Source organism: Streptomyces xanthophaeus (genome assembly GCF_000725805.1).
In the GTDB taxonomy this organism is placed as follows: Bacteria; Actinomycetota; Actinomycetes; order Streptomycetales; family Streptomycetaceae; genus Streptomyces; species Streptomyces xanthophaeus.
Window position 1 is genome coordinate 1 of the sequence record NZ_JOFT01000038.1, and the last position, 57,671, is coordinate 57,671.

The 57,671-nt window shown below is 72.4% G+C and carries 46 protein-coding genes (1 of these 46 running past the window's edge); 24 read left to right on the forward strand and 22 right to left on the reverse strand.

Annotation, left to right across the window (positions count from 1 at the left end):
- Window positions 1–128: 128 nt before the first annotated feature.
- The 4 genes from IO30_RS0123395 to IO30_RS0123410 all read right to left on the reverse strand — a co-directional run bounded on the left by IO30_RS0123395 (window position 129) and on the right by IO30_RS0123410 (window position 4,905).
- Window positions 129–1,532, reverse strand: coding sequence for an FtsW/RodA/SpoVE family cell cycle protein (locus IO30_RS0123395; protein ID WP_373316541.1), 1,404 nt, complete (start codon window positions 1,530–1,532; stop codon window positions 129–131).
- Complete coding sequence (locus IO30_RS0123400; RefSeq protein WP_031145810.1) at window positions 1,529–2,785, reverse strand: LCP family protein; 1,257 nt, start codon at window positions 2,783–2,785, stop codon at window positions 1,529–1,531. The genes IO30_RS0123395 and IO30_RS0123400 overlap by 4 nt, the downstream gene beginning before the upstream one ends.
- Window positions 2,786–2,867: 82 nt before the next feature.
- Window positions 2,868–4,229, reverse strand: coding sequence for a sensor histidine kinase (locus IO30_RS0123405; protein WP_031145812.1), 1,362 nt, complete (start codon window positions 4,227–4,229; stop codon window positions 2,868–2,870).
- Window positions 4,222–4,905 (reverse strand): response regulator transcription factor, encoded by a 684-nt coding sequence (locus IO30_RS0123410; protein ID WP_031145814.1) that lies wholly within the window; start codon window positions 4,903–4,905, stop codon window positions 4,222–4,224. Before IO30_RS0123410 ends, IO30_RS0123405 begins: the two co-directional genes overlap by 8 nt.
- A gap of 444 nt (window positions 4,906–5,349) precedes the next feature.
- Between IO30_RS0123410 and groES the strand changes: the two genes are divergently transcribed.
- Both groES and groL read left to right on the forward strand, forming a co-directional pair.
- Entirely contained in the window at window positions 5,350–5,658 is a 309-nt protein-coding gene (gene groES, locus IO30_RS0123415) for a co-chaperone GroES (RefSeq protein ID WP_030230757.1), read from the forward strand.
- Window positions 5,659–5,791: 133 nt separating this feature from the next.
- The gene (groL, locus tag IO30_RS0123420) at window positions 5,792–7,420 is read left to right on the forward strand and encodes a chaperonin GroEL (protein ID WP_031145816.1); all 1,629 of its coding nucleotides are present in this window, start codon (window positions 5,792–5,794) and stop codon (window positions 7,418–7,420) included.
- A gap of 72 nt (window positions 7,421–7,492) precedes the next feature.
- Here groL and IO30_RS0123425 read toward each other — a convergent pair whose 3' ends face one another.
- The 3 genes from IO30_RS0123425 to IO30_RS0123435 form a co-directional block, all read right to left on the reverse strand.
- Entirely contained in the window at window positions 7,493–8,170 is a 678-nt protein-coding gene (locus IO30_RS0123425) for an ester cyclase (protein WP_373316469.1), read from the reverse strand.
- Window positions 8,171–8,297: 127 nt separating this feature from the next.
- Window positions 8,298–9,071 (reverse strand): SDR family NAD(P)-dependent oxidoreductase, encoded by a 774-nt coding sequence (locus IO30_RS0123430; RefSeq protein ID WP_031145820.1) that lies wholly within the window; start codon window positions 9,069–9,071, stop codon window positions 8,298–8,300.
- Window positions 9,072–9,102: 31 nt separating this feature from the next.
- A complete protein-coding gene (locus IO30_RS0123435; RefSeq protein ID WP_031145822.1) occupies window positions 9,103–9,804 on the reverse strand; it encodes an MOSC domain-containing protein in 702 nt (233 codons plus the stop codon).
- An 80-nt stretch (window positions 9,805–9,884) separates the two neighbouring features.
- Here IO30_RS0123435 and IO30_RS0123440 point away from each other — a divergent pair, with 80 nt between their 5' ends.
- Window positions 9,885–10,781 (forward strand): LysR family transcriptional regulator, encoded by an 897-nt coding sequence (locus IO30_RS0123440; protein ID WP_031145824.1) that lies wholly within the window; start codon window positions 9,885–9,887, stop codon window positions 10,779–10,781.
- An 84-nt stretch (window positions 10,782–10,865) separates the two neighbouring features.
- Here the strand turns inward: IO30_RS0123440 and IO30_RS0123445 are convergent, their stop codons facing one another.
- Complete coding sequence (locus IO30_RS0123445; protein ID WP_031145825.1) at window positions 10,866–11,192, reverse strand: WhiB family transcriptional regulator; 327 nt, start codon at window positions 11,190–11,192, stop codon at window positions 10,866–10,868.
- Between the two features lie 379 nt (window positions 11,193–11,571).
- Here IO30_RS0123445 and IO30_RS0123450 point away from each other — a divergent pair, with 379 nt between their 5' ends.
- The 4 genes from IO30_RS0123450 (at window position 11,572) to IO30_RS0123465 (ending at window position 16,203) form a co-directional block, all read left to right on the forward strand.
- On the forward strand, window positions 11,572–12,183 hold the full coding sequence (locus tag IO30_RS0123450) for a response regulator transcription factor (RefSeq protein ID WP_003948568.1): 612 nt from the start codon (window positions 11,572–11,574) through the stop codon (window positions 12,181–12,183).
- Window positions 12,184–12,587: 404 nt separating this feature from the next.
- Window positions 12,588–13,217 carry a sigma-70 family RNA polymerase sigma factor gene (locus IO30_RS0123455; RefSeq protein ID WP_031145827.1) on the forward strand — a complete coding sequence of 210 codons (630 nt, stop codon included), beginning with the start codon at window positions 12,588–12,590 and terminating at the stop codon, window positions 13,215–13,217.
- Window positions 13,218–13,430: 213 nt separating this feature from the next.
- Window positions 13,431–14,939 carry an IMP dehydrogenase gene (gene guaB, locus IO30_RS0123460; RefSeq protein WP_031145829.1) on the forward strand — a complete coding sequence of 503 codons (1,509 nt, stop codon included), beginning with the start codon at window positions 13,431–13,433 and terminating at the stop codon, window positions 14,937–14,939.
- Between the two features lie 139 nt (window positions 14,940–15,078).
- Complete coding sequence (locus tag IO30_RS0123465; RefSeq protein ID WP_031145831.1) at window positions 15,079–16,203, forward strand: GuaB3 family IMP dehydrogenase-related protein; 1,125 nt, start codon at window positions 15,079–15,081, stop codon at window positions 16,201–16,203.
- 90 nt (window positions 16,204–16,293) lie between these two features.
- Here the strand turns inward: IO30_RS0123465 and IO30_RS0123470 are convergent, their stop codons facing one another.
- The 4 genes from IO30_RS0123470 to IO30_RS0123485 all read right to left on the reverse strand — a co-directional run bounded on the left by IO30_RS0123470 (window position 16,294) and on the right by IO30_RS0123485 (window position 20,985).
- The gene (locus IO30_RS0123470; RefSeq protein WP_272933192.1) at window positions 16,294–18,093 is read right to left on the reverse strand and encodes a M16 family metallopeptidase; all 1,800 of its coding nucleotides are present in this window, start codon (window positions 18,091–18,093) and stop codon (window positions 16,294–16,296) included.
- A gap of 7 nt (window positions 18,094–18,100) precedes the next feature.
- A complete protein-coding gene (locus tag IO30_RS0123475; RefSeq protein ID WP_031145835.1) occupies window positions 18,101–19,066 on the reverse strand; it encodes a hypothetical protein in 966 nt (321 codons plus the stop codon).
- 97 nt (window positions 19,067–19,163) lie between these two features.
- Entirely contained in the window at window positions 19,164–19,637 is a 474-nt protein-coding gene (locus tag IO30_RS0123480) for a hypothetical protein (RefSeq protein ID WP_031145837.1), read from the reverse strand.
- A 118-nt stretch (window positions 19,638–19,755) separates the two neighbouring features.
- Window positions 19,756–20,985 (reverse strand): nucleotide sugar dehydrogenase, encoded by a 1,230-nt coding sequence (locus tag IO30_RS0123485; RefSeq protein ID WP_031145839.1) that lies wholly within the window; start codon window positions 20,983–20,985, stop codon window positions 19,756–19,758.
- A 256-nt stretch (window positions 20,986–21,241) separates the two neighbouring features.
- Here IO30_RS0123485 and IO30_RS0123490 point away from each other — a divergent pair, with 256 nt between their 5' ends.
- The 6 genes from IO30_RS0123490 to IO30_RS0123515 all read left to right on the forward strand — a co-directional run bounded on the left by IO30_RS0123490 (window position 21,242) and on the right by IO30_RS0123515 (window position 33,863).
- On the forward strand, window positions 21,242–22,960 hold the full coding sequence (locus IO30_RS0123490; protein WP_031145841.1) for a glycerol-3-phosphate dehydrogenase/oxidase: 1,719 nt from the start codon (window positions 21,242–21,244) through the stop codon (window positions 22,958–22,960).
- A gap of 195 nt (window positions 22,961–23,155) precedes the next feature.
- Window positions 23,156–25,774 (forward strand): serine/threonine protein kinase, encoded by a 2,619-nt coding sequence (locus tag IO30_RS0123495; RefSeq protein WP_107066923.1) that lies wholly within the window; start codon window positions 23,156–23,158, stop codon window positions 25,772–25,774.
- Window positions 25,775–25,865: 91 nt separating this feature from the next.
- A complete protein-coding gene (locus tag IO30_RS0123500; protein ID WP_031145844.1) occupies window positions 25,866–28,571 on the forward strand; it encodes a protein kinase in 2,706 nt (901 codons plus the stop codon).
- 125 nt (window positions 28,572–28,696) lie between these two features.
- Window positions 28,697–30,337 (forward strand): serine/threonine-protein kinase, encoded by a 1,641-nt coding sequence (locus IO30_RS0123505; RefSeq protein WP_031145846.1) that lies wholly within the window; start codon window positions 28,697–28,699, stop codon window positions 30,335–30,337.
- 93 nt (window positions 30,338–30,430) lie between these two features.
- A complete protein-coding gene (locus IO30_RS0123510; RefSeq protein WP_031145848.1) occupies window positions 30,431–32,062 on the forward strand; it encodes a succinic semialdehyde dehydrogenase in 1,632 nt (543 codons plus the stop codon).
- Between the two features lie 10 nt (window positions 32,063–32,072).
- On the forward strand, window positions 32,073–33,863 hold the full coding sequence (locus tag IO30_RS0123515) for a GMC oxidoreductase (protein ID WP_037894943.1): 1,791 nt from the start codon (window positions 32,073–32,075) through the stop codon (window positions 33,861–33,863).
- A 440-nt stretch (window positions 33,864–34,303) separates the two neighbouring features.
- On the opposite strand, the gene IO30_RS0123520 is transcribed toward IO30_RS0123515, so the two are convergent.
- Window positions 34,304–34,609: a chorismate mutase gene (locus tag IO30_RS0123520; RefSeq protein ID WP_267886479.1), complete on the reverse strand. Its 306-nt coding sequence runs from the start codon at window positions 34,607–34,609 to the stop codon at window positions 34,304–34,306.
- Between the two features lie 267 nt (window positions 34,610–34,876).
- On the opposite strand from IO30_RS0123520, the gene guaA reads away from it, so the two are divergent.
- The 4 genes from guaA (at window position 34,877) to IO30_RS0123540 (ending at window position 39,253) form a co-directional block, all read left to right on the forward strand.
- On the forward strand, window positions 34,877–36,463 hold the full coding sequence (gene guaA / locus IO30_RS0123525) for a glutamine-hydrolyzing GMP synthase (protein WP_031145853.1): 1,587 nt from the start codon (window positions 34,877–34,879) through the stop codon (window positions 36,461–36,463).
- 117 nt (window positions 36,464–36,580) lie between these two features.
- A complete protein-coding gene (locus IO30_RS0123530; protein ID WP_031145855.1) occupies window positions 36,581–37,354 on the forward strand; it encodes a class II aldolase/adducin family protein in 774 nt (257 codons plus the stop codon).
- Between the two features lie 117 nt (window positions 37,355–37,471).
- Complete coding sequence (locus IO30_RS0123535) at window positions 37,472–38,713, forward strand: hypothetical protein (protein ID WP_373316540.1); 1,242 nt, start codon at window positions 37,472–37,474, stop codon at window positions 38,711–38,713.
- 18 nt (window positions 38,714–38,731) lie between these two features.
- Window positions 38,732–39,253 (forward strand): DoxX family protein, encoded by a 522-nt coding sequence (locus tag IO30_RS0123540; RefSeq protein ID WP_234321822.1) that lies wholly within the window; start codon window positions 38,732–38,734, stop codon window positions 39,251–39,253.
- Here IO30_RS0123540 and IO30_RS0123545 read toward each other — a convergent pair.
- Both IO30_RS0123545 and IO30_RS0123550 read right to left on the reverse strand, forming a co-directional pair.
- On the reverse strand, window positions 39,199–39,423 hold the full coding sequence (locus IO30_RS0123545) for a hypothetical protein (RefSeq protein WP_031155700.1): 225 nt from the start codon (window positions 39,421–39,423) through the stop codon (window positions 39,199–39,201). The genes IO30_RS0123540 and IO30_RS0123545 overlap by 55 nt on opposite strands.
- The gene (locus IO30_RS0123550; protein WP_031145862.1) at window positions 39,410–40,702 is read right to left on the reverse strand and encodes a PspC domain-containing protein; all 1,293 of its coding nucleotides are present in this window, start codon (window positions 40,700–40,702) and stop codon (window positions 39,410–39,412) included. Before IO30_RS0123550 ends, IO30_RS0123545 begins: the two co-directional genes overlap by 14 nt.
- Before the next feature lie 131 nt (window positions 40,703–40,833).
- On the opposite strand from IO30_RS0123550, the gene IO30_RS0123555 reads away from it, so the two are divergent.
- From IO30_RS0123555 to IO30_RS0123565, 3 genes are all read left to right on the forward strand, one after another.
- Window positions 40,834–42,138, forward strand: coding sequence for an ATP-binding protein (locus tag IO30_RS0123555; protein ID WP_031145864.1), 1,305 nt, complete (start codon window positions 40,834–40,836; stop codon window positions 42,136–42,138).
- Window positions 42,135–42,824, forward strand: coding sequence for a LuxR C-terminal-related transcriptional regulator (locus IO30_RS0123560; RefSeq protein ID WP_031145866.1), 690 nt, complete (start codon window positions 42,135–42,137; stop codon window positions 42,822–42,824). The genes IO30_RS0123555 and IO30_RS0123560 overlap by 4 nt, the downstream gene beginning before the upstream one ends.
- An 88-nt stretch (window positions 42,825–42,912) precedes the next feature.
- Complete coding sequence (locus IO30_RS0123565; RefSeq protein WP_031145867.1) at window positions 42,913–44,016, forward strand: alpha/beta hydrolase; 1,104 nt, start codon at window positions 42,913–42,915, stop codon at window positions 44,014–44,016.
- A 6-nt stretch (window positions 44,017–44,022) separates the two neighbouring features.
- Here the strand turns inward: IO30_RS0123565 and IO30_RS0123570 are convergent, their stop codons facing one another.
- The 3 genes from IO30_RS0123570 to IO30_RS0123580 form a co-directional block, all read right to left on the reverse strand.
- Entirely contained in the window at window positions 44,023–45,078 is a 1,056-nt protein-coding gene (locus IO30_RS0123570; protein WP_031145869.1) for a C40 family peptidase, read from the reverse strand.
- Between the two features lie 129 nt (window positions 45,079–45,207).
- Window positions 45,208–45,561 (reverse strand): hypothetical protein, encoded by a 354-nt coding sequence (locus IO30_RS0123575; RefSeq protein ID WP_031145871.1) that lies wholly within the window; start codon window positions 45,559–45,561, stop codon window positions 45,208–45,210.
- A 74-nt stretch (window positions 45,562–45,635) separates the two neighbouring features.
- On the reverse strand, window positions 45,636–46,592 hold the full coding sequence (locus IO30_RS0123580; protein ID WP_234321821.1) for an alpha/beta fold hydrolase: 957 nt from the start codon (window positions 46,590–46,592) through the stop codon (window positions 45,636–45,638).
- Window positions 46,593–46,688: 96 nt separating this feature from the next.
- Between IO30_RS0123580 and IO30_RS0123585 the strand changes: the two genes are divergently transcribed.
- Window positions 46,689–47,030 (forward strand): ArsR/SmtB family transcription factor, encoded by a 342-nt coding sequence (locus tag IO30_RS0123585; protein ID WP_037894947.1) that lies wholly within the window; start codon window positions 46,689–46,691, stop codon window positions 47,028–47,030.
- A gap of 12 nt (window positions 47,031–47,042) precedes the next feature.
- On the forward strand, window positions 47,043–49,592 hold the full coding sequence (gene pcrA, locus IO30_RS0123590; RefSeq protein WP_031145877.1) for a DNA helicase PcrA: 2,550 nt from the start codon (window positions 47,043–47,045) through the stop codon (window positions 49,590–49,592).
- 51 nt (window positions 49,593–49,643) lie between these two features.
- Here the strand turns inward: pcrA and IO30_RS0123595 are convergent, their stop codons facing one another.
- Window positions 49,644–51,179 carry a M23 family metallopeptidase gene (locus tag IO30_RS0123595; RefSeq protein WP_037894950.1) on the reverse strand — a complete coding sequence of 512 codons (1,536 nt, stop codon included), beginning with the start codon at window positions 51,177–51,179 and terminating at the stop codon, window positions 49,644–49,646.
- A gap of 223 nt (window positions 51,180–51,402) precedes the next feature.
- The gene (locus IO30_RS0123600; RefSeq protein WP_037894952.1) at window positions 51,403–52,185 is read right to left on the reverse strand and encodes an esterase/lipase family protein; all 783 of its coding nucleotides are present in this window, start codon (window positions 52,183–52,185) and stop codon (window positions 51,403–51,405) included.
- Window positions 52,186–52,359: 174 nt separating this feature from the next.
- On the opposite strand from IO30_RS0123600, the gene icmB reads away from it, so the two are divergent.
- A complete protein-coding gene (gene icmB / locus IO30_RS0123605; RefSeq protein WP_031145883.1) occupies window positions 52,360–52,761 on the forward strand; it encodes a coenzyme B12-dependent isobutyryl CoA mutase small subunit in 402 nt (133 codons plus the stop codon).
- Window positions 52,762–53,340: 579 nt separating this feature from the next.
- Here icmB and IO30_RS0123610 read toward each other — a convergent pair.
- Window positions 53,341–54,933, reverse strand: coding sequence for a DUF5691 domain-containing protein (locus tag IO30_RS0123610; RefSeq protein WP_031145884.1), 1,593 nt, complete (start codon window positions 54,931–54,933; stop codon window positions 53,341–53,343).
- Window positions 54,934–55,229: 296 nt separating this feature from the next.
- Window positions 55,230–56,567: an SWIM zinc finger family protein gene (locus tag IO30_RS0123615; protein ID WP_031145886.1), complete on the reverse strand. Its 1,338-nt coding sequence runs from the start codon at window positions 56,565–56,567 to the stop codon at window positions 55,230–55,232.
- Window positions 56,568–56,701: 134 nt separating this feature from the next.
- Between IO30_RS0123615 and IO30_RS0123620 the strand changes: the two genes are divergently transcribed.
- Window positions 56,702–57,671: the 5' portion of an ATP-binding protein gene (locus tag IO30_RS0123620; protein ID WP_031145887.1), read on the forward strand. Its footprint extends 137 nt past the window's final position; the window shows 970 of its 1,107 coding nt (coding positions 1–970); its start codon is at window positions 56,702–56,704; its stop codon lies off the right edge, out of view.

Below are 57,671 nucleotides of genomic sequence, written 5' to 3' on the forward strand. Positions count from 1 at the left end.
CGACGAAGGAGCGCCCTTGAGGGCCCGGCCCGGCACGGAAGGACCCTGGGACTGACGGGAATCCCCCAAGACATCTCTGATACCGCCCCACCGCCACAAGCCCCCCGAAGCCCCCGCCCCCCGCCCCCTCACTCCCGGCCCGCCCCCACCAGTGGGGTGATCGTGGTTTCGGCCGGGCCGCGGGCGTCGGCCTCGCGTTGGCGTTCCGCGCTGTCGCTGATGCGGAGGAGGAGGGCGATCATGATCCAGTTGGCCAGGAGGGACGAGCCTCCCTTCGCCAGGAACGGCAGGGCCTTGCCCGTCAGGGGGATCAGGCCCGTCACGCCGCCCGCCACCACGAAGACCTGGAGGGCCAGCGCCGCGGCCAGGCCCACGGCCAGGAGCTTGCCGAAGGGGTCGCGGGCGCCGAGCGCCATGCGCAGCCCGCGCTGCACGAGGAGCGCGTAGAGGATCAGTACGGCCATCACCCCCGCCAGGCCGAGTTCCTCGCCCACCGTCGTCAGGATGAAGTCGCTGCGCCCGGCGAAGGCGATCAGCTCGGGGTGCCCCATGCCCAGCCCGGTGCCGGAGACGCCGCCCGTGCCGAAGCTGAACAGCGCCTGTGCGGACTGGTCCGAGGTGACCCCCGGGGGCCGGTTCTCCCAGTAGTACGAGAGCGGGTTGAGCCAGGCCGCCACTCGCGCCTGGACGTGCGGTTCCGTCGAGCCGACCACGAAAGCGCCCACCGAGGCCATGATCAGGCCGCACGCGATCCAGCTGGTGCGCTCGGTGGCGACGTAGAGCATCACCACGAAGACGCCGAAGAAGATCAGTGAGGTGCCGAGGTCGCGCTCGAAGACCAGCACGAGCATGGAGACGATCCACACGGTGATGATCGGTCCGAGCTGGCGCATGGGAGGCAGCCGCATGCCGAGGAACTTGCGGCCGGTCAGCGCCAGCGAGTCCCGGTGGATGACCAGGTAGCCGGCGAAGAAGATCGCGATCATGATCTTCACGAACTCGCCGGGCTGGAGCGAGAAGCCGAAGAGCTTGATCCAGCGCTTCGCGCCGTACGTGTCGGCGCCGAAGAACGCCGGTGCGATCAGCAGCACCAGCGCGACGGCCATGGTGATGTAGATGAACCGCTGCAAGAGCCGGTGGTCGCGCAGCAGGGCCAGCACCAGGATGCAGGCGGCGACCCCGACCACCGTCCACAGCAACTGGCCCGGAGCGTTCGCGTCGGAGTTGTACCGCTCGATGTAGCCCTGGTCGAGGCGGTGCAGCAGTACCAGCCCGAGCCCGGTCAGCAGCATGGCGAGGGGCAGGATCAGCGGATCCGCGTAGGCCGCGAACCGGCGTACGCCCAGGTGCCCCACCAGCGACAGCAGCGTGAGGCTGATGGTGAAGCCGGTGAGGTTCGCGGGGAGCTCGCCGTTCATCGCCAGGCCCGCGCACACGTGCCCGAACACGGCGATCGCGACGACGAAGAGCAGCAGCAGCGCTTCGGTCCGGCGGCGGGACCCCGCCGACGTCAGGGGCCGCGGGCGCCTCAGTCCACGCACGGGATGCCGCCGCCGTCGGGGGACGAGGAGGGGTCCGTGGGCGCCGGCCGGGAAGCCGGCGGGGGAGATGTGGGGGGTGACGAGGGAGGTGATGAAGGGGGTGACGCCTCATGGGGGGTCGGCGCCGGTGCCGGTGCGCCCGGGGTGCCGGGTGCGCTCGGGCTCGCAGTCGGCTTGGGTCCGATCTGCTCGGCAATGAGGCGCTTTATCTTCATATCATCTACGACGTTGATGTCCTCCCCATGGTTCCTGCCGAAGCGCTCCACGGGGAGTGTCGAAAATTGCACTTTTCCGCCGGAAAGGTTCTTCGCCTGCTTCACGAACGACAGCAGGTCCCACCCCTCGTCCGTCACCACGTCCTGTTTCGCGGCGTCGATCAGCTTGATCAGCTTGCCCGGGTCGGTGAAGGTCCCGGCCGAGTTCAGCTTCTGCGTCGCGCCGGCCAGGAAGGCCTGCTGCCGCTTCGTCCGGTCCAGGTCGCCCCCGTCCAGCCCGTGGCGCTGGCGGACGAAGGCGAGGGACTGCTGGCCGTCGAGGGTCTGCGGACCGGCCGGGAAGTCGGCACCCGAGTACCTGTCCTTCACCGCCTTGTTCAGGCACACCGGTACGCCGCCCAGGGCGTCCGCGAGGTGGTAGAAACCGGCCAGGTTCAGCTCGGCGAAATGATCGACCGGCACGCCCAGGAAGGCGCGCACCGTCTCGATCTGCGCCTTGCGGCCCGCCTCCCGGCCGTCCCGTTCCAGCTGACGGGAGTCCTTGACCCCCTGCGCGGCGAGCTGCTCCTGCTTCTTCTCCTTCGCGAACCCGTAGGCCTTCTTGATCTTGTCCTTCCCGTGGCCGGGTATGTCGACGAAGTCGTCGCGCGGGATCGAGAAGGCCTTCGCCCGGCTGCCGTCCCCGGGCACGTGGAGCAGGATCAGGGTGTTCGCGTTGTAGCCGCCGATGTCCGAGCTGCCGGCGTGCAGCTTGTCGAGGACGTCCTCCGGCAGGTCCTGGCCGTTCTGGTCCTTACGGCTGTCCAGGCCCATGAGCAGGATGTTCGTGTCGCCGAACTTCGACTTCTCGGCGCCTTCCAGGGCCTTGGAACTGCCGATGCTGGAGGCCAGGTCCCGGTACAGGTACCAGGCGCCGCCGCCCGCCATCACCGCCAGTGCGCAGCCCGTGATCAGCAGGGTGCGGCCCAGCCGTCTGCGACGGGAGGCCCGGCGGCCTCGGGCGGTGCTCTTCCTCCGGTGCGCGCTCATGCCAGTCGATGCTGGGGTGTCCGCGCTGAGGGAAACCTGAAGATCCGGCCCGAGGAGCAGGTCCGAGGCCCAGGTCCGGGGCTCAGCCCGGCGGCCGCGGCGGCAGGTGCAGGACCAGTCGGGCCCCTCCGGCGGGCCCCGGCAGGGCCCGTACGTCGCCCCCGTGCGCCCGGGCGATCTCCCGGGCGATGGCCAGGCCCAGCCCGGTGCCGCCGCCGGTCCGTGCGCGGTTCGCGTCCAGCCGTACGAACCGCTCGAAGACCCGTTCCCGGTCCGCCTCCGGGATGCCCGGGCCGTCGTCCGTGACCTCCAGCAGCGTCCGGCCGTCCGGGGAGCCCGCGGCCCGCACCACGACCTGCGTACGGGCGTGCCGCAGGGCGTTGTCCACCAGGTTGGCCAGCGCCCGTTCCAGCCGCGCGGGGTCCCCGGACGCCGGTACGGGCGCCTCGGCGTCCAGCCGCAGCGGGACCGGGGGCTCCTGCCTGCGGGCCAGGTCCTCCGCGGCGAGCAGCGCCAGGTCCACCGGTTCGGTCCGCGGCGGTGGGCCGCCGTCCAGCCGGGCCAGCAGCAGCAGGTCGGCCGCGATCCCCTGGAGCCGTTCGGCATCGGCCAGTGCGGCCGCCACCGACTCCCGGTCGGGGTGGTCCATGGCCAGCGCCACCTCCAGCCGGGACCGGACGGCGGCGAGCGGATTGCGCAGCTCGTGCGAGGCGTCCGCGGTGAACTGGCGCTGGCGCGCGTCGGAGCGTTCCAGCCGGTCCAGCGTGTCGTTGACGGTCCGGGCCAGCTGCGCGATCTCGTCCGCCCCGCCCGGGTCCGGAACCCTGCGGTCCAGCTCGCTCGCGGTGACCGCCGCCAGTTCGGTCCGGATCGCCGTGACCGGGCGCAGCGCATGGCCCGTCACCCACCAGGCGAGGGCTGCCGCGAAGCCGATCAGCGGGGGCGCGCCCGCGAGCAGCCCGACCGCGACGGCGCGGGTCGCGTCGTCGACGTCGCCGAGCACGGTCATGGCGTACACCGTGCTCGCGCCGTGCACCCCCGGCAGGCCGGGTGCCTCGACGGCCACCACGACCCGGCGTTCCTGACCGGGCCGGGCGGGCGGCAGGACGGCCGAACGGGAGTCCGTGCCGGGGTCGGGGCGCAGGGGGCCGAGGTCGGGGATCTCCTTCGGGTCGCCGCTGGTGGCGACGGTCCGCCCGGCCTCGTCCCGGACGAGGACCAGGTCCACCCCGCCCTCGGGCGCGGGGAGCCGGCCGCCGGGCAGGGTCCGGCCGTCGAGCTGGGCGGCGACCTTGCGGGCGGCGAGCTCGGTGCGGCCGGTGGTGTTGTCGAGCAGGTTGGCCCGCAGGAGGCTGTGCAGCCAGAGCCCGCCGGCGGCCAGGACGGCGGCCATCGCGAGGGCGGCGGCCGCGGCGGTGCGGGCGCGGATGCTCGCGCTAGCCACCGTCGGGGGCCAGGCGGTAGCCGGTGCCGTGCACGGTGCGGATCGAGCGGCGGCCGAAGGGGGCGTCGATCTTCTTGCGCAGCGAGGAGACGTACACCTCGACGATGTTGGGGTCGATCCCGTGGGGGGCGTCCCAGACCTCGTCGAGGATGTCCTGCTTGGAGACGGCCCGGCCGGGCTGTTCCATCAGGCAGGCGAGCACGCCCAGTTCGCGGGCGGTGAGCTCGATGTCGTGGGGGCCGCGGCGGCAGCGGCGGCCGGGCGGGTCGAGGAGCAGGTCGCCGGCCTGGAGGGTGCCGCCTGGGTCGGGGGTGGCGGCGCGGCGGGCGAGCGCGCGGATGCGGGCGGCCAGGACGACGAAGGAGAACGGCTTGGTGAGGTAGTCGTCCGCGCCGGCGTCCAGGCCCTCGGCCTCGTCGTGCTCGCCGTCCTTGGCGGTGAGCATCAGCACGGGGGTGGTGTCGCCGTGGGCGCGCATCCGGGTGCAGATGTCGTGGCCGCTCATGCCGGGGAGCATCAGGTCGAGCAGGACGACGTCGTACGGGCCTCCGGCCAGGGCGAGGTCGAGGCCGCGGTGGCCGTCGTGCGCGACCTCGACGAGGTGTCCGTCGCAGGACAGGCCGCGGCGGAGGGATTCGGCCAGGCCTTCTTCGTCTTCGACCACGAGGATGCGCACGCCCCAAGCCTCACATATGGGACGAGTTCCCCTGCGGGGGGTCTGCATCTGCCGGGTCGTCACCCCTGCGCTGGGCTCTGGCAGGCCGGCCCGGGGACAGCGGCGGTAGGGAATCGGTCGAGGAGGGCTGCGGGCCGTGGAGGGGGGTGTGGGGCAGGAGGTGGGGGTGGTGCGGTGCAGGTGCCGCAAGGGGAACGGGCCCGGCGGGGGGTGTGGGGGGATGGGCCGGACGGGTCGGTGCAGGGGGCCCGTGCGACACCAGCGGCGGCGAGAATTGGCACTCCGCTTGACCGAGTGCTAATCGCCGGAATAGTGTCGCACCTGGCACTCACCCCGGGTGAGTGCCAACACAGCGACAGGCAGGTCCGGCACCCGCGACGACGGATCGACCTGGTCGCCACCTCAGACAGTTAACCCCGGATCTCCGAAGGGGGAGGTCGGATCGTGACGACCGCCAGCTCCAAGGTTGCCATCAAGCCGCTCGAGGACCGCATTGTGGTCCAGCCGCTCGACGCCGAGCAGACCACGGCCTCTGGCCTGGTCATCCCGGACACCGCGAAGGAGAAGCCCCAGGAGGGCGTCGTCCTCGCCGTGGGCCCGGGTCGCTTCGAGGACGGCCAGCGTCTCCCGCTGGACGTCAGCGTCGGCGACATCGTGCTGTACAGCAAGTACGGCGGCACCGAAGTGAAGTACAGCGGCGAGGAGTACCTCGTCCTCTCGGCTCGCGACGTGCTCGCGATCGTCGAGAAGTAATTCGCTTCAAGTTTTGATTTGAGCTGCGCCCCTGGTCACCCTGCTGATGCCGGGCGGCGAGGGGCGTAGTTCGTTCCAGGCGGTGGCGGTCGCGGTGAGCGGCCGATCGCAACGAGAGGACTGAACCGCTCCCATGCCGAAGATTCTGAAGTTCGACGAGGACGCCCGTCGCGCCCTCGAGCGCGGCGTCAACAAGCTTGCCGACACGGTCAAGGTGACGATCGGCCCCAAGGGCCGCAACGTCGTCATCGACAAGAAGTTCGGCGCCCCCACCATCACCAACGACGGCGTCACCATCGCGCGCGAGGTCGAGCTCGACGACCCGTACGAGAACCTGGGCGCGCAGCTCGTGAAGGAGGTGGCGACCAAGACCAACGACATCGCGGGTGACGGCACCACCACCGCCACCGTGCTGGCCCAGGCGCTGGTCCGCGAGGGTCTGCGCAACGTCGCCGCGGGTGCTTCCCCGGCCGCCCTGAAGAAGGGCATCGACGCCGCGGTCAAGGCCGTGTCCGAGGAGCTCCTCGCGACCGCCCGTCCGATCGAGGACAAGTCCGACATCGCTGCCGTGGCCGCGCTCTCCGCGCAGGACCAGCAGGTCGGCGAGCTCATCGCCGAGGCGATGGACAAGGTCGGCAAGGACGGTGTCATCACCGTCGAGGAGTCCAACACCTTCGGCCTGGAGCTGGAGTTCACCGAGGGCATGGCCTTCGACAAGGGCTACCTCTCCCCGTACATGGTCTCCGACCAGGAGCGTATGGAGGCCGTCCTCGACGACCCGTACATCCTGATCAACCAGGGCAAGATCTCCTCCATCCAGGACCTCCTGCCGCTGCTGGAGAAGGTCATCCAGGCCGGCGCCTCCAAGCCGCTGCTGATCATCGCCGAGGACGTCGAGGGCGAGGCGCTCTCCACCCTCGTCGTCAACAAGATCCGCGGCACCTTCAACGCGGTCGCCGTCAAGGCCCCCGGCTTCGGTGACCGTCGCAAGGCGATGCTCCAGGACATGGCCACCCTCACCGGTGCCACCGTCATCGCCGAGGAGGTCGGCCTCAAGCTCGACCAGGCCGGTCTGGACGTACTGGGCTCCGCCCGCCGCGTCACGATCACCAAGGACGACACGGTCATCGTCGACGGTGGCGGCAGCCACGAGGAAGTCGTCGGCCGCGTCAACCAGATCAAGGCCGAGATCGAGTCCACGGACTCCGACTGGGACCGCGAGAAGCTGCAGGAGCGCCTGGCGAAGCTCGCCGGCGGCGTCTGCGTCATCAAGGTCGGCGCCGCCACCGAGGTGGAGCTCAAGGAGAAGAAGCACCGCCTTGAGGACGCCATCTCGGCGACCCGCGCCGCGGTCGAGGAGGGCATCGTCTCCGGCGGTGGCTCCGCGCTCGTCCACGCCGTCAAGGTCCTTGAGGGCAACCTCGGCCTGTCGGGCGACGAGGCCACCGGTGTCGCGGTCGTGCGCCGCGCCGCCGTCGAGCCGCTGCGCTGGATCGCCGAGAACGCCGGCCTCGAGGGCTACGTCATCACCTCGAAGGTCGCCGAGCTCGACAAGGGCCAGGGCTTCAACGCCGCCACCGGTGAGTACGGCGACCTGGTCAAGGCCGGCGTCATCGACCCGGTGAAGGTCACCCGTTCCGCGCTGGAGAACGCCGCCTCCATCGCCTCCCTGCTGCTCACGACCGAGACCCTGGTCGTCGAGAAGCCGGCGGAGGACGAGGGCGACGCCGGTCACGGCCACGGTCACGGCCACAGCCACTGATCACGCCACGCGCCGAGAAGGCCCCGTTCCGCAGCCGCGGAGCGGGGCCTTCCCCGTGGTCGGCTTCCGGCTTCAGGATGCGTAGGGCGTTCCGGCCCCGCCCATCTGGCGCTGCAGGGCTCCGGGGTTGTAGTGCCACCAGCCCTCGATGATCTCTCCGTTCTCGCACCGGAAGGTGGTGGTCCCGGACATCTCGTACGTCTTCCCGGTCGGGGCGACCCCCATGAACGGCCCCTTGTGGGTGCCGCGCCAGTTCCACACCGTCGTGACCATGTCGCCCTCGGCCACCTGGGCCGTCGGCTCGAAGGTCATGTCGAAGGCCGCACGCCAGGCCTCCATGTCCGAGCGCATGTTGTCGCGTCCGATGACGGTGGGTTCTTCCTTGCTGGCGTCGTGGTCGATGTAGTTCGTCGCGAAGCACGCGTCGATGACGCTCATGTCGCCGCCCATGGCGGCTTCCGTGAACACCCGGTTGGCGAGCTCCTTGTTGAGGTGCTCGTCGCGGACCACATCGAGGTTCATGAACTTCGGCATTCCCTCGCAGAGGGCCACCATCTCCTGGAACATCCGGTCCGTCTCCGGGAGCCGGGAGTTCCTCATGGCGTCCTCGTACGAGGCGAACTCCACCATGTCCACGTAGTGGTTCCGGGCCTCGCGGTCCTGGCCGATCATCGTGTGCGTGGCGGTGCGCTTGCCGCTGCTCTGCTCGGCCCAGCGGTCGATGAGGGCGTTCATCTCATCGAAGCGCATGGTTTCGTAATCGATTACCTGTACGAATGTCATCGCGTCGCCTCCCGGCGGATAGGGCACGTCCCGACAGGTTCAGTACACGTCCAGTTTAGGGAGGTATCACCCGTTTGGCCGGGCTACCGGCGGGTCACTGGGGTCCGTACTTGCGGCCCGTGCGCGAGGACACCCCGCCGAGCAGCGCGCGCGGCGTCAGCTTCACCACGCCCATCAGCGCCTTGTACCGCGGGTCCGGGATCGACACCGTCTTGCCCCGCGCCAGGTCGGCCAGCGCCGCGGCCACCAGCTTGTCGGCGTCCAGCCACAGCCAGCCGGGGATGTTGTCCGTGCCCATGCCCGCACGCTGGTGGAACTCGGTCCGTACGAAGCCGGGGCACAGCGCCATCAGCCGTACGCCCGATCCCGCCAGGTCCTTCGCCGCACCCTGGGTGAACTGCACGACCCAGGCCTTGCTCGCCCCGTAGGTGCCGCGCGGTACGAAGGCCGCGACCGAGGCCACGTTGATCACGCCGCCGCGGCCGCGCTCGCGCATCGAGGAGGTGGCCGCCGAGGTCAGCCGCAGCACCGCCTCGACGTGCACCTTGATCATGGTGAGCTCGTCGGCCATCGAGACTTCCAGGTAACGGCCCTTGTTGCCGAAGCCCGCGTTGTTGACCAGCAGGTCCACCGGGTGCGTCCGGTCGTCGAGGCGCTGCTCGACCGCCGCGATGCCCTCCTCGGTGGAGAGGTCGGCGGCCAGTACCTCGGCCTCGATTCCGTGCCGGTCGTGCAGTTCGGTGGCCTGCTCGCCCAGCCGCTTGGTGTCGCGTGCCACCAGCACCAGGTTGTGCCCCTGGGCGGCGAGCCGCCGGGCGAAAGCGGCGCCGATGCCCGCCGTGGATCCCGTAATCAACGCAGTCGTCATAGGCGCAACCTAGCTTCCCGGGCCGCCGGGTCTACGCCTGCCCGGCGTTCGCCCCGTACTTCGCCAGGTACTGACGGGCCGTCTCCTGCGCCTCCGGCTCCAGCGCCTCGCCCGCGGCGAGGGTGCGCGGGAGCAGCGAACGCTCGGAAGTGAACGCGCGGAACCACAGTTCCACCGTCACGTCGTGGTCCGGCCGGTGGATGACCTCGATGGTGTCGCCGGGGGAGACGGAGCCCTCCCGGATCACCCGGAGGTACGCGCCCGGGCGGGCCTGTGCGGTGAAGCGCTTGACCCAGCCGGGCTCGGCGAGCACCTTCTGGAAGGTCCGGCAGGGGATGCGGGCGGAGGCCACTTCGAGGACGAGGTCGGGGCCGACCCGCCAGCGGTCGCCCAGGCGCGCGGTGTTCAGGTCGATGCCGGAGGTGGTGAAGTTCTCGCCGAAGAGCCCGTCGGCCAGTTCGCGCCCGAGCTCGGCCTCCCACCAGTCGAGGTCCTCGCGGGCGTACGCGTAGACGGCCTGGTGGTCGCCGCCGTGGTGGCGGCGGTCGCACACCGCGTCGCCCTCCAGGCCGCTGCCGAGGCCGGTGGCCTTGGGGCCGGGGGAGCTGACCCGCACCGGTCCGGGGACCGGACGTTTGCCGATGCCGGTCAGCGGGCTCCCGGCGTCGGTGCGGTCGACGGCCGTGGCGCGGCCCAGGTTCACGGAGATCAGGTGTACGGGTCCCGAGGTCATGGGGGTCACGCTAGCCGAACGGCCCCAAAGGGTCCCGCGGATATTGGCGGCGCGGTCAAAGTGGCCCTTATGCTCGAAGGGTGATCGAGGCACGTCATCTCCGGGTTCTGCGCGCTGTCGCCGGGACCGGGTCCTTCTCCGCCGCCGCCCGCGAGCTCGGCTGCACCCAGCCGGCCGTCTCCCAGCAGATGAAGGCGCTGGAGCAGTCGGCCGGCACCCCGCTGCTCATCCGCACCGGCCGCGAGATGCGGCTGACCCAGGCGGGTGAGGCCCTGGTCCGGCACGCCGCCGGGATCCTGGCCGGGCTGACCGCCGCCGAGGAGGAGGTCGCGGCCATCGCCGGGCTGCGCGCGGGCCGGGTCCGGCTGGTGTCCTTCCCCAGCGGCAGCTCCACGCTGGTGCCGACGGCGCTCGCGGCGATGCGCGCCGAGCACCCGGGCACCCGCATCTCCCTGGTCGAGGCGGAGCCGCCGCGTTCGGTGGAGATGCTGCGCGAGGGCGACTGCGACCTGGCGCTGGCGTTCCGCTACGACGGCTCCTCCGGGTCCGCAGAGTGGGAGGACCTCGTGGTGCGGCCGCTGCTGACGGACCGGCTCGTCGGGCTGGTGCCCGAAGCCCATCCGCTGGCCGGGGCCGAACGGGTGGGCATGGCGGAGCTGGCGCAGGAGCCCTGGATCGCGGGCTGTCCGCGCTGCCGCCGCCATCTGGTGGAGGTGTGCGAGTCCGCGGGCTTCACCCCGCGGATCGACTTCGCCACCGACGACTATCCGGCGGTCGTGGGGCTGGTCGGCGCCGGGCTGGGCGTGGCGGTGCTGCCGGAGCTCGCGGTGGAGTCCGTACGGGCCAAGGGCGTGAGCACCCTGGTGGTGGAACCCGCCGTCGAGCGGCAGGTCGTGGCGCTGACCCTGCCGGACCTGGCCAGGGTCCCGGCCGTGGCCGCGACCCTGGCCGAGCTGGAGCGGGCCGCGGCGCGCTGACCGGCCCCGGGCGGGCGCGGGCTGCTGCCCGCCCGGGTGTGCCGGGCGCAGGAGAAACGTTCCTTCGGACGTTTCCCGCGGCCGTCAGTGCGGAGCGATCGGTCCGATCGCGCTGGATGCGGGAATCAGGCGGTGGCGGGCTCGGCCCATCAGTTCCTCGCGTTCGTCCTCGGTGAGGCCGCCCCACACCCCGTAGGGCTCACGGACGGCGAGTGCGTGCGCGGCGCATTCCGCGCGCACCGGGCATCGCATGCAGACCTCTTTAGCCGAGGCCTCGCGCGCGCTCCTGGCCGCGCCCCGCTCGCCTTCCGGGTGGAAGAAGAGGGAGCTGTCGACTCCTCGGCAGGCAGCCAGCAGCTGCCAGTCCCAGAGGTCGGCGTTCGGTCCGGGGAGGCGGGAGAAATCTGCCATTGGTAGTCCTCTTGGTGCCGGTACTGAGGCGGATACGGTCCATGTCTCCACACCTACTGTCGTAGTAGATGTAAATATGACTCATTGGGAATCTAGCCTCAGACACATGCCAAACGGAAGGAAAGCCGCCAAATAGGGCATAGCTCCAGATGGAGGACACGCCGCTTGTGGTGCCCGTGTCGTGTTCGGTTCCTCACGTAGAGTGCCGAAGGTGTCCGTCCGACCCGTAACTCTTTCGAGTGACCATCGTTGAGAGTGCGAAGGCGGTTGAACCAAGAAGTTCTCGGACAGGTGTCCGGGGACATCGACCGCACAGGTGACGATACGTACCAGCCTGGAGGCTCAAGGTGACGCGCATCAGCAGCTGCGGAGGGCGGTCATGACATCCGTCCTCGTCTGCGACGACTCCCCGCTTGCCCGAGAGGCGCTCCGTCGCGCGGTTGCCACCGTGCCCGGCGTCGAGCGTGTGACGACGGCTGCCAACGGCGAGGAAGTCCTCCGCCGCTGGGGTGCCGACCGCTCCGACCTGATTCTGATGGATGTCCGGATGCCCGGACTCGGCGGTGTCGAGACGGTCCGCCGGCTCCTCTCGGCCGACCCCGGCGCCCGCATCATCATGCTGACGGTCGCCGAGGACCTGGACGGCGTGGCCCTCGCGGTCGCCGCCGGCGCCCGTGGGTACCTGCACAAGGACGCCTCGCGCGCCGAACTGCGGGCCACGGTCACCCAGGCCCTCGCCGACCCGACCTGGCGACTGGCTCCGCGCCGGCTCCGTTCGGCCGAGATGGGCGCCGCGCCCACGCTCACCGCACGCGAGATCCAGGTGCTGGAGGGCATGAGCCACGGCCGGTCCAATGCGGAGATCGGGCGCGAGCTCTTCCTCTCCGAGGACACGGTCAAGACCCACGCCCGCCGGCTGTTCAAGAAGCTGGGCGCCTCCGACCGGGCCCACGCCGTGGCGCTCGGCTTCCGCTGGGGCCTCGTCCGCTGACCCCCGGGTCCCGTCCGCCCCGTGCGGACGGGGCGCCAGCACCTCCAGGCCACCGCCGGGGCGACCCGGCGGCATCCCGGGCTCGCATCCGGCGCGGCGCCCGGCCCCGTACGGCGGGCGCGGTCCCGCAGCGCGTGACCGGTGCCCCCGTCCTACCCGGTGCGCACCCGGGGGTTGGCGGGGCACAATCCGGGGGACGTGTCGCTTCGTGCGCGATGCCGCATCCTTGAGGGTGTGCCGCATTCTTGGAGATGTGGAGTCCTCGGGGAGTCCTCGGGGACCATTCGGCCGAGCGGGAGGGGAGGGCGCACAGCATGAGTTCCGGCGCACCCGCTCATAACGCTTCGATGCACAACCCGGACCACGGTGCCACGGATGCTCCGGCGTCAAGGCACCATGGATTGATGCGCGACGACGAGGCCCAGGGGTCACCCGCGGCCACAGGCCCGACCGGAGCCGCCAGAGGCGGCGGTTCCGGGCCCGTCAGCGCGCTCGTACGCCGAGCGGTGGAGGGCGACGAGCAGGCCACGCACGACCTGCTCGCCTTCGTGCACCCCCTGGCGATCCGCTACTGCCGCACCCGGCTGTCGCGGCTTCCCGGTGACGCCCGTCACTTCGTGGAGGACCTGGCGCAGGAGGTCTGCGTCGCCGTCCTGATGGCCCTGCCGCGCTACCGCGACACCGGCCGGCCCTTCGAGGCCTTCGTCTTCGCCATCGCCGCGCACAAGGTCGCCGACCTGCAGCGGGCCGCCATGCGGCATCCCGGCAGCACGGCCGTGCCCTCCGACGAGATGCCGGAGCGGCCCGACGACTCGCTCGGCCCGGAAGAGCGGGCGCTGCTCAGCAGCGACGCGGCCTGGGCCAAGAAGCTGCTGGCCAACCTTCCGGAGAACCAGCGCGAGCTGCTCGTCCTGCGCGTGGCGGTCGGGCTGACCGCGGAGGAGACCGGGCAGATGCTCGGCATGTCCCCCGGTGCGGTGCGGGTGGCCCAGCACCGCGCCCTCAGCAGGCTCAGGGCGCTCGCGGAACAGTAGGCGCGGCGGCGGCCCGGATTCCTTCGTGGCGGCCGCCCGTTCGCCCCGGGCGGTCCGGTACCGGTCCCGTAGCGGTCCCGTAGCGGTCGGTCGCGAGCGAAATCGTCGTAGGAACCGACGAAACTTAGGCTCAACCTTGGTCGTGGAATGAGACGCGTCGGGATCCCGTTAGCATGGACATCCGCGCTGAGCAAGACCATTTGGGAAGGTGTCATGACCGACAGCGGTTCGACCGGAGTACCCGACAAATTCGCCACGCTCGGACTGACCTACGACGACGTGCTGCTGCTGCCGGGCGCGTCGGACATGTCGCCTGACGCCATCGACACCTCCTCCCTCATCTCGCGCAACGTGCGCGTGAACGTCCCGCTGCTGTCCGCCGCCATGGACAAGGTCACCGAGGCCCGCATGGCCATCGCGATGGCCCGCCAGGGCGGCGTCGGCGTACTGCACCGCAACCTCTCCATCGCCGACCAGGCCAACCAGGTCGACCTGGTCAAGCGCTCCGAGTCCGGCATGGTCACCGACCCCATCACGGTGCACCCCGACGCGACCCTCGGCGAGGCCGACCAGCTCTGCGCGAAGTTCCGCATCTCCGGCGTGCCGGTCACCGACCCGGCGGGCAAGCTGCTCGGCATCGTCACCAACCGCGACATGGCCTTCGAGTCGGACCGCAGCCGCCAGGTGCGCGAGGTCATGACGCCGATGCCGCTGGTCACGGGCAAGGTCGGGATCTCCGGCGTCGACGCCATGGAGCTGCTGCGCCGCCACAAGATCGAGAAGCTTCCGCTGGTCGACGAGGCGGGCATCCTCAAGGGCCTCATCACGGTCAAGGACTTCGTCAAGGCCGAGAAGTACCCGAACGCGGCCAAGGACAAGGACGGCCGCCTGCTGGTCGGCGCCGCCGTCGGCGTCGCCGGTGACGCGTACGAGCGCGCCCAGGCCCTGATCGAGGCCGGCGCCGACTTCATCGTCGTCGACACCGCCCACGGCCACTCGCGCCTGGTCGGCGACATGGTCGCGAAGATCAAGTCGAACTCCGGCGTCGACGTCATCGGCGGCAACGTCGCCACCCGCGACGGCGCCCAGGCGCTCATCGACGCAGGCTGCGACGGCATCAAGGTCGGCGTGGGCCCCGGCTCCATCTGTACGACCCGCGTCGTCGCCGGCATCGGCGTCCCGCAGGTCACCGCGATCTACGAGGCCTCCCTCGCCGCCAAGGCGGCCGGCGTCCCGGTCATCGGTGACGGCGGCCTCCAGTACTCCGGCGACATCGCCAAGGCCCTGGTCGCGGGCGCCGACACGGTGATGCTCGGGTCGCTGCTCGCGGGCTGCGAGGAGTCCCCGGGCGAGCTGCTCTTCATCAACGGCAAGCAGTTCAAGTCCTACCGCGGCATGGGTTCGCTCGGCGCGATGCAGTCCCGCGGTGACCAGCGCTCCTTCTCCAAGGACCGCTACTTCCAGGAGGGCGTGGGCGGCGACGACAAGCTCATCCCCGAGGGCATCGAGGGCCAGGTGCCCTACCGCGGCCCGCTCTCCGCGGTCGTGCACCAGCTCGTCGGCGGCCTGCGCCAGTCGATGTTCTACGTCGGCGGCCGCACCGTCCCCGAGCTCCAGGACCGGGGCCGCTTCGTCCGGATCACCTCGGCGGGCCTCAAGGAGAGCCACCCGCACGACATCCAGATGACGGTGGAAGCACCGAACTACTCCCGCAAGGGATAACAGCGCACCTGACAGGGGCGGGCCCGGGTGACCGGGCCCGCCCCTTGCCGTTGCGGCGTCCGTACAGCGGTCACGGGGACGCGACTCCCCGGCGTTCAGGGATACTGGACGGGCAGACCCAGAGGAAAGGCCACCACACGTGACTGAGATCGAGATCGGGCGCGGCAAGCGCGGCCGCAGGGCGTACGCGTTCGACGACATCGCCATCGTCCCGAGCCGGCGTACCCGGGACCCGAAGGAGGTCTCGATCGCGTGGCAGATCGACGCGTACCGCTTCGAGCTCCCCTTCCTGGCCGCCCCCATGGACTCGGTCGTCTCCCCGCAGACCGCGATCCGCATCGGTGAGCTCGGCGGCCTCGGCGTGCTGAACCTCGAAGGCCTGTGGACCCGGTACGAGGACCCGCAGCCGCTGCTCGACGAGATCACGGAGCTGGACACGGAGACGGCCACCCGCCGCCTCCAGGACATCTACTCCGCGCCGATCCAGGCGGACCTGATCCGCCAGCGCATCAAGGAGGTGCGCGACTCCGGTGTCGTCACCGCCGCAGCGCTCTCCCCGCAGCGCACCGCCGAGTTCTCCAAGGCCGTCGTCGACGCGGGCGTGGACATCTTCGTGATCCGCGGCACCACCGTGTCGGCCGAGCACGTCTCGGGCGCCGCCGAACCGCTGAACCTCAAGCAGTTCATCTACGAGCTCGACGTCCCCGTGATCGTCGGCGGCTGCGCCACCTACACCGCGGCCCTGCACCTGATGCGCACCGGCGCCGCGGGTGTCCTCGTCGGCTTCGGTGGCGGCGCCGCGCACACCACGCGCAACGTGCTGGGCATCCAGGTCCCGATGGCGACCGCCGTCGCGGACGTGGCCGCGGCCCGGCGCGACTACATGGACGAGTCCGGCGGCCGCTACGTGCACGTCATCGCCGACGGCGGCGTGGGCTGGTCGGGCGACATCCCGAAGGCCGTCGCCTGCGGCGCCGACGCCGTGATGATGGGCTCCCCGCTGGCCCGTGCCACGGACGCGCCCGGCAAGGGCAACCACTGGGGCATGGAGGCCGTGCACGAGGACGTGCCGCGCGGCAAGAAGGTCGACCTGGGCACCGTCGGCACCACCGAGGAGATCCTCACCGGTCCCTCGCACAGCCCCGACGGCTCGATGAACATCTTCGGCGCGCTGCGCCGTTCGATGGCCACCACCGGCTACAGCGAGCTCAAGGAGTTCCAGCGGGTCGAGGTCACGGTCGCGGACTCGCAGCACAGCCGCTGACGGGACCGACGGCGGCGGGCCTGACGGCCTGACCGACATCGGCAAGGAGGGCCGGCACCCCGCTCGGGGTGCCGGCCCTCCTTTTGTGTCTCAGCCCTTGCCCTTGAGGCGGTGGCGCAGCACCAGGAGCCAGGGGACGAGGAACATCAGGCAGACGATCCCGAAGCCGCCCACGGCGGTCCAGTCGGGCCCGTCGGGGGTGAGTTCCGCGTCGGTCTCGCCGAGGACGAGCAGGCCGAGGACGACGGTCAGGAAGCCGGAGGCCAGGCCGAGCAGCCAGAGCACGACCGTGACCGCGGTGCTGCGGGTGGCCTTCGGTGCGGCCGGTTCGGCCTTGCGGGGCTGCGGTATGCGGGCGGGGTCGCGGGGCGGCATGCGGACCACCGCGGCGGGCGGGACGCCCGCGTCCAGGGGGGCCAGCTCGGCGGCGGTGATGCCGTGCAGGGTGGGTTCGACGGTGAGGGTGAAGCCGTCGTGGCCGACGAGGTGGCGGGCGCCGTCCGGGAAGACGTACATCAGCGAGCAGGCGGCGTACCGGACCGTCACCTGCTGGCCCGGGCCGACGAGGCTGACGCCGTCGCCCGCCACGAGCAGGGCGAGGTCGCGGTCCTCCAGGGAGGTGTAGCGCCGCCCGGTGACCGTGTCGGGGGAGGTGGCGGGGGCCGCGGTGAGTCCGGCCCAGTCCACGCCCCGGCGGGGGACCTGCATCAGGGCGCCCGCCCACAGCTCGCGGGCCACCCGCTGGAGGTCGGCGAGGGTGACGGCCTCGATCTGGGCCCGCGCCTCGGCGACGGTCAGGTCGCGGTGGCGCATCAGCAGGTTCATGGCCTGGGCGGGGAGCTTGGCGGCGGCGAGCTCCGGGACGTCGAACTGGGCCAGCGCGGCCGTCCGTACGGAGTCCAGGTCGGCCTGCTCGATCCGGCCGGCCCGCAGCTTCGCGAGGACGTCGACGAAGGCGCCGACCATCGCGTCCTGCTTCTCGGGGAGCGCGTCGGCGTACGCGATGACGGTCGCGGAGGCGGTGTCGCGCGGGCAGTACTCGGCGGCCGCGGTGTAGGAGTAGCCGCCCTTCTGGCGCAGTGCGCGGAACAGTTCCTTGCCGAGGACCTCGGTGAGCAGCCCGGCCTCGGTCGAGCGGGGCAGGACCGAGGTCAGGACGAGCCCGCCCTCGTCGCCCTGGAAGTAGGCGGGGGTGGCGGGGAGGGCGGAGGTCGCCTCGGGGACGGGGTGCCAGGTGCCGGTGGGCAGGGTGAGGTCGAGGCCCTCGGGGAGGGTGTCGCTGGTGATCCACAGGACCGCGTTCTCGGCGGTGAACCAGGTCCCGGCCCAGTCGCGGACGTTGTGCGCGGTGATCCGGTGCAGGCCGGCCTCGGCGTAGTCGGTGAGGCCGTAGGAGCGGGATCCGTACCGCCACAGGGCCATGCCGTGGCCCGGGCCGCGGCCGCGGCCGGCGGCCTCGGTGCGCAGGATCTCCTTCTCGGTCTCCAGCCGGTCCATGGGGAGGTCGCGCAGGGCCGCGCAGACGCCGTTGAGGTATTCGACGACGTCGGCGGGGGTGCCGGTGACGTGGAAGTGGGTGTGGGCGGCGGAGGTGGAGCCGTTGTAGTGCAGGTCGCTCAGGCCGTGCCGGTGCAGGGCGAGGTGTTCGACCAGGTGGGTGATCCCGCTGGTGGCGAGGGTCTCGTCGGCGCGGCCGACGCGGAAGAGGAGTCCGGCGGTGACGGGGCCGGAGCGCGGGGCGAGGAGGGTGCGGATGCCGTTGACGGCGGTGTGCGTGATGCCGTCGGCGTCGGTGGTGGTCGCCGGGCCGGTGGCGGGGTCCGCGACGGCCGGTCCGGTGGCGGGCGTGCCTTCGGTGGCGGGGCCGGTGGTGTCGATGTCCGTGTCCATGCCGTCCTCAGCCCTTCGCCAGTGCGGTCTTGCGGTGGCGCACGAACGCGGCCTCGTGGTCGTTGCTCAGATAGCCCCAGGGGAACTCGCCGGCCGCGTTGCCGAGGGCGCGGAAGTGCACGGCCGCTTCTGCGTGGCGGCCGGCCGCGCAGTGCGCCGCGGCGAAGGCGCTGTGGACGCCGACGGCGTGGTGGGCGTCGGCGCGGAAGCCGGGGTGCAGGGCGGAGCGGGCGGCGGCGTCGACCAGGCGCGCGTGGTTCTCCGGTTGGCGCAGGTACGCCTCGGCGCCGGCCTTGTTCGCCTTCTCCGAGAGCTCCAGGTACTGCTCCATCTGGGCGATGGCCGTGAGGGCTCCGGCCGGGCTTCCCGCGGGCGCCCCGTCCAGGCGCTGCCGGGCGAATCCGTGTGCGGACTCCCAGCTGCCGCCCCATTTGGGGCAGAGCTGCTGGAGCAGTTGGAGCTGGCCGCTGTAGTGGTGGGGGTGGTGCTCGGCGAGCCGGTCGTAGCGGCGCCGGGCCTCGCTCTCGCCCAGTTCGAGGCCGCGGGCGGTGATGAGGCGCACGTACCAGGCGAGGGCGTACTCGGGGTACTCGGCACAGACGTCGATCAGCAGGATCTCGGCGCGCCGCAGTGCGGAGTGGAAATCGTGGAACTGGCCCTTGGAGACGTGTTCCGCGCGCTGGTTGGAGCGGGCGGCCCAGCCGATCCGGACCAGCCGGTCGGCGAGCAGGGTCCGGGCCAGGGGATCGCCCGGCCAGCGTTCGGCTTGCGACCGGAGGAAGGTTTCCGAGCCGTCGGTCTCGGCGACCGTCGCGCTGGCGACGGCGCGGTCGTCCTCGCAGAGGGGCGTTTCGAGCCCGGTGCGGACGGCGTCCCAGTCCCCCCGGCGCACGGCTTCGCGCAGTGCGGCGAGGGAGGGGATGCGGTCGGCGGGTTCGAACACGGGCCGACCGGGAGGAGGAAGAGCAGACACGCGCGGATCATATGATCGGCAACCCCGTAGTCAACAGGGGTTGCCGTCTTTCGGGCCGCGATCGTGCCTGCTCAGCGCCGTTCGGGAGGGCCGGACGTCAGTCGCTGACCTTCTTGGCCGTACCGAACGCGGTGAACGCGCCCAGGGCGAAGAAGAGGAAGGACATGGCGTCGGTGCCTTCCTTCCAGATGTCGTTCAGGCCGCTGATGCCGACGGTGTCGAAGACCTCGCCGGCGCCGACGTTGCCGTACTCGGCCAGCGCGAGCACGATGAAGAACATCTGGCCGAGGTAGACGGCGCCGAGGGAGAGGGCGGCGGCGACCACGGGCAGGATCACGTTGCGCCCGCCGATCTTGCCGGCGGCGAGGCCGACGAGGAGGCCGACACCGGCCGCGGCGTAGCCGATCTCGCGGTCGGCGGCCTGCATGATCCAGCCGTACGCGGCGGCGGAGACCAGGGCGGCGACGACGGCGGCGACGATGCCGAAGCCGACGTTGCCGCTGCGGGCCGGTGCCGGGGCGGGCGCCTGGGTGTAGGAGCTGGGCGCGGGCGGCTGGAAGTTCTGGCTCATCGGGAAATCCCCCCATGGGAAATGCGGCACACGAACGGCCGTCGGCCATAAGTGCGAGATAAGTGACGCCGCAGGCTAGCACCCGCCCCGGACATCGACCGGGGGGATTTCCCTTCCCTCAGAGGCGGTGGGCGGCGCCCGCCGGGCTGGCGCCGCGGGTGTCCAGCAGCAACTGTGCCTTCACCGCGAGTCCTTGCAGGTCATAGGTGCGGTGGTGCTGGAGGAGGATGGTCAGGTCGGCGTTCGCGGCGGCCTCGTACAACGATTCGGCACGGGGGACCGGCTGGTCCCGGACCCGCCAGCCCGCGATGTACGGATCGTGGTAGCTGATCAGGGCCCCCAGGTCGAGGAGGCGGCTGGCGATCTCGCTGGCCGGTGAACCCTCCTGGTCGGCGAGGTCGGGTTTGTACGTGACCCCGAGCAGCAGGACGCGGGCGCCGCGGGCGGACTTCCCGTGCTCGTTCAGCAGGGTGGCGGACCGCTGGATGACGTACTGGGGCATCCGGTTGTTGATCTCCTGCGCCAGGCCGATCATGCGCAGGGGGTGGCCGGGGGTGCGGGTGGTGTGGGGGAGGTAATTGGGGTCCAGGGGGACCCCGTGGCCGCCGACGCCGGGGCCGGGGCGGAACGCCTGGAACCCGTACGGCTTGGTCTCCGCGCAGCGGACGACGTCCCAGAGGTCGACGCCGAGGTCGTGGCAGAGCACCGCCATCTCGTTCATGAGGGCGATGTTCACGTGCCGGTAGTTCGTCTCCAGGAGCTGCACGGTCTCGGCCTCGCGCAGGCCGCGGGCGCGCACCACCTTCTCGGTGAGGCGGGCGTAGAAGGCGTGGGCCGACTCGGTGCAGGCGGGGGTGAGGCCGCCGATCACCTTGGGCGTGTTGGAGATGCCGTGGGTGCGGTTGCCCGGGTCGAGGCGGCTGGGGGAGTAGGCCAGGTGGAAGTCGCGGCCGGCGCGGAGCCCGGATCCCTCTTCGAGGATCGGGCGGAGGTAGTCCTCGGTGACGCCCGGGTGGACGGCCGATTCGAGGATCACGGTGGTGTGCGAGCGCAGCCGGGCGGCCAGCGCACGGCCGGCCTCGCCGACGGCGGACAGGTCGAGGGCGCGGTCGGCGCCGAGCTGGGTGGGGGCGCAGATGACGGCGGTGCGGACCCGTCCGAGCTCGGCGGGGTTGGTGGTGACCCGGAAGCCGGCCGCCGACATGCGGCGGATCTCGGCGGCGGTGAGGGTGGAGTCCGTGACCGGACCGCTGTCGTAGCCGACCGTCTCGATCCCGGCGGCGACGGCCGCCTGGGCGAGGGGGAGGCCGAGATGGCCGAGTCCGATGACGGCGAGGTCTGCGGGCATGGGGTGCCGTCCCTTCCCTGACACGAGGGGGATGCGCGCGCAAGCCCTGTGGACAGGGGTAGCCCCCGAGGAGCTGGCGCAATGTCAGACTAGGCGTATATATGACAGATATGTCGCATTCTGGAGTGGTGGTCGCCGTTGTGTTGTCCACAGGCGGTGGCTGATGTGGGTGCGGACGGTCAGAATCGGGCAACGGGGGATGTGAACGGGATCACCCGCACGAAGCGGGGAACACCCGCACCAACGGGAGGCAGCCGTGAGGACAGCGACACTCGGCCCGGCGCAGCGCGCCGAGGCCCTCGCCCGGATGGCCGAGCGGGAGTTGGACGTACTGGTCGTGGGCGCGGGTGTGGTCGGCGCCGGCACCGCGCTCGATGCGGCGACCAGAGGCCTCTCGACCGGGCTGGTCGAGGCGCGTGACTGGGCCTCGGGCACCTCCAGCCGCTCCAGCAAGCTGATCCACGGCGGTCTGAGGTACCTGGAGATGCTCGACTTCGCCCTCGTGCGCGAGGCGCTGAAGGAGCGCGGCCTGCTGCTGGAGCGGCTCGCGCCGCACCTGGTGAAGCCGGTGCCGTTCCTGTACCCCCTCCAGCACAAGGGCTGGGAGCGGATCTACGCCGGATCGGGCGTCGCCCTGTACGACGCCATGTCGGTGTCCAGCGGACACGGCCGGGGCCTGCCGGTGCACCGCCACCTGTCGCGCAAGCAGGCGCTGCGGGTCGCTCCGGCGCTGCGCAAGGACGCGCTGGTGGGAGCCCTGCAGTACTACGACGCCCAGATGGACGACGCGCGCTACGTCGCCACGCTGGTGCGGACGGCCTCGGCGTACGGGGCGCAGTGCGCCAACCGGGCGAGGGTGATCGGCTTCCTGCGCGAGGGCGAACGGGTGGTCGGCGCGCGCGTGCAGGACGTCGAAGGGGGGCGGGGGAGCGCCGGGGAGTACGAGATCCGAGCGAAGCAGGTCGTGAACGCCACGGGGGTGTGGACGGACGACACGCAGGCGCTGATCGGCGAGCGCGGCCAGTTCCACGTCCGCGCCTCCAAGGGCATCCACCTGGTCGTACCGAAGGACCGGATCCATTCGAGCACCGGGCTGATCCTGCGCACCGAGAAGTCGGTGCTGTTCGTCATCCCGTGGGGCCGGCACTGGATCGTGGGCACCACGGACACCGACTGGGACCTGGACAAGGCGCACCCGGCGGCGTCGAGCGCGGACATCGACTACCTGCTGGAACACGTGAACTCGGTCCTCGCGGTGCCCCTGACCCGCGACGACGTCCAGGGCGTGTACGCGGGACTGCGGCCGCTGCTGGCCGGGGAGTCGGACGCCACGAGCAAGCTCTCCCGCGAGCACACGGTGGCGCACCCCGTGCCGGGGCTCGTGGTCGTGGCGGGCGGCAAGTACACGACGTACCGGGTGATGGCGAAGGATGCGGTCGACGAGGCGGTCCACGGGCTCGACCAGCGCGTCGCGGAGTGCGTGACGGAGGACGTGCCGCTGGTGGGCGCGGAGGGGTACCGGGCGCTGTGGAACGCCCGGGCGAGGATCGCGGCCCGGACGGGTCTTCACGTGGTGCGGGTGGAACACCTGTTGAACCGGTACGGGTCCCTCACCGAGGAACTGCTGGACCTGATCGCCGCCGACCCGGGGCTCGGCCGGCCGGTAACCGGGGCGGACGACTACCTCCGGGCGGAGATCGTCTACGCGGCCTCGCACGAGAGCGCACGGCACCTGGACGACGTACTGACCCGGCGCACGCGGATCTCGATCGAGACCTTCGACCGGGGGACGCGTTCGGCGCGGGAGTGCGCCGAGTTGATGGCTCCGGTACTGGGCTGGGACAAGGGGCAGATCGAGAAGGAAGTGGAGCACTACGAGAAGAGGGTGCAGGCGGAACGGGAATCGCAGCGCCAGCCGGACGACCAGACGGCGGACGCGGCACGGCTGGGGGCGCCCGACATCGTTCCGTTGTAACTCCGGCATGCGGAAGGGGGAACCGCGGACCCGGGGCGCCCGTCCGTTGCGTAGTGAGGGACAATGAGGGTTCTGCCGGGGCGGGTTACCCGACGGATTTCGGCCGGAGCGGGGCACCGGGAACCCCGGCGGCTGTCGGACGGCCGGGAACGGCCGGGGCAGCCGGAGCTGGCGGCACGATCGCAGAGGGGACGCATGTCGAAGCCGGAGCACACCGAGTCGCCGGAGCCGGTTGCTGCGCAGCCGGGGGCGGGCGAGGCCGATCCGGCGCAGCCCGTTGCTGCGCAGCCGAGGGCGGGTGGGGCCGATCCGGCCGAGCCCTCCGAGGCTGCGGCCGACGCCGGGCCTGCGGCGGCGAAGCCGAAGAAGCCCGTGGCGGCGAAGCCGAAGCCTGCGGCGGCCAAGCCTGTGGGGGCGAAGGCCGACCTGGCGAAGCCTGTTGCTGCCGCTGCCGCTGAGGCTGCGGACGCCGAGCCCGCAGGGGCGAAGCCCGTTGCCGAGCCTGCGGGTGCGAAGCCTGTGGCGGCCAAGGCCGATCTGGCGAAGCCTGCTGCCGTCGCTGAGCCTTCGGACGCGAGGCCTGTGGGAGCGAAGCCTGTTGCTGCCGCTGAGGCTGCGGACGCCGAGCCCGCAGGGGCGAAGCCCGTTGCCGAGCCTGCGGATGCGAAGCCTGTGGCGGCCAAGGCCGATCTGGCGAAGCCTGCTGCTGCTCGCGCCGGGGGTGCGGAGGCCAAGCCCGTTGCTGCGCCTGCGGATGCCAAGCCCGCCGAGCCCGCGGACGCGAAGCCCGCGGGTGGGACGTCCGTGACGGTCAAGGCGGATGCCGTGGCCGCCGAGGTCAAGGCCAGGGCCGAGGCCGGGAAGGCGGCGGCTGCCGGGCAGGACAAGGGACGGCTGCTCGCCGGCCGCTACCGGCTCGGCTCCGTCCTGGGCAAGGGCGGCATGGGCACCGTATGGCGTGCCGAGGACGAGATCCTCGGCCGGACGGTCGCCGTCAAGGAGCTCCGCTTCAGCACCGGCGTCGACGAGGACGAGAAGCGCCGCCTCATCACCCGTACGCTCCGCGAGGCCAAGGCGATCGCCCGGATCCGCAGCGGCGGCGCCGTCACCGTCTACGACGTCGTCGACGAGGACGCCCGCCCCTGGATCGTCATGGAGCTCATCGAGGGCTCCTCGCTCGCCGAGTTCATCCGGGAGAACGGCCCGCTGACCCCGCGCCGCGCCGCCGAGGTCGGCCTCGCCGTGCTCGACGTCCTGCGCGCCGCGCACGGCCAGGGCATCCTGCACCGGGACGTGAAGCCGTCCAACGTGCTCATCGCGGGCAGCGGCCGCGTCGTCCTCACCGACTTCGGCATCGCGCAGGTCGAGGGCGACCCCTCCGTCACCTCCACCGGCATGCTCGTCGGCGCCCCCTCCTACATCTCCCCCGAGCGCGCCCGCGGTCACAAGCCCGGCCCGCCGGCCGACATGTGGTCGCTCGGCGGCCTGCTGTACGCGTCCGTCGAGGGCACGCCCCCGTACGACAAGGGCTCCGCCCTCGCCACGCTCACCGCGGTGATGACCGAGCCGGTGGACCCGCCCAAGAACGCCGGTCCGCTGACCGAGGTCATCTACGGCCTGCTCGCCAAGGACCCGGCCCAGCGGCTCGACGACGACCGGGCGCGGGCGATGCTCACCGCCGTGCTCGACGCACCCGAGCCCGCGCCGAAGCCCGTACCGGTCCCCGCCGACGAGACCCGGCAGATATCGCTGGCGGACGCCAAGCAGGCGGCCGAGAAGGCCGCCGCGGAGAAGGCCGCGGAGAAGGCGGAGAAGAAGGAACGCGAACGGCGCGACCGCGAGCAGCGCGAACGGGCCCGTGCCGCACTGAAGGCGGCCCGCAAGGCGGCGGCCGCCACCGCGCCCGCCACCGCGGTCTCGGCCGCGGAACCGCCCGCCCCGTCCTCCCGGCCGGCTCCGGTCGCGGCCCCGCTCACCGACGTGATGCCGCGCCGCACCATCGCGCTCGCGATAGCCGGTGTGCTCGTCGTGCTCGCGGTGGTCGGCTCGCTGATCGCCTACGCCGTCAGCGGCGACGACGACAAGGGCGGACGCAAGGACGAGGGCAAGGGCGGGAAGCCCACCCCGGCCGCGTCCGGGGCCCAGTCCCCGGGCAGCACCCCGGCCACCACCGCCGGCGGCGGCGAGTCGCCGAAGGGCACCGACCCGAACGGCGGCGCCAACGGCAACGGCACGGCCGACGGCGGCGGTACGGAAGGCGGCGGCCAGCCGGGTCAGGGCCAGCAGAGCCCGGGCACGGGCACGAGCCAGGGACAGGGGCAGGGCCAGGGCTCCACGACCGGCGGCCCCGGCGGGGTACCGGCCGGGTACGCCGTGGTGACGGACCTCGGCTTCCACTTCTCGATGGCGATGCCCGAGGGCTTCAAGCAGCAGGCCATAGCGGGCGAGAACTCCGGTGCCATATACAGCCGCGACGGCGGCTTCCCGCGCATCCAGGTCGACTACACCGCCAGCCCCGGCAACGACGCCCGCCTGGCCTGGGCCAAGGCGGGCCCGGCCGTCGCGGGCAGCAGCAAGGGCTACCGCATCATCAGCCTCGACACGGTGGAGTACCGGGGCTACCCGACCGTCGCGGACTGGCAGTTCGAGCGGGAACAGCAGGGCATCAAGGTCCGCGTCCTCAACCGCGGCTTCAAGGTGGACGCCACGCACGGCTACGCCATCATGATCAGCTGCCCCGCCGACCAGTGGGACGGCCCCGAGTGCACGCAGATGCGCAACACCGCGTTCGAGAGCTTCCAAGTGCTCGGCTGACGAGCCTTGTCAGGCTCGGGACGCGGGCGGCCCCGGCGACGTATCGTGTCAGCGGGGCCACGGGGGACCCGACGCACTCGGGGGAGGCGATGTGGAGGAGTACGCGGGCCGGATCCTCGCCGACCGCTACCGGCTGCCCCTGCCGCCGACGGACGAGTACGAACTGGTCGAGACCCGCGCGTTCGACACCCGTAGCGGACAGGAAGTCCTGGTCCGGCAGGTGCCGTTGCCGGAGCTCGTCGACGCCGAGATGCTGGACGGGCACCGGGCCCCGGCCGCCGGGCGCCGTTCCGCGGCGGAACTGCCGGCCGTGCGGCGCGCGATCGAGGCGGCTCAGGCGGCGGCCGCGGTGCCGGACCATCCGCGGCTGGACCAGGTCTTCGACGTGTTCGCCGAGGGCGGGTCGCTGTGGATAGTGAGCGAACTGGTCCCGGCCCGGCCGCTGGCCGCGCTGATCGCCGATGAACCGCTGACCCCCTACCGGGCGGCGGAAGTCGCCTCCGACGTGCTCACCGCTCTGCGCGTGCTGCACGCGCACGGCTGGACGCACCGGAACATCACCGTCAGGACGGTCCTGGTCTGCGACGACGGCCGGGTGGTGCTGACGGGACTGGCGGCGGGCGCCGCCGAGGACGCCCTGTGCGGGTACGACCCCGTCCCCGGGCAGGATTCCGCTCCGGGCAGTGGTACGGGATGGGACGCCCCGCAGGTGCCGGGGGGCGGCGGCTTCGGCCACGGACCGCAGGAGCCTTACGGGTTAGAGCCCGCACCCGAGCCCGAGCACGTCCCTGCGCCGTTGCCCGCGCCCGTGCAGCCCGTGCAGCCCGTGCAGCCCGGGCCGGCCGATGCGCCGCTCGTGGCTCCCGGGTACGACACCGGGCCCCGCTACCGCGACCACATCACCCCCGGACGGCCCGAGGAGCGGCCCGACCCCAAGGCTGCCGCGCGCGCCGGGGCCGTCGCCGCCTACCGGGCCGGGGCGCGGGCCGCCGCGGCCAGGGTCATCGAGGAGCGCAGGGCCGGTGCCGGGGCCGGTGCCGGGGCCGGTGCCGGGGCCGAACCCGCCCCGGAGGCGCGGCCCGAGGGGTCGACGCTGCCGCACGGGTACTCGTACCCCTACGGCGGCCCGCAGGGCGGGACCTCCGTGCCCTGGCACGGCGCGACCCCGCGCCGCCCGGCCCTCCCGTCGGCCGGGTCACTGGAGCAGGCGCAGGGCCCCGAGCAGGGCCGACTGTACGACCCGGCGCAGGACCGGGAGCAGGAGCAGGGCCAGGAGTCGGCGCAGGACCAGGGCCAGGAGTGGGCGCAGGACCAAGGCCAGGAGCGGTTCCGGGAGCAGGACCCGCAGCAGGGGCCCGAGGGCCGGTACGCGGCTCCGGCCGGGCCGCAGGCCCTCCCGCGGGCCGAGCAGCCGTCCCCGCCGTGGCCAGGGGCGCAGCCGCAGAACGGGTCCGCCCGGCCGGCCCTGCCCGCACAACTCGCCCTGCCCCAGGGCTACCGTCAGGCCGAAGCCCGCGCCGAAGCCGCGGAAGCCCGCGCCGCAGCGCAGCCCGGGGCCGTGGACGCGCCCCGTCAGCCCCGCTCCGACGGCTGGGCCGGTGGTCCCCGTACCGGGCTGGACGCCGAGCGCGCCCGGCTGACCCGGATGGCCGTCGTCGGGGCCGTCACCGAGCGCTGGGCCCCCGAACAGGCGCGTGCCGTGACCGGTCCCTGGCAGCTGGCGGCCCCCGTCGGGCCCGCCACCGACCTCTGGGCGCTCGGCGCGCTGCTCTACCGCGCCGTGCAGGGGCACGCCCCGTACCCCGAGGACGGCGTCTCCGAGCTCGTCGAGATGGTGTGCTCCGAGCCGCCCGCCTTCGCCGAGGAATGCGGCGCGCTGCGCCCGGTCGTGGAGTCGCTGCTGCGCCAGGACCCCACCGAACGCCCCGACTTCGAGGAGCTCCGCGGCTGGCTGCGCTCCCTCGTGCGCTCCGCGCCCGAACCGGAGGCCGGGTTCGCCGCCCTCCCGATGCCGGAGCCCGACCCGGCGCGGCTGCCCGTCGTGCGCAGGCGCGGCGACCTGCACGGCAGGCACCGCAATCCGGCGGCCCCGCGCAAGCCGCGCGCCCTCGGCCGGATCCTGCTCGTGGGCATCCTCGTCCTGCTCGCCGGGGCCGTGGCGTACGCGATGGTGTTCATGCCGCGGGCCGGCGAAGAGGGTCGGGGCGGCGCTGCCCCGAGCCCCTCACAGGGCCCGACGGGCGGCCCCGCCACGCCCGGTGCCTCGTCCGGCACCCCCACCGGGACGCCCGAGTCCAAGCCCGCGCCGCAGACGGCCACCTCGCCCGCCGCCCCGGCGGCGCCCGCCCCGGCCGGGTACACCTCCCAGCAGGACCCGGAGCACTTCGAGATCGTGGTGCCGAACGGCTGGGAGCGCCGCGGCATCAACGAGGCGGGCCAGGTGCGGTACACCGACGGGCAGTTCGCGCTGACCGTGGTCCCGGGCCGGGACAAGGTCGAGGGCAATCCGGATCCGGCGGCCTACCAGAAGGACAAGGAACAGGAGCTGACCCCGTACCGCACCTCCACCTGGTCCACGGTCAGCGAGGTCAAGAGCACGAAGGTGGGTCAGCAGCTGCGGGCCACCGGCAAGTACACGTGGATCGACGGCAACGGCCGCAGCGTGGTGGCCCGCAACTTCGTCGTCGCGCTCGGCGGCAGCTACCACGTGGTCGTGGTGACGGGTCCGCAGGACGAGGAGGGCAAGGTCACCGAGGTCTTCGAGAAGGCCACGGCGAGTTACCGGGCGGGCGGCTGAGGCCGTGCTGACGGACGATCAGTACGGCAATTGCGTCACAGTGCTGTCTCACCGCGCCCGCGTGGTTCCAGCAGCGCCCAAGGGCTCCGTAATCTGGCCCGAAGTGCACAGAGCGGCGGGGTTTCGTGGAACAGCAGACAGGTGCGGGCGCCGTGCTCGCGGGCCGGTACCGGCTCGTGGAGCCCATCGGACGCGGCGGCATGGGCAAGGTGTGGCGCGCGCATGACGAGCTGCTCCACAGGACGGTCGCGGTCAAGGAACTGACGGCGGGTCTGTACGTCGCCCAGGCCGACCGCGAGGTCCTGCACGCCCGGACCCAGAAGGAGGCGCGGGCGGCTGCCCGCATCCAGCACCCGGCGGTCGTCACCGTCCACGACGTCCTCGAACACGACGACCGGCCGTGGATCGTCATGGAGTACATCGACGGTCCCTCGCTGGCCGAGGCGGCCAAGGCGGCGGGCCGGATCGAGCCGCGCGAGGCGGCCAGGATCGGGCTCCACGTCCTGGGTGCGCTGCGCGCCGCGCACGCGGTCGGTGTCCTGCACCGGGACGTGAAGCCGGGCAACGTGCTGCTGGCCAAGGACGGGCGGGTCCTGCTCACGGACTTCGGGATCGCCGCGATCGAGGGCGATTCGTCCATCACGCGCACCGGCGAACTCGTGGGCTCCATCGACTACCTGGCGCCGGAGCGGGTCACCGGAGGGGTTCCCGACCCGTCATCCGACCTGTGGTCGCTGGGCGCCACCCTGTACACGGCGGTGGAGGCCCGCTCTCCGTTCCGTCGTACGTCGCCCATCTCCAGCCTCCAGGCCGTGGTGAACGACGAGCCGCCGGCCCTGCGCCAGGCGGGCGCCCTGGGGCCGGTCATCACGGCGCTGCTGCGCAAGGACCCGGCGCACCGTCCATCGGCCGTGGAGGCCGAACGGATGCTGCTGGAGGCGATGGAGGGCCGCGAGCCCAAGGCGGCCCAGGCGTACGTACCGACGCGGGCGGTCGGAGCCGAGGAGCTGGCCCCGGCGCAGAACGGGCCGCAGGAGCCGGCCCCGGCGGGCGACGCCGCGCAGACGGCCCCGCTGCCGGAGCCCGCCGGTTCCGGGACGCTGTTGGCTGCCGCTCCCGCGGTCCAGGGCGGCGGCTGGATCAGACGCGCCGCGGTGGTCGCGCTGGTGGCGGCGCTGCTCGGCGGCGGCGGTGTGTTCGGGATCCTCAAGTACACCGGGGACTCGGGGACGGAGCGGAGCACGAGTTCCACGGGCGGGCCGTCGGGCGGGCAGTCGGGCGACGACGGGAAGCCGCAGGAGGTGGCGCCGCCGGCCGGCTACAGCAAGGTCACCGACCCCTCCGGGTTCACGCTCTTCATCCCGGACGGCTGGACGCGCATGGTGAACGGCAGCCAGATCGACTACACCCCGGACAACGGGAAGCGCTACATCCGGATCGCCGCCGACTCGACACCGGACTACGAGAACCCGTACGCGCACGTGCTCGACCTGGAGCGGCAGGTGCAGAAGCGGACGGACTACAAGCGGGAGAAGCTGGAGCCGAACACCTTCAGGGACAGCCTGCGGTCCGCGCTCTGGGAGTTCACCTGGACCGAGAAGGGCGTGCACGCCGGACCCCGCCGGGCCATCGAGCAGATGTACATCGCTCCGGACGGCACCGAGTACGCGATCTACATGACGAGCCCGGTCTCCGTCTGGAGCACGACTCGCCAGCAGTTCGACGTGGTGCTCAGCGGCTGGGAGCCGCCCGCCCCGAAGTCCTGATCACGGCACCCTGCCAGCAATCACTGGCGGAAATGGCAAAATCCGGTTACCCACGGGTACCCAAAGGCCCGCGGGCGCAATACGCTCACCGCCATGACGGACTCGCAGGCCCCCGCCGCCCCCCTCCGCACCGCACCGCAGCCCACCAACCCGGTCGCCCCGGCCCCGGTCGGCGCCCGCACCGCCGCCGACGTGGTGACCCCCGACCTGGTCGCCCGGCTGACCCGCGGAGTGCTCGGGTCCGGCCGCACCGCCAACCACACGCCCTTCACCGGTGACCAGCTGGCGGAACTGCCCGAGGCCACCCCCGAGGACGTCGCCGAGGCCTTCGACAAGGCCCGCGCCGCCCAGCCCGCCTGGGCCGCCGTCCCCGTACGCAAGCGGGCGGCCGTCCTGCTGCGCTTCCACGACCTGGTCCTGGCCCGGCAGGCCGAGGTGCTCGACCTCATCCAGCTGGAGACCGGCAAGGCCCGCCTGCACGCCCACGAGGAGGTCCAGGCCGTCGCCGTGGCCGCCCGCCACTACGGCCGCAAGGCGCCCTCGTACCTGCGGCCCAAGGGCCACACGGGCGCGATGCCCACCCTCACCAAGGTCACCGAGCTGCGTCAGCCGCGCGGGGTCGTCGGCCAGATCGCCCCCTGGAACTACCCCCTGGAACTGTCGGTCGGCGACGCCCTGCCCGCCTTCGTCTCGGGCAACGCGGTCGTCATGAAGCCCGACACCGAGACCGCGCTGACCGCCCTGTGGGCCCGCGACCTGCTGATCGAGGCCGGACTGCCCGCCGAGGTCTTCCAGATCGTCCTCGGCGACGGCCCCGTCGTCGGCCCCGAGGTGGTCCGCCACGCCGACTACGTCTCGTTCACCGGCTCCACCCGCACCGGCCGCGAGGTCGCCCAGGGCGCGGCCGCCCGCCTCGTCGGGGTCTCCCTGGAACTCGGCGGCAAGAACGCCATGCTCGTCCTGCACGACGCCGACATCGAGAAGGCCGCCGCGGGAGCCGTGCGCGCCTGCTTCTCCTCCGCCGGCCAGCTGTGCATCTCCATCGAGCGGCTCTACGTCCACGCCTCGGTCGCCGACGCGTTCCTGGAGCGGTTCGCCGCCCGCACCAAGGCCATGCGCCTGGGCAGTTCCCTGGCCTACGGCGCCGACATGGGCTCGCTGGTCGGGGAGCGCCAGCTGGAGACCGTACAGCGGCACGTGGACGAGGCCGTCGCCAAGGGCGCCACCCTCGTCGCGGGCGGTACCGCCCGGCCCGACATCGGCCCCCTGTTCTACGAGCCCACCATCCTCGACGGGGTCGAGGCACCCATGGCCGTGTGCGGCGAGGAGACCTTCGGCCCGGTCGTCTCCGTCTACCGCTTCACCGACGAGGACCAGGCCGTCGCCGAGGCCAACGCCACCGCCTACGGCCTCAACGCCAGCGTGTGGACCAAGGACTCCCGCCGCGGCCACGCCGTGGCCGCCCGCCTGCGCACCGGCACCGTCAACATCAACGAGGGCTACGCCCCCGCCTACGGCAGCGCCCAGGCACCCATGGGCGGCATGAAGGACTCCGGCCTCGGCCGCCGCCACGGCTCCGAGGGCATCCTCAAGTACACCGAGGCCCAGACCGTCGCCCACCAGCGGCTGCTCCCGATGGCGCCCTCGCTGGGCATGGACGACGAGAAGTACGCGGCGTTCATGACCCGCAGCCTCAAGGTCATGAAGGCTCTCCGACTGCGTTAGGGGCACGCCCGTGTCGTACGACTACGACGTCATCGTCATCGGTTCGGGCTTCGGCGGCTCGGTGTCGGCCCTGCGCCTCACCGAGAAGGGCTACCGGGTCGGCGTCCTGGAGGCAGGACGCCGGTTCACCCGCGAGAGCCTGCCGAAGAACAGCTGGGACCTGCGCAACTACCTGTGGGCCCCGGCCCTCGGGCTGTACGGGATCCAGCGGATCCACCTGCTCGGCAACGTGATGGTCCTCGCGGGCGCCGGGGTGGGCGGCGGCTCGCTCAACTACGCCAACACCCTGTACGTCCCGCCCGCCCCCTTCTTCGAGGACCGGCAGTGGGCGTCCATCACCGACTGGCGCGAGGAACTGGCCCCGTACTACGACCAGGCCAGGCGGATGCTCGGGGTCCGGCTGAACCCGACCCTGACCCCCTCCGACGTCCACCTCAAGGCGGCCGCCGCCAGGATGGGCGTCGCGGACTCCTTCCACATGGCCCCGGTCGGCGTCTTCTTCGGCGACGGGGACGACGCCGAAGGGCAGCACAAGGTCCGGCCCGGCGAGGAGGTCGCCGACCCCTACTTCGGCGGCGCGGGCCCGGCCCGCAAGGCCTGCACCGAATGCGGCGAGTGCATGACCGGCTGCCGCCACGGCGCGAAGAACACCCTGAACGAGAACTACCTGCACCTCGCCGAGCGGGCCGGAGCCGTCATCCACCCGATGACCACCGTCACGGCGCTCTCCGAGGACCCCGACGGCGGCTACCGCGTCCGCACCGTCCCCACCGACGGCCGCCGCAAGGGCCGCGCCAAGGTGCTGCGCGCCCCGCACGTGGTCGTCGCGGCGGGTACCTACGGCACGCAGACGCTGCTGCACACCATGAAGGACCGGGGCGAGCTGCCGCGGCTGTCGGACCGGCTCGGCGACCTGACCCGGACCAACTCCGAGGGGCTGGTCGGCGCGCAGACCGACGACCGCCGCTACCGCAAGCGGCACGGCGCCGGGCAGCGGGCCGACTTCACCCGGGGCGTGGCGATCACCTCCTCGGTGCACCCCAACGCCGACACCCACATCGAGCCCGTCCGCTACGGCAAGGGCTCCAACGCCATGGGGTTCATGACCGTCCTCCAGGTCCCCTACGCCCGCCACCGGGTACGGGCCTGGCTGGCCAGGACGGTCAAGCACCCCGTGCAGTTCGCGCGCTCCCTGTCCAACCGGCGCTGGTCGGAGCGGACCATCATCGGCCTGGTCATGCAGTCGCTGGACAACTCCCTGACGACCTACCGCAAGCCCGGCGGGATCGGGAAGGGGCTGCTCACCGCACGGCAGGGCCACGGCGCCCCGAACCCGGTGCAGATCGCGGAGGCCACGCAGGCCGCGACCCTGCTGGCCGAGGAGATCAACGGGTTCGCGGGCAGCAACATCGGCGAGCTGATGGGCACCCCGCTGACGGCGCACTTCCTCGGCGGCTGCCCCATCGGGGCCTCGGCGGCCGAAGGCGTGGTGGACCCGTACCACCGGCTCTACGGGTACCCCGGCATCTCGGTGGTCGACGGAGCCGCGGTCTCCGCGAACCTCGGGGTGAACCCGTCGCTGACGATCACGGCGCAGGCGGAGCGGGCGATGTCGTTCTGGCCGAACAAGGGCGAGCGCGATCCGCGGCCCGAGCAGGGCGCGGCGTACACCCGCCTCGCAGCGGTGGAGCCGGCCGCCCCGGCCGTCCCCGAGAAGGCCTTCGGCGCGCTGCGGCTGCCGTTCCTGGGGGTCCCGGAGGTCCCGCCGAAACAGGACCGCGGGGACGCGCTCACGCAGTGACGCAGTGACGCAGGGACTGCGCTCCCCCTCCGAGCGCAGTTCCTGCGTGCAAGGGGTGACACGTGATCAGGGTGGATGGTTGTACCGGAACCCCGCGGACGGGCCTGTGGCGTCCGTCACACGGTGAGCCGACCGGGGGTGTGGCGGCCCCGGAGGCGGGACGCGGCCGGGAAAAGGAACGGCCGGCCCGGGGCGTCCCCCGGGCCGGCCGTCCTTCTACGGGGTGACCGGGCTGCTGTCCCCTGCCGTCCGGTCACGCGAAGGAGCGAGGTCCCACGACGCACGCTCCACCGGCCGTGCGTCTCATCGCTCCAGCGGAGCCACGCGTGGTGTTGCGGTCCGCGACTGGCTGGCGCGGCCAACCACACCAACGAAGGGCGGTGGGGGCGGTCACGGGCCGATCGGGTGACGAACGGCCGACCGCAGCGGGCACCACGGCGTCAGACCCGGCCCCGGCAGAGCTCCAGCAGGGTCATCGCGAGCGCGGTCCCGGGCTTGCCGAGGGCGTCGCTCCAGTGCGAGAGCACCTCCATCTCGCGCGACAGGTGCACCCGGCGGCCGCCGGAGGTGATCCGGGCCTCCTGGATGACCGTCGAGACGGCCATGCGTTCCTGGATCAGGCCGATGATGCGGTCGTCGAGGGCGTCGATGCGCATCCGGGAGTCGGCGATCAGCTGCTCGGGGGTGGTGGTCGTGGCGTTCATGTCCATCTCTCCTGTGGTGTGGGTCGTGGCTCGTACCGACAGGAGTGCGGGAACGCAGGAGCGCCCCGGTCCTGTCGGACCGGGGCGCTCCGGGAAATCAGTGGCTCAAGCGAGCATCACGAGGACCCATGGCGACCGGACCGACCGGTGCCATAGGTAAAGAGGAAGCTCAGCTGCTTGCGCATGGGACGGATTATGTCCTTCCGTCCCCCTCCGGGCCAAGCGGGTTCGGATGGTGAGACGAAAAGGGCTGTACGTCCCCCGTTAGAATCGACAAAACAGCCACCTCTTCCGCCGGAAGGCCGCCCCGTGCCAGAAGCACCCTCCGCCGCCCACGACAGCGCCCCGGACACGGTTCTCGTCGTCGACTTCGGCGCCCAGTACGCCCAGCTCATCGCCCGCCGCGTCCGCGAGGCACGGGTCTACAGCGAGATCGTGCCGAGTTCGATGCCCGTCGCCGAGATGCTGGCCAAGAACCCCAAGGCGATCATCCTCTCCGGCGGTCCGTCCTCCGTGTACGAGGAGGGTGCCCCGCAGCTCGACCGTGCCCTGTTCGAGGCCGGCGTCCCCGTCTTCGGCATGTGCTACGGCTTCCAGCTGATGGCGGTCACCCTCGGCGGCCAGGTCGACAACACCGGCGCCCGCGAGTACGGCCGTACCCCCCTGGCCGTCTCCAAGAGCGGCTCCACCCTCTTCGAGGGCACCCCCGCGAACCAGTCGGTGTGGATGTCCCACGGCGACGCCTGTTCCGCCGCCCCCGAGGGCTTCACCGTCACCGCGTCGACCGACGTCGTCCCGGTCGCGGCCTTCGAGAACGACGAGAAGAAGCTGTACGGCGTGCAGTACCACCCCGAGGTGATGCACTCCACGCACGGCCAGCAGGTGCTGGAGCACTTCCTCTACCGCGGTGCGGGCCTGTCCCCGACCTGGACCACCGGCAACATCGTCGAGGAGCAGGTCGCGGCGATCCGCGAGCAGGTCGGCGACAAGCGCGCCATCTGCGGCCTCTCCGGCGGCGTGGACTCCGCGGTCGCCGCGGCCCTCGTGCAGAAGGCCATCGGCTCCCAGCTGACCTGCGTGTACGTCGACCACGGCCTGATGCGCAAGGGCGAGACCGAGCAGGTCGAGAAGGACTTCGTCGCCGCCACCGGCGTGCAGCTGAAGGTCGTCGACGCCCAGGAGCGCTTCCTGGACGCGCTGGCCGGGGTCTCCGACCCCGAGACCAAGCGCAAGATCATCGGCCGCGAGTTCATCCGCGTCTTCGAGCAGGCCCAGCTGGAGATCCTCCAGGAGGACGGCCCGGCGGTGGCCTTCCTCGTGCAGGGCACCCTGTACCCGGACGTCGTCGAGTCCGGCGGCGGCACCGGCACCGCGAACATCAAGTCCCACCACAACGTGGGCGGGCTCCCCGACGACATCGAGTTCGAGCTCGTCGAGCCGCTGCGCCAGCTGTTCAAGGACGAGGTCCGGATGGTCGGCCAGGAGCTGGGCCTGCCGGACGAGATCGTCCAGCGCCAGCCCTTCCCCGGCCCCGGCCTCGGCATCCGCATCGTCGGCGAGGTCACCAAGGAACGCCTGGACCTGCTGCGCGAGGCCGACGCCATCGCCCGCCACGAGCTGACCGCGGCCGGCCTGGACCGGGAGATCTGGCAGTGCCCGGTCGTCCTGCTCGCCGACGTCCGCAGCGTGGGCGTCCAGGGCGACGGCCGCACCTACGGCCACCCGATCGTGCTGCGCCCCGTCTCCTCCGAGGACGCGATGACCGCGGACTGGACGCGCATGCCGTACGAGGTCCTCGCGCGGATCTCCACCCGCATCACCAACGAGGTCCCGGACGTGAACCGCGTGGTCCTCGACTGCACGAGCAAGCCCCCGGGCACCATCGAGTGGGAGTAGTCCCCACCCGCACCCCGTGAAGCCGCCGCCCAGCCCTGCTGAGCGGCGGCTTCGCCGTTTGTCTGGCCAGTTGACGGCCGCGCCGGTACCTTGCGCCGCGACCTGAAGGAGGGCCACATGCCGGATCAGCCCCTGCCCGTGCCCCTGGAGCGGCTCGGCTTCGAGATGCCTCCCGTCCACGAGGACGTCGAGGAGGCGCGCGCCCACCGCAAGGAGCGGCTCGCCGGGGCGCTGCGGCTGCTGGGGAGGCTGGGCCACGAGGACGGGGTGGCCGGGCAGATCACCGCACGGGACCCCGGCTACGAGGACTGCTACTGGGTCAACCCCTTCGGCCGGGCCTTCACCACCCTGACCGCCGCCGACCTGCTGCTCGTCGACGGCCAGGGCCGGGTGCTCCAGGGGGAGCGCCGTGTCAACGAGCTGGCCTTCGCCGTGCACGCGGCCGTCCACCGCAGGCGCCCCGAGGTGGTGGCCGTCGTCCGCGCGCAGGCCCCGTACGGCCGCGCCCTGGCGGCCCTCGGCGAACTGCTGGCGCCGGTCACCCAGGAGGCGTGCGCCTTCTACGAGGACCACGCGCTGCTCGACGAGTTCGGCGCGGCCGAGGACCCCGACCGGATCGGGCGCGCCCTGGGCCCGTACAAGGCGCTGATCCTGCGCAACCGCGGACTGCTGACGGTCGGGGACTCGGTGGAGGCCGCCACCTGGTGGTTCATCGCCGCGGAACGGGCCGCGCAGGTGCAGCTGATCGCGCGGGCGGCCGGCAAGCCGGTCCTGATCGACCACCACGCCGCCGTCGCCACCCGCGAGCGGTTCGGGTCCGATCTCGCCGCCTGGGTGAACTGCCAGCCGCTCCTCCAGGGCGGTGACACGCCGGTGGCGTCAACATCATGAACCGTTAATCACCTGCTCTGACATCGTGCGCAATCCGGAGCACTTGCGCAGTGGTGCACAATTCGCTGGCATTGCACCGTAGTTCAGAGAGGCGGCACGTACGTGGCTGTCCAAGAGATGTCCCGCGGTACCCATACCGCGGCCTGCGCCTGCGACGACTGCGCACGGGAAGGGCACCGCCGCGCCGTGGCGGCCTTCCTGGAGAAGCGCGACGAGTTCGCCTCCGGGCAGGGGCTGCCCGCGGCCGTCGCCCACTCCCTCGGCGCGTCCCGGCAGTGGGTCTCCGACGAGCTGACCCTGTCGGCCCGGACGGTCGCCGACCGGGGCCGGGAAGCCGGGAACTCCTGGCTGTACCTGTTCTCGCGGCGGGCCGTGCTCGCCGTGTGGATCGCCGCCGGGGTCCTGCTGCTGGTCCAGGTCGGCACCGCGCTCGGCACCGGCTGGACCACGGCCCGCACCGCCGGGCTGCTCACCGCCCTCGTGCTGGCCGGGATGCTGACGGTCGCCGCCCGCGCCCAGTCGGTGCGCGGCGGACTGCTGGCCCCGCTGGTCGGCGAGGACAACCGGCTGTCCACCTCCAAGACCGTGCCCAGCGCCTGGGTGGTCCTGACGGCCTTCGCCGCACTGCTGCCCGCGCTGCGGCTGGCGGCCTCGGAGCCCGGGCCCGAGCGCCAGGCGCTGTACGCGGGACTCGCGCTGGACGGGGCGCTGCCGCTGCTGGCCGTGGTGGCGCTGACCTCGGGGGTCGCCGTACTGGTCCGCCGGGTGGTCGCCGTACGGATCATGGGGCAGCGGCTGCAGAAGCTGCCCGCGGACCGCCCGCGCGGGGTGGACCTGCTCACGGACGACGCGGGCCGCGGGAGCTTCCCGGACGCCCAGTACGTGCTCGTCTCCACGGTGGTGCTGGGCTACGCGGGGGTGTCGCTGGCCCGGTTCCCCGACCGGCTGCCGCAGCTGCCGTGGGCGCTGGCCCTGCTGGTGGCCCTGTCGGCCGCGGTCTACCTGGCGGGCAAGTACGCGGAGGGCAGCCGCCCGCTCGTGCTGTCGGTGGTGCGCAGACGGGAGCCCGGGGACCTGGACGCGGCCGTCCGCCCCGGGGACGACATCGAGATCCGCGGGGTGGGCTTCGTACCGCCCGGGGCGCAGACCCCGGAGATGCTCGCCCGTTTGGTGGTACGCATCGGGGCGGTGCACGTGCACGTACCTCTGGTGCCGGTGCCGGGCGGGTTCACCAACCCCACGGACGCGGTCCTCACGGTGCCCGTGCCGGCGGAAGTGGAACCGGGCCTCATCGAGATCCAGGTGGTGACGGCCGCGGGAGTGGAATCCAACCGCTGTACGGTCGACGTGGCGGAGTGAACGGGGTAGACATGGTGCGTGACTCGAACTGAAGTCCTCGACCGGGTGAGCGAACGGCCCTCCCGCTACGCACTGCTCCGCGAACAGGCCTCCCGGTACGCCCTGCTCCCGCTGCGGATCTTCCTCGGCGTGACCTTCGTCTACGCGGGTCTGGACAAGCTGACCGACTCCGCGTTCCTGTCCGCTTCCGGTGACGGCTCCATCGGGCAGGTGATGGAATCGTCCCGCGACCTCTCCGCGGTCCCCGCTCTGGTGGACCTCGCCCTGGAAAACCCGGTCGGCTTCGCTGTCGCCCTGGCCATCGGGGAAGTCCTCGTCGGCCTCGGTGTCCTGGCCGGCCTGCTGACCCGCATCGCCGCCCTCGGCGGCGCGCTGATCTCGCTGAGCCTGTGGCTCACCGTGTCGTGGGCGGTCCCGCGCTACTACTACAGCCAGGACCTCATCTACCTGATGGCCTGGATCCCCTTCATCCTGGCCGGGGCGTCCTACCTGTCGCTGGACTCCCTGATCCGGTCGCGGCGGTCGCGCCGCACGGCGTAGGTCATCATCCCGACGAGGGCGGCCAGAGACAGGCCGCCCAGGGCGAGCGGGACGACGGTGAACCAGGGCAGGTCCGCCTCGCCGGAGCTGTCGAGCAGGTAGAGCACGCCCGCCACCGTCAGGGCCACTCCCGCGACCAGCCGTCCCGGCTGGAACTCATGACGCCGCACGGGCCACCTCCACCTGTCCCACACCCGCGTCGAGGTGCAGCTCGATCGTCCCGCCGGCCTCGGTGCCGGCGGCGGGCGCCAGCGTCGCCCTCTGCTTCTCCCCGCCGCTGCGGATCCGGAAGTCGCGGCTGGTCTCCCCGGGCATGTGGATGTCGCCGAAGCGGACGGAGACGTCGGCCTCGGCCGTCACCTCCCGCGGCACGACCACCTTGAGCCGTCCCGCGTCCAGGGAGGCACTCACCGAAACGGTCGTGCCCTTCGGTACGTCCAGCCGGCTCAGGTCCAAGGTGGCGAGCCCGGTGCCCGCCTCGTACACGGGTCTCACGTCGGCGACCGCGGCCGGACGCCACTCGACGTGCTGCCAGTCGGTGCCGATCTCGCGGGGCAGCACGGCGGCCCCCGCCAGCAGGCCGGAGGTGAGAACGGCCAGCAGGATCGTGCCGAAGCCGGTGCGGCCCAGCAGCGAACTCACCGCGAGGCCCAGCCCGAAGACGACCAGTGCGGCGGCGAGCCCCGCCTGCAGGGCCTCACCGAGCGGCCGGCCCTCCCAGTTGACGCCCGCCACGGCCGCTCCGGCGAGCACGGCCAGCACGAACACCCGGCCGCCGATGCCGCCGCGCGGCCGGGCCGCCGCCGCGGTCGGCTTCGCAGCGGCCCGAGCGGCGGCGCCGGCCGCTGCGGGCTCGGCGTCGTCGGGGCCCCACAGGTACCCCGTGGCACCGACCGGGCCGGTGGTGCCGTCCTTGACCAGCGGGTCCCGCCACCAGGACGGGCCGCCCGGGGCGGGCGGCGCCTTCGTCTCCGGCGGGGCGGGCGAATGCACCGCCGGCGCCTCCGCCTCGGGCGGAGCGGTGTGCCGGCGCCGCTGCGACCAGTACGAGGCCCCGCCCAGCGCCAGGATCACCAGGACCGAGAAGACCGCCAGGCCGCCGTTGTCCAGCATCGACAGGAACAGCGCACAGCCCACCAGCGCGGCGAACACCGCGGCCAGGGTGGCGCCCTCGACCCGGCCGGTCAGCAGCTTCTTCGCCTCGCTGTCGTCCTCGCCCTCCTGGGGCAGCAGCAGCCACGCGAAGCCGTAGAAGATCAGGCCGACGCCGCCCGTGACCGCGAGGACGCCCAGGACGATCCGGAAGACCACGGGGTCCAGACCGAAGTACCGGCCCAGCCCTCCGCACACCCCGGCGAGGACCTTGTCCCGCTTGCTGCGGCGCAGGGGCGGCCGGGCATCGGCCGGGTGCGGGCCCGCACCCGGCGGGGCGTCGTGTACTTCGGTCATGGGTCCATGGTGACGGGCGGCGCATCTCCGCGGAATCCGGCCCGACCCTGGCGCAACCCTGATATCCCCCCGACAGAACTGGGGGGCTGCCCTGATGCCACGCCCTCCCCGCCCGTGTGACCATCGGTGACATGCCCGCAGCAGCCGCCCCCCGCACCCCGCACGCAGCCGAACCGCCACCGGGCACCGACGCGCCCCAGCGCAAGCTCTACCGCAGCGCCGACGGCCGCATGCTCGGCGGGGTCGCGCGCGGGCTCGCCGGGCACATCGGGATGCCGGTGCTCTGGGTGCGGCTGGCGTTCCTCGGGCTGTTCCTGTGGGGCGACGGACTCGGCGTGCTGCTGTACGCCGCGTTCTGGGTGTTCGTACCGCTCGGCGTCGGCGGCCGCAGCGGGCACCGCTCGTACTTCGAGACCCTGCCCGACGGCACCCGCCGCCTGCGCAAGCCCGACAAGGGCCAGATCACCGCGCTGATCGCGCTGTGCATCGGGACCGGCATCTTCATCTCCAAGGTCCAGCTCGGCGGCACCTCCGGCCGCTACGTGTGGCCGACGCTGCTCGTCGGCGCCGGCGTGGTCCTCGTGTGGCGTCAGGCCGACAACGCCCGCCGCGCCCACTGGAGCGCGGCCGCCGGCCGCCGCGGCAACCTGCTCCAGGTCGCCCGCGGCCTCGCCGGAGTGGTCCTGGTCGGGGTGGGCCTGACCGTCTTCATCGTCGTACGGGGCTCCGCCGCGCAGCTCGGCAACGTCCTCACCGCCACCCTCGCCGTCCTCGTCGGCGTCGCCCTGCTCGCCGGTCCCTGGCTGATCCGGATGACCCAGGACCTGTCCGAGGAACGCCTGATGCGCATCCGCGCCCAGGAACGCGCCGAGGTCGCCGCCCACGTCCACGACTCCGTGCTGCACACCCTGACCCTGATCCAGCGCAACGCCGAGGACGTCGGAGAGGTGCGCCGCCTCGCCCGGGCGCAGGAGCGGGAGCTGCGGAACTGGCTGTACAAACCCGAGGGCACCGGCAAGGACGAGGCCGAGGAACCGGCCACCCTCGCGGAGGCCGTGAAGAAGACCGCCGCCGAGGTGGAGGACCACCACGGCGTCCCCATCGAGGTCGTCGTCGTCGGCGACTGCCCGCTCGACGAGGGCCTGGCGGCGCAGGTCCAGGCCGCGCGCGAGGCAATGGTCAACGCCGCCAAGTACGGTGGCGAGGGCGGGCCGGTCCAGGTGTTCGCGGAGGTCGAGGGGCAGAGGGTGTTCGTGTCCGTACGGGACCGCGGACCGGGCTTCGACCTCGACGCGGTACCGGACGACCGCATGGGCGTACGAGAATCGATCATCGGCCGGATGCAGCGCAACGGCGGGACCGCCCGGCTGCGGTCCGCGCCCGACGGCGGCACGGAAGTCGAGCTGGAGATGGAGAGGGCGGCGAACGCAGGATGACCGAGGACAGCGCTGTGGCGGAGACCAGGAGGGTCCGGGTGGTCCTCGTGGACGACCACCGGATGTTCCGCACCGGAGTACAGGCCGAGATCGGCGAGACCGCGAGGACCGGGGTCGAGGTCGTCGGCGAGGCCGCCGACGTGGACCAGGCCGTCACCGTCATCACCGCCACCCGGCCCGAGGTGGTCCTCCTGGACGTGCACCTGCCCGGCGGCGGCGGCGTCGAGGTGCTGCGCCGCTGCGCCCCGCTGATGGGGGCGGGCGAGAACCCGGTGCGCTTCCTGGCGCTGTCGGTGTCGGACGCGGCCGAGGACGTCATCGGCGTGATCCGGGGCGGCGCCCGCGGGTATGTCACCAAGACCATCACCGGCACCGACCTGGTGGACTCCGTCTTCCGGGTCCAGGACGGCGACGCGGTGTTCTCGCCGCGGCTGGCGGGCTTCGTCCTCGACGCCTTCGCCTCGACGGACGCCCCGCCGGTGGACGAGGACCTGGACCGGCTCACCCAGCGCGAGCGCGAGGTCCTCAGGCTGATCGCGCGCGGCTACGCCTACAAGGAGATCGCCAAGCAGCTGTTCATCTCCGTGAAGACGGTGGAATCGCACGTCTCGGCGGTCCTGCGCAAGCTCCAGCTGTCCAACCGGCACGAGCTGACCCGCTGGGCGACGGCCCGCCGCCTGGTCTGACCAGCGCGTCCCCTCCGGCCCGGTGTGATCCATGCCGCAGGGGGCGGGGGCAACCACGCGCCGGGACGTGGCACTCTTGGGTTCCGTGATGAGCCTGACGGGGACCCCCCTTTTCGCGACGGCGGTCGCTGCGACCTTGCTCGCCGTCGTCCTGCCCCTCGCCGTGTGGACCAAGGTGCGCGGCCCCGTCGCCGTACGCGTCCTGACCCGCGGCCTGATGGTGGTCTTCGCACAGGTGACCGCGATCGCCCTGGTCTTCATCGGCCTCAACCGGGAGATGACCTTCTACACCTCCTGGTCCGACCTGTTCGGCACCGGCAAGTACGTCACGGCCGCCCCCGACCTCGGCCCGGACGGGCTCGGCGGGAAGAAGGCCGCGGAGGCGCCCAAGGTCCGGCAGAAGTTCGAGCCGGTCGAGGGCCTGGGCGGGCGCGTCCAGAAGACCGAGCTCGACGGCAAGATCTCCGGGGTCAAGGGCGAGGTCATGGTGTGGCTGCCCCCGCAGTACGACGACCCGGCGTACAAGGACAAGAAGTTCCCGGTGGTCGAGCTGATCCCCGGCATACCGGGCACGGGCAAGTCCTGGTTCCAGGGGCTCAAGGCGCACGAGGTGCTGGAGCCGCTGATGAAGGAGGGCAAGGTGGCGCCCTTCATCCTGGTCTCCCCGCGGGCCATGCTGCTGGGCAACGGCGACACCGGCTGCGCCAACCTCCCCGGCAAGGTCAATGCCGACAGCTGGTTCAGCGTCGACGTCCGCAAGATGGTCGTGGACAACTTCCGGACCTCGGACGAGGCCCGGACCTGGGGCGTCGCCGGGTACTCGGCCGGGGCGTACTGCTCCGCCAAGCTGGCGATCGCCCACCCCGACCGCTACAGCGCGGCCGTCTCCCTGTCCGGCTACAACGACCCCGGCCAGGAACCGTCCTCGCTGGTCGGCCAGGACCCCGAGCTGCGCCGCACCCACAACCTGAAGGCCCTGCTCAAGGCCGCGCCGACGCCGCCCGCGGTCTCGCTGTGGATGTCGGGCGCCGAGCAGGACGGATACCTGTCGGGCATGGACCTCAAGGCGATCGCGCAGAGTCCGACGGTGGTGCACGCGGAGAAGGTGACCGGCGGCCACAACCTCGATTCGTGGTCGAAGCAGCTGCCGCAGACCTTCGGCTGGCTGAGCCAGCGGGTCAAGGCCCCGTAACCGCGCTCACGCGGGGCGGGAGGCTCCGGCCCAGGGCATCGAGTCGATCGGGGCGACCCGGACCGTCGACCCCGGACGCGGGGCGTGGATCATCTGGCCGCCGCCGATGTACAGGCCCACGTGGGTGACCCCGGAGTAGAAGAACACCAGGTCACCGGGTGCCAGTTGATCGCGGGCGACCCGCCGGCCGGAGTTGATCTGGGTGTAGGTGGTGCGGGGCAGCGAGACCCCGGCCGCCCGCCAGGCCGCCTGCGTCAGCCCCGAGCAGTCGAAGGAGCCCGGGCCCGTCGCGCCCCATACGTACGGCTTCCCGATCGCCCCGTGGGCGAAGGCGATGGCGCGTGCGGCGCGGGAGCCGTCGGAGGGCGGGGGCGGCGTGCCCTGCGGGCCGGAGGGGGCGGCGGGGGAGCCGGCGGCGGGGGCCGACCGGGCCTCGTACGCGGCGCGCTGTTCGGCGGTGAGCTTGGCCAGCAGCCGCCGCGCGGCTTCGAGCTTCTCCTCGGCCTCGGCCTTGTGGCCGGCGACCTCGGCCTGCCGGGAGCGGAGTTCCGACAGCCGTCCGGCGGCCTGGTCCCGCAGCTGTCCGACCTCGTCGAGGCGCCGGCGTACGGAGGACAGCTCGGCGGCGTTGCGGTGCCCGGCGCGGGTGATGAAGGAGGCCTGGTCCAGATAGGCCTGGGGGTCGGCGGCCGTGGCGAGGCGGACGGCGGTGCCCAGGGTGCCCCCGGCGCGGTACTGGCCGGCGGCCATCGACCCCAGGGCGCTGCGGGCGGTGTTGAGGCGGTCGGCCTTGCGGGCGGTCTCGTCGCGCAGGCCGGTCAGCGCGCGCTCGGCCTCGTCGGCCTTCTCCTTCGCCCCGTTGAACCGCTCGGTGGCGGCCTCGGCCTCCTCGTAGAGCCGGTCCACCTCGGCCTTGACCTGGTCGGGGGTCGGCTGGGGGTCGGCCTGGGAGGTGCCTTCGAAGGCGGTCGCGGTGGCAGCGCCCGCGAGGGCGAGGGTGGCGGCGGTCCGTACGGTGCCGCCGGAGAACGGGCGCTGCCTGGGCTTTCGGTGACTGGCCACGCGGGCCTCACGTCCTTCCTCACTCGGTGCTTGGAGGAGGACGCTAGACCCGCAGGTAACGGGCGGATGACGAGATGATCGTAAGTGTCCCGATGCGACCGGGGAGGGCCGCTGAAGGACCGGTCGGGATCAGCGCCAGAGAACGGCGATGAAGATATTGATCACGGTCAGACCGCCCACTGCGCCGAACAGGGCCTTCTCCACGTGCTCCTCGTCGCGCTTGACGTAGACGAGGGCGAGAATCACGAAGAGGATCGCGAGCTTCACGCCGATCTTGATGTTGTTGACGGCGGAGCCGTCCATCTCGCGGAATCCGACGAGGAGCACGCCCGTCACGAGCATGGTCAGGGCGCCGTGCAGCATCGCGGGCACGAAGCGGGCGGTGCCCGCGCTCATCGCCTTCATCTGGGTCAGGAAGCCGCCGAGGAGCGAGGCGATCCCGATGATGTGCAGGCCGACGAAGACATTGATGAGTACGTCCATGGGCCCGAGCGTACGGGGCGCCCCTCGGCGGATTCCGGGCGGGCGGCGGTGGGCCACCGCCCGCGCGGGCGCGGTCAGCCGAGGAAGGCCAGCAGCTCTTCGACGACCGCCCCGGGTGCTTCCTCCGGGAGGTAGTGGCCGCTGCCGTCGACGCGGACGACCCGGGTGTCGGTGCCCAGCGCGGGGACGTCGCCGACCAGCAGCTCGTAGTTGCTGTGCTCACCGCCGAGGGCGAGGAGCGGGGCGCTCACGGGGGAGTACTGCGCGAGGTCGCGGATGTCCTGGGCGAAGGTGCGGTACCAGCCGTTCCCGGCCCGGACCGCGTCCGGGGAGTCGTAGGCCCGCGCGTACACCGCCCGGGAGCGCGCGTCGATGTCCGCCGGGTCGGTGGCCGCGTTCTGGAACAGCCAGTCCAGGAGCAGGTGGTACCGGCCGGCGAGCAGCTGTTCGGGCAGGCCCTGCACCTGGTTGAAGGCGAACCACCACAGGTGCTTGCCGCCCTGCGGGATCAGGGGCATCCGGGTCCAGGACTCGACGGGGTGCGATACGTCGAGCAGGGCGACGCGGCGGGTGGCCCCGGGGTGGTTGGCGGCGAAGGCGTAGGCGACCATCGCGCCGATGTCGTGCCCGGCGATGTGGGCCGATTCGAGGGACAGGTGCCCGAGGAGGGCGTGCACGTCGGCGGCCATCGTCTTCTTGTCGTACCCGCCGTCGGGCTTGGCGGAGCCGCCCATGCCGCGCAGGTCCACGGCGATCACCCGGTAGCGGCGGGCCAGCGCGGGCATCACCTTGTGCCACTGCCACCAGGTCTGCGGCCAGCCGCCCAGGAGGACCAGGGGTTCGCCGCTGCCGCCCTCCACGTAGTGCAGCCGGGTGCCGTTGACCTCGGCGTGGTGGCTGGTGAAGCCGCCGTCGAGGGAAGCGGCGAGGGAGGCGTCGTCGAGTGCGTCGTCGAGTGCGCCGTCGAAGGAGGCGTCGAAGGTGGCGTGGCCGAGGGGGTGCGGGGCGTGGGCGGGCATGGGTGTCCTCACGTCGATCTGACCGTACGAATTTCTCGTACAGTCGGACCGTACGAGATTCTCGTACGGTCGGTCAATGTCAGTTCGGGTTCTGCGTACAGTTGCTCCATGGCCGCCGAAGAACTCCACCACCCCGACGCCGACCGGATCGAACTGGTCGACGTCCTGGCAGCCCTCGGCCATCCCGTCCGGCTGGAGATCGTCCGCACCCTCGCCGGATCCGCGACGGAGGTCTTCTGCGGGGCCGTGGCCCAGGGCCTGCCCCGTTCCACCGTCACCCACCACCTGCGCACGCTGCGCGAGGCCGGGGTGATCTGCCAGCGCCCCGAGGGCCGCAAGCTCTTCCTGGTCCTGCGCCGCGAGGACATGGAGCGCCGGTTCCCCGGGCTCCTGTCCCTGGCCGTCGGCGAATTTCCGGGCCCGCAACCGGCTGTCGGTCCCGCCCCCTAGACTCGGAATGCGATGAGCAGCCTCTTTGACGACAGTTTCCTGGCGGACTTCACCCCCTCCGACGAGGTCCCCCCGCCGCCCGAGGACCACCCCGCCCCGGAGCAGGGTGCGGACGACCTCTTCGGGGGCCGGTTCGACGTGCCCATGAGCGGGGACGCGTACTACCGCGACGGCGCCCCCCGGCCCGTCATCGACCCGGCGACGCTCCTCGAAGGACTGAATGCGGAGCAGGCCGCAGCCGTGGTGCACGCGGGCTCGCCCCTGCTCATCGTGGCCGGCGCCGGCTCCGGCAAGACCCGGGTGCTCACCCACCGCATCGGACACCTGCTGTCCGCGCGCAACGTCCACCCCGGCCAGATCCTCGCGATCACCTTCACCAACAAGGCCGCCGGTGAGATGAAGGAGCGCGTGGAGGGTCTGGTCGGCCCGCGCGCCAACGCCATGTGGGTGTCCACCTTCCACAGCGCGTGCGTACGCATCCTGCGCCGCGAGTCCAAGAGGCTCGGCTTCACCTCCTCGTTCTCGATCTACGACGCGGCCGACTCGAAGCGCCTGATGGCGCTCGTCTGCCGTGACCTGGACCTGGACCCCAAGAAGTTCCCGCCCAAGGCCTTCAACGCCAAGGTCTCGAACCTCAAGAACGAACTGATCGACGAGGAAGCCTTCGCCGACCAGGTTGCAGGGGGCACCTCCCGGACGGAGTCCGGGGGAGGGTTCGAGAAGACCCTCGCCCAGGCGTACGCGATGTACCAGGGGCGGCTGCGCGAGGCCAACGCGCTCGACTTCGACGACATCATCATGACCACGGTCCACCTGCTCCAGGCGTTCCCGGACGTCGCCGAGCACTACCGGCGCCGCTTCCGGCACGTCCTGGTCGACGAGTACCAGGACACCAACCACGCCCAGTACACGCTGGTGCGCGAGCTCGTCGGCACCGGCTACCCGGACCTGCCCCCGGCCGAGCTGTGCGTGGTGGGTGACGCCGACCAGTCGATCTACGCCTTCCGCGGCGCGACCATCCGCAACATCCTCCAGTTCGAGGAGGACTACGCGGACGCGACGACGATCCTGCTGGAGCAGAACTACCGCTCCACGCAGACCATCCTCTCCGCCGCCAACGCGGTCATCGAGCGCAACGAGAACCGCCGCGCCAAGAACCTGTGGACCCAGGCCGGCACCGGCGCCGTCATCACCGGGTACGTCGCGGACACCGAGCACGACGAGGCGCAGTTCGTCGCCGACGAGATCGACCGGCTCACCGACGCAGGCGACGCCAAGGCCGGCGACGTCGCGATCTTCTACCGGACCAACGCGCAGTCCCGCGTGTTCGAGGAGATCTTCATCCGCGTCGGGCTGCCCTACAAGGTCGTCGGCGGCGTCCGCTTCTACGAGCGCAAGGAGGTCCGCGACGTCCTCGCGTACCTGCGCGTCCTCGCGAACCCCGAGGACAACGTCCCGCTGCGCCGCATCCTGAACGTCCCCAAGCGCGGCATCGGCGAGCGCGCCGAGGCCATGGTCGACGCCCTCGCGATGCGCGAGAAGATCACCTTCCCGCAGGCGCTGCGGCGCGTGGACGAGGCCTTCGGCATGGCCGCCCGCTCCACGAACGCGGTGAAGCGGTTCAACGTGCTGATGGAGGAGCTGCGCACGATCGTCGACTCCGGCGCGGGCCCCGCGGTCGTCCTGGAGGCGGTCCTGGAGCGTACGGGCTACCTGGCCGAGCTCCAGGCCTCCACCGACCCGCAGGACGAGACGCGGATCGAGAACCTCCAGGAACTGGCTGCGGTGGCGCTCGAGTTCGAGCAGGCGCGGGAGGCCGCGACGGCCGAGGCCGCCGAGAACGGCACCCCGGCCCCCGGCCCCGGCACGCTCGCCGAGTTCCTGGAGCAGGTCGCGCTCGTCGCCGACTCCGACCAGATCCCCGACGAGGACCAGGACGGCTCCGGAGTCATCACGCTGATGACCCTGCACACGGCCAAGGGCCTGGAGTTCCCCGTGGTCTTCCTGACCGGCATGGAGGACGGGGTCTTCCCGCACATGCGGGCACTGGGCCAGACCAAGGAGCTGGAGGAGGAGCGCCGCCTCGCCTACGTCGGCATCACGCGGGCGCGCGAGCGGCTGTACCTGACCCGCTCCTCGATGCGCAGCGCGTGGGGGACGCCCTCGTACAACCCGCCGTCGCGGTTCCTGGAAGAGATCCCGGCGGAGTACCTCCAGTGGAAGCGCACAGGCGCCGCGCAGAAGCCGGCCGGTCCGATGCGCAGCTCCGGCTACGGATCCGGTGCGGGCGGCGGTGGCAAGACGACCTTCGGCACCTCGCCGGAAGCGTTCCTGTCCTCGTCGCGCACGAAGTCGGGCCCGTCCGGCTTCGCCACGCGCCGGGCCACCGACAAGCCGGTCATCGCCCTGGTGGTCGGGGACCGCGTCACGCACGACCAGTTCGGGCTCGGCACGGTGATGGAGGTCAAGGGAGCGGGCGCGGACGCGCAGGCCACCATCGACTTCGGGGACGACAAGCCGAAGCGGCTGCTGCTGCGTTACGCGCCGGTGCAGAAGCTGTAGGAGCGGCGGGGCGGGGCGGCTGCGGGGGCGCCGCCGGGGCGGGCCGGGCGGTCAGGAAGGGTTCAGGCCCTTGGCCCGGAACCACGGCATCGGGTCGATCGCGGCCCCGCCGCCGGGCCGTACCTCGAAGTGCAGGTGCGGTCCGGTCGAGTTGCCGGAGTCTCCCGCGTAGGCGATGACATCGCCGGCCTTGACCTTGCCGTTGCGGATCTTGGTGCTGCTCAGGTGGCAGTACCAGGTCTCGGTCCCGTCGGGCGAGGTCACTATGGCCATGTTCCCGTACGCGCTGTTGAACTGGGTGCGTACGGTGCCGTCGGTGGCGGCCATGACGGGGGTCCCGTAGCCGACCGGGAAGTCGATGCCGGTGTGCACGGACATCCACATGCCGCCGGCCTGTCCGAAGCTGGCGCTGAGGCCCTGCTGCGCGACCGGGATCGCGAACTTGGGGCGGGCCGCTTCCTTGGCCGCGGCCTCCTCCGCCTTCTTCTTCTTCTCGTCCTCCTGGCGCTGGTGCAGGTCCAGGCGCTCCTGCGTACGGCTCGCGCGGTCCGCGAAGTCGCCCGCGTCGGCGCTGAGCGCGGCCAGTTGGGTGTCGAGCTTGTTGTTCGCCGCGACCGGCTTCACCGAGGCCGGGTCGGGCGCGGCCATCGTGGTGGTTTCCTCGGCGGGCTTCTCCGTGTCGGTGAGCCCGCCGACGGAGGCCGCCGCGACACCGGCGACACCCATCACGCAGGCGGAGGGCACGGCCACGGTCAGCAGGGCGGAACGCTTCGCCGGGGTACGGCGGCGGCTGCTCGCGCGGCTGCTGCTCGGCTTGGCGGCGGCCTTGCCGCTGGTCTTGGCGCCCGCCTTGGCCGCGGTCCGGCGCGCGGAGCGCGGCTCGGCGGGGGCCGGCGGGGTCACGGGCATGGCCTGGGTGGGGAGGTCGTGGACCTCTCCGGTCGCGGAGGGGAGTCCGGGCTCCTCGCCGGGGACGGCCTCGAAGACGGCGGTCTCGCTGTACGCCTCGGGCGCGGCGGGCGCCTCGGGTTCGGCGTACGACTGCTGGAGGTGCTCGGGCTGTTCGTGCTGCTGGGGCTCGTACGCCCCCTGGTACTCCTGCGCGGGCTGGTACTCGTACGCGTACTCGTACTCGGCGGAGTAGGCGGACTCCGGCGGGGCCGGGCTCTCCGCGACGGTGTTCCAGGCGGTGGCGTCGTAGGCGCCGGTCTCGGTGCCGGTGGTGCCGTAGCCCGGCAGGGCCCAGTTCCCGGTCTGCTCGGCCGAGGAGTCGTAGCCGAAGGAGGCGGGCTGGTACTCGCTGTAGCCGGGGTACTCGGTGCCGGTGGCGTTCCAGGCGCTCGCGTCCCACTGCCCGGTGGTGTCCGCGGGGACGCCCTGCGTGGGGATCGTGGGCACGTAACTGTCCTGCGAGGTCCATGCGGTGGTGTCGTACGCGCCCGTCTCGTAGGAGCCGTAGGCCGCGTAGTTGACCCCCTGTCCCTGCGTTTCATAGGAAACGTAGGCCGAGTCACCAGCGAAAGTGGTGGTGGTCAGGCCGTCATACCCGGGATCCGGGTACTGGCCCGACGAGGGGCGGTCGTTCACCAACTTCTCTTTCGCCTCGGCAGTGGGGGGCCTGGGTGGCCGGGGAATGGGAGATTCCCCGGAGGAGAGCAGTGGCGTGACTGTACCCGGCGGTTACTCGCAACGACAATCTTCCTGGGCGTTCAGTAGTTGCGGAACCGGGCATTCGGCCGTCTTTCGGTCGCCGAAATGCACACCCTTGGCCTTGAGTTCGAAATTCGTTCGACTGACGGACCGCTGTCGTCTAGGCGACGGAAGCGGCGCCGGGGCGCGCGGCGGAGGCCGCGCCGGGCCCGTCGAGGGTGCGCCGGACAGCTGCGATCACGGCGGGGTGCGCGGGCAGGGCGAGGTGCCCGATGCCCGTGACCTGCACGTTCTCCACGCGCAGATCAGGGTGCTCGATGCGCGCCGTGCCGACGGGGGTCATCACCGCGTCGAACTCGCTCCAGAAGGCCACGCACCGCGTCGCACAGCCGGGCGCCGGCTGTGCCAGCTCGGACATCACGGGCGATTCGGGGCGCATCTGCCGGACCAGGGGGTGCGCGTCCATGAAGGGGGCGACGCGCGTGCCGGAGTGCGGGGTGCCGAGCGTGACGAGGGTGCGGACGCGCTGGTCACCGCCGAGGCGCTGCACGTAGTACCGGCCGACCAGCCCGCCGAGGCTGTGCCCGACGAGGTCCACCCGCTGCTGCCCGGAGCGCTCGCACAGCTCCTCGACGCGCCGGGCGAGATGGCGGGCCGTGATCCGCAGGTCGCGGGTGAAGGGCGAGTAGTTGTACGCCTCCACGTGCCGCAGGCCGTCGGCCCCGAGGGCGCGGCGCAGCAGGACGAAGACGGACCGGTTGTCGGTGAACCCGTGGAGGAGCAGTACGGGCGGGCGTGTCGCGGGCGGAGCGGGGACGGTCTTCTCCTGGCGCACGCCGGTGGGATAGAGGAGAAGGTGCCCGCCGAGCACGACGACCTCCAGCGCGCCGGCCCGCAGCGCGGCTCCGGAAAAGGGCACGGACAGCGGCACCGACAGCCCCATCGACGGCCTCCCCTGAGCCTCTTGGGACTGCGGCCGGTAGCGCCACCGTGCCGTGCGGCTGTCGGCACGGTGGCGCAATGCCGTCCCACGTGTGATTTCCCCCTCGTGATGGACCGCGAAACGGCGGCGTGCGCGATGCTGTACTTAACGTTCGTTCACTCGGGAGGCAGTGCGATGGGTGTGACCGGTCCGATCCGTGTGGTGGTGGCCAAGCCGGGTCTCGACGGCCACGACCGTGGTGCCAAGGTGATCGCGCGTGCGCTGCGTGACGCGGGCATGGAGGTCATCTACACGGGGCTCCACCAGACCCCCGAGCAGATCGTGGACACCGCCATCCAGGAGGACGCCGACGCGATCGGCCTCTCGATCCTCTCCGGCGCCCACAACACGCTGTTCGTCCGCGTGCTGGAGCTCCTGAAGGAGCGGGACGCGGACGACATCAAGGTTTTCGGCGGCGGCATCATCCCGGAGGACGACATCGCGCCTCTGAAGGAGAAGGGCGTGGCTGAGATCTTCACGCCGGGCGCGACGACGACGGCGATCGTGGACTGGGTCAGGTCCCACGTCCGCCAGTAGCCCCCGGCGGTTGACCGTTCCTCCCCGGCTCCGCCGAAGCCGCCCCTACCGGGGCCGCTCCCGGCTGGGCCGGGGCCCGGCTGCGGGGCCACTTCCGGCTGCGCCGAAGCAGCGCCCAAGGCGAGGCCGCTCCCGGCTGCGCCGGGCCTTCGCTGTGGGGCTGCTTCCGGCTGAGCCGGGGTGGTGTCCCCGGCGGGCGCTTCCGGCCGTGGTGAAGACGCCTCCCTGCGGGGCCACTTCCGGTCGTGCCGGAGCAGCGCCCGCGGCGAGGCCGCTCCCGGCTGGGCCGGGGCCTTCGCTGTGGGGCTGCGTCCGGCTGCGCCGGGCCTTCGCGGTGAGGCCGCCTCCGGCTGCGCCGAAGCGCGTCTTGGGTGAGGCCGCTGCCGGCCGTGACGAGGCGGCACGCCTTGCGAGTCGGCTCCGGCCGTGGTGGAGGGGCCTTCCCTGCGGTCGCTTCCGGCTGTGCCCCAGTGCGCCCGGCGGGGGCGCTTCCGGCTGTGCCGGACCAGTGGCTCGGCGGGGGTTGGCTTCGGCTGCGGTGGACACGGTTGCCCCCTCGGGGGCCAGGTGCGCGCCGGGTCAGGCCGGTATGAGTTCCGTCAGCATCGCCTCGCGCAGGCGGAGGGTGGCCACCAGGCGTTGGAAGGCTTCCGCCCAGTACGCCGCGGCGCCCGGGGACGCCTCCGGCGGGTCCTCGACGGAGGCGGTCAGGACCTCCAGGCGGCCGGCCTCCGCAGGGTCGAGGCAGCGCTCCGCCAGTCCCATCACCCCGCTGAAGCTCCACGGGTAGCTGCCCGCTTCGCGGGCGGACTCCAGCGCGTCCACCACCGCCCGGCCCAGCGCCCCCGCCCACGGCACCACGCACACCCCGAGCAGCTGGAACGCCTCCGAGAGCCCGTGCGCCCGCACGAACTCGGCCACCCACTGCGCCCGTTCCTGCTCGGGCAGGGTCTCCAGCAGCTTCGCCCGCTCCGCCAGCGAGGCCGTTGCCGGGCCCGCAGCGGGCGGCGCGGACGGCGGCCCGAGCAGCGCCCGCGACCACTGCGCGTCGCGCTGGCGCACGGCGGCCCGGCACCACGCCGCGTGGAGTTCCTCGGCCCAGCCCTCGCCCGCGGCCACCGGCAGCGCCACGATCTCCGCCGGGCCGAGCCCGCCGAACCGCTCCCGCCAGCAGTCCAGCGGAGCCGCCTCCACCAACTGCCCCAGCCACCAGGCCCGTTCCCCCCGCCCCGCAGGCGGCCGCTTGACCACGCCGTCCCGCAGCATCCCCGCATCGCACTCGGCGGGCGGTACCACCCCGTCGGGTCCCACACAGGCCAGGGCGCGCTCCGCCATCCGGCCCGCCAGGGCCGACCGCGGCAGCGCCGACAGCAGCTCGGCCGCTGTCGCCCGGACATTGCGGCTGCGGTCACCCAGCGCCGCCTCGAGGAACGGCTCGTCCCCGTCCGACAGCGCCACCCGCAACGAGTCGAGGAACATCAGCCGGTCCTCGGCCCGTTCGGTGCTCCAGGTCGTCGCCAGCAGGCGCGTCGCCGCCGCCGCGTCGTGGGCCCGTATCGCGCCCAGCAGAGCCACCCTTTCCGCGAACAGGCCTTCCTGCCACAGTCGTTCCACCCCCGCCCCGTCCGTCACGTCCGGCAGCTCACCGGCACCGCCGGCCCCGCCCCGCAGGGCGAACCGCCAGTCGGGATTGAGCCGGGCCAGCCACAGCCCCCGCACCCCGGCCAGGGCCAGGGCCTGCGGACGCAGGTCCGTACGGGCCCGCGCCGCATCGAGCAGGGCCGGTACGAGCGAGGCCGGGGCGCGGTAGCCGTGCCGTCCGGCCGCGGCCAGCCACTGAGGCAGCAGCTCGGTCAGATCGGGGGAGGAGCCCCGCCGCCCGCCGCTGCTCGCACCGGCGCGGCCCGCCAGCAGCTGGGAGAGCCGCTGCCGGGCAGCCGGCGGAGGCACCGGACGCGGGTCGCGCGCGGCGGGCTCCGGCGCCGGGCCCGCCTGCGCCGGTCTGAGGCCGGCCCGACGCCGTACGGCGTGCACGGCCGCCGCGTCCAGCAAGGACTCCGGCGAGCCGGCCGGCCCGCCGCCCGGGCGCCGGTCGGTGCCCAGCAGCGCGGCTCCGACCAGTTCCTCCCAGTCCCCGTACCCCTCGTCGTATCCCTCGTCACCCTTGTCCATCAGGCCCCTCCCTCGTCCCTCGTCCCTCGTCACGCGTCTTCCGCAGAACTCGTCCTCGCAGAGGACAGCGCTCCGGTCCCGCCCCCTGTGCGGGACCGGAGCTGTCGATGGCGGATCAGGTACTCACTGCTCTCTCAGCTGGCGTGGTTGTCGTTCACAAAAGCCCCCCGGCTCCTCGTGTGCCACACGCCGGCGCCCCCGCGCCGCCGCGTCCTCCCCTTCCCTCCCGCCGTCCTCGGCCGGACGGCATAAAGGCCCCCAGGCCCCCTGCGATTTCCTTGTCGTGCAGCCCGGTCTCAGGCCAGCGCCACGGGCTCGGGCGAGTCCGGCTGCCAGGCCGTCAGCGGGGTGAAGCCGCGGTGGCCGCACTCGCCGAAGACCGTCACCGGCCCTCCGCCCGACAGGGCGGCCAACTGCCACAGACCCGAGCGCGAACGGGCCCCCGCGAGGGTGACCGGCAGGGCGGAAGTGCCCTGCGCGTCGGCCAGTTGCCAGCCCAGCTCACCCGGTACCGGGACCACCGGACCGAGCACCACCGGCCAGGACTCCAGCCACGGGTCCTCCCGCAGCGCCGCCCCGTAGGCCTCCAGGGCGGCCCCCGTGCTCACCCCGGCCGGTATCTCCGGGCACGGTTCGGCAGCCGAGAACCTCTCCCCGAGGTCCGCCCGCAGCCCCGCCGACCCGGGCCGGAAGCGAGCCTCCGCATCCAGCACCAGACCCACCGGCAGTGCCAGCCCCGGTGGCCGCCCGGGCGGTCCGAAGTCCAGCACCAGCGCCGGGCGCCCGCCCGCCAGCCCGCGCAGCCATATCCGGCGGGTGGTGAGCCGGCCGTCCGGCGACACCGAGTCGTACTGGGCGAGCACCAGCCAGCGGTCCCGTACGGCCTCCCCCTCCCCGGAGGCCGGCAGTCCCACCCTGCTGCGGACGGTCGCCGCCAGCGGAGCGGGCAGCGCGGACACCCCCATCCAGGCCCGGTCCAGGAGGTGCAGCAGCGCCGCCTCCTCCAGCATCCGGGCGGGCCAGCCGGGGCCGCAACTGGGTATCGTCCCCAACTCCCGCACACGACCCGCCAGTCCGGGCGCCTGCGCGTCGACCATCCGGGCCGCGGTCTCCTCCCAGGCCGCGTATCCGGCCTGCTCCTGGCCCGCGAGGCCGGCGCGCATCAGGTCGGCCAGCCGCTGTTCCAGCTCGGTGACGCCCGCCCCTATCCGCGCGGCCCGCCGCTCGGCGCGCCGCCGGGCCCCCTCCTCGTCCACCGGCCGGCCCGCACCGGCCGCCGGGCGCGCGGCCTTCGCCGCCCGCTCCGCCAGCCAGGCGGCGGCCCATTCGGGCGCCTCGCCCGGCTCGCCGACCCCCTCGGCGGACCAGAGCAGCAGCAGCCCCAGGGCGTGCTTGCACGGGAACTTCCGGCTCGGGCAGGAGCACTTGTACGCCGGTCCGGCGAGGTCCACGACCGTCCGGTACGGCGTACTGCCGCTGCCCTTGCACAACCCCCACAGCGAACCGGAAGCGGAACCTCCGATCTGCGTCCAGGGCCCCGCCCCGCCGAGTCTGCTTCCCGCCTTGCGTGAGGCATCGTCAGGAGCCAGAGCCAGTACTTGTTCCGCTGTCCAGCGGACCCCCTGCTCAGTCATGTGTCCCACCGTAGAGACCCCCACTGACAATCGCCCTGACCTGCAACGACGCTGTGCACGGCGGGCGTTGTCAGTGCCGTGGTGCACCGTGGGAGAAGCAGTCGGGAGCGGCTGCCGAGCATTGGAGGGGGACCATGACCACGCCCGGGAACACCACTGGCGCCGAGGCACTGCGACCGCACGCAGAGGACGCCTTCGCACACGAACTGAAAGCCCTGGCGGCAGCCGACGACCGGCCCCGCCCGACCCGCTGGAAGCTCTCCCCGTGGGCCGTCGCCACCTACCTCCTCGGTGGCACCCTCGAAGACGGCACGGTGATCACACCCAAGTACGTGGGCCCGCGCCGCATCGTCGAAGTCGCCGTCACCACCCTCGCCACCGACCGCGCCCTGCTCCTGCTCGGCGTCCCCGGCACCGCCAAGACCTGGGTGTCCGAACACCTCGCCGCCGCCGTCAGCGGAGACTCCACCCTCCTCGTGCAGGGCACCGCCGGCACCCCCGAAGAAGCCATCAGGTACGGCTGGAACTACGCCCGGCTGCTCGCCCACGGCCCCAGCCGCGAGGCCCTCGTCCCCAGCCCCGTCATGCGGGCCATGGCCGACGGCATGACCGCCCGCGTCGAAGAACTCACCCGCATCCCCGCCGACGTCCAGGACACCCTCATCACCGTCCTGTCCGAGAAGACCCTGCCGATACCGGAGCTCGGCCAGGAGGTGCAGGCCGTACGCGGCTTCAACCTCATCGCCACCGCCAACGACCGCGACCGCGGGGTCAACGAGCTCTCCAGCGCACTGCGCCGCCGCTTCAACACCGTCGTCCTGCCCCTGCCCGCCACGGCCGACGCCGAGGTCGACATCGTCGCCCGCCGCGTCGACCAGATGGGCCGCGCCCTCGACCTGCCGGCCGCGCCCGAGGGCCTGGAGGAGATCCGCCGCGTCGTCACCGTCTTCCGCGAGCTGCGCGACGGGGTCACCGACGACGGCCGCACGAAGGTGAAGTCGCCCAGCGGCACCCTCTCCACCGCCGAAGCCATCTCGGTCGTCACCGGCGGCCTCGCCCTGGCCGCCCACTTCGGGGACGGCGTGCTGCGCCCCTCCGACGTGG

Excerpts from the sequence above, each read along its gene's own strand:
- IO30_RS0123400 (WP_031145810.1), bottom strand. The coding sequence starts at position 2,785 with ATGAGCGCGCACCGGAGGAAGAGCACCGCCCGAGGCCGCCGGGCCTCC.
- groL (WP_031145816.1), top strand. The coding sequence starts at position 5,792 with ATGCCGAAGATTCTGAAGTTCGACGAGGACGCCCGTCGCGCCCTCGAG.
- IO30_RS0123425 (WP_373316469.1), bottom strand. The coding sequence starts at position 8,170 with ATGCGCTTCGATGAGATGAACGCCCTCATCGACCGCTGGGCCGAGCAG.
- IO30_RS0123430 (WP_031145820.1), bottom strand. The coding sequence starts at position 9,071 with ATGACGACTGCGTTGATTACGGGATCCACGGCGGGCATCGGCGCCGCT.
- IO30_RS0123435 (WP_031145822.1), bottom strand. The coding sequence starts at position 9,804 with ATGACCTCGGGACCCGTACACCTGATCTCCGTGAACCTGGGCCGCGCC.
- IO30_RS0123445 (WP_031145825.1), bottom strand. The coding sequence starts at position 11,192 with ATGGCAGATTTCTCCCGCCTCCCCGGACCGAACGCCGACCTCTGGGAC.
- IO30_RS0123450 (WP_003948568.1), top strand. The coding sequence starts at position 11,572 with ATGACATCCGTCCTCGTCTGCGACGACTCCCCGCTTGCCCGAGAGGCG.
- IO30_RS0123455 (WP_031145827.1), top strand. The coding sequence starts at position 12,588 with ATGCGCGACGACGAGGCCCAGGGGTCACCCGCGGCCACAGGCCCGACC.
- guaB (WP_031145829.1), top strand. The coding sequence starts at position 13,431 with ATGACCGACAGCGGTTCGACCGGAGTACCCGACAAATTCGCCACGCTC.
- IO30_RS0123470 (WP_272933192.1), bottom strand. The coding sequence starts at position 18,093 with ATGGACACGGACATCGACACCACCGGCCCCGCCACCGAAGGCACGCCC.
- IO30_RS0123480 (WP_031145837.1), bottom strand. The coding sequence starts at position 19,637 with ATGAGCCAGAACTTCCAGCCGCCCGCGCCCAGCTCCTACACCCAGGCG.
- IO30_RS0123485 (WP_031145839.1), bottom strand. The coding sequence starts at position 20,985 with ATGCCCGCAGACCTCGCCGTCATCGGACTCGGCCATCTCGGCCTCCCC.
- IO30_RS0123495 (WP_107066923.1), top strand. The coding sequence starts at position 23,156 with ATGTCGAAGCCGGAGCACACCGAGTCGCCGGAGCCGGTTGCTGCGCAG.
- IO30_RS0123510 (WP_031145848.1), top strand. The coding sequence starts at position 30,431 with ATGACGGACTCGCAGGCCCCCGCCGCCCCCCTCCGCACCGCACCGCAG.
- IO30_RS0123530 (WP_031145855.1), top strand. The coding sequence starts at position 36,581 with ATGCCGGATCAGCCCCTGCCCGTGCCCCTGGAGCGGCTCGGCTTCGAG.
- IO30_RS0123535 (WP_373316540.1), top strand. The coding sequence starts at position 37,472 with ATGTCCCGCGGTACCCATACCGCGGCCTGCGCCTGCGACGACTGCGCA.
- IO30_RS0123550 (WP_031145862.1), bottom strand. The coding sequence starts at position 40,702 with ATGACCGAAGTACACGACGCCCCGCCGGGTGCGGGCCCGCACCCGGCC.
- IO30_RS0123555 (WP_031145864.1), top strand. The coding sequence starts at position 40,834 with ATGCCCGCAGCAGCCGCCCCCCGCACCCCGCACGCAGCCGAACCGCCA.
- IO30_RS0123560 (WP_031145866.1), top strand. The coding sequence starts at position 42,135 with ATGACCGAGGACAGCGCTGTGGCGGAGACCAGGAGGGTCCGGGTGGTC.
- IO30_RS0123565 (WP_031145867.1), top strand. The coding sequence starts at position 42,913 with ATGAGCCTGACGGGGACCCCCCTTTTCGCGACGGCGGTCGCTGCGACC.
- IO30_RS0123575 (WP_031145871.1), bottom strand. The coding sequence starts at position 45,561 with ATGGACGTACTCATCAATGTCTTCGTCGGCCTGCACATCATCGGGATC.
- IO30_RS0123585 (WP_037894947.1), top strand. The coding sequence starts at position 46,689 with ATGGCCGCCGAAGAACTCCACCACCCCGACGCCGACCGGATCGAACTG.
- pcrA (WP_031145877.1), top strand. The coding sequence starts at position 47,043 with ATGAGCAGCCTCTTTGACGACAGTTTCCTGGCGGACTTCACCCCCTCC.
- IO30_RS0123600 (WP_037894952.1), bottom strand. The coding sequence starts at position 52,185 with ATGGGGCTGTCGGTGCCGCTGTCCGTGCCCTTTTCCGGAGCCGCGCTG.
- icmB (WP_031145883.1), top strand. The coding sequence starts at position 52,360 with ATGGGTGTGACCGGTCCGATCCGTGTGGTGGTGGCCAAGCCGGGTCTC.
- IO30_RS0123610 (WP_031145884.1), bottom strand. The coding sequence starts at position 54,933 with ATGGACAAGGGTGACGAGGGATACGACGAGGGGTACGGGGACTGGGAG.
- IO30_RS0123615 (WP_031145886.1), bottom strand. The coding sequence starts at position 56,567 with ATGACTGAGCAGGGGGTCCGCTGGACAGCGGAACAAGTACTGGCTCTG.